Annotated in this window: 54 protein-coding genes (1 of these 54 running past the window's edge); 34 read left to right on the top strand and 20 right to left on the bottom strand. The window is 57.6% G+C overall.

Features of this window, described 5'->3' with window-relative positions; all coding sequences use genetic code 11:
- From QGH30_04210 to QGH30_04200, 3 genes are all read left to right on the top strand, one after another.
- Positions 1-765: the end of a FlgD immunoglobulin-like domain containing protein gene (locus QGH30_04210; protein MDP7021540.1), read on the top strand. Its footprint begins 2,178 nt before the window's first position; only the last 765 of its 2,943 coding nucleotides appear in the window; its start codon lies off the left edge, out of view; the stop codon is at positions 763-765.
- Between the two features lie 128 nt (positions 766-893).
- Positions 894-3,803 (top strand): FlgD immunoglobulin-like domain containing protein, encoded by a 2,910-nt coding sequence (locus tag QGH30_04205; GenBank protein ID MDP7021539.1) that lies wholly within the window; start codon positions 894-896, stop codon positions 3,801-3,803.
- An 87-nt stretch (positions 3,804-3,890) separates the two neighbouring features.
- The gene (locus QGH30_04200; protein MDP7021538.1) at positions 3,891-4,379 is read left to right on the top strand and encodes a hypothetical protein; all 489 of its coding nucleotides are present in this window, start codon (positions 3,891-3,893) and stop codon (positions 4,377-4,379) included.
- Here QGH30_04200 and QGH30_04195 read toward each other — a convergent pair.
- Positions 4,376-5,146, bottom strand: a complete 771-nt coding sequence (locus QGH30_04195) for a glycosyltransferase family 2 protein (GenBank protein MDP7021537.1) — start codon at positions 5,144-5,146, stop codon at positions 4,376-4,378. The genes QGH30_04200 and QGH30_04195 overlap by 4 nt on opposite strands.
- Positions 5,143-6,144 (bottom strand): hypothetical protein, encoded by a 1,002-nt coding sequence (locus tag QGH30_04190; protein MDP7021536.1) that lies wholly within the window; start codon positions 6,142-6,144, stop codon positions 5,143-5,145. Before QGH30_04190 ends, QGH30_04195 begins: the two co-directional genes overlap by 4 nt.
- Before the next feature lie 159 nt (positions 6,145-6,303).
- Between QGH30_04190 and QGH30_04185 the strand changes: the two genes are divergently transcribed.
- Positions 6,304-7,119, top strand: a complete 816-nt coding sequence (locus tag QGH30_04185) for a hypothetical protein (GenBank protein ID MDP7021535.1) — start codon at positions 6,304-6,306, stop codon at positions 7,117-7,119.
- Positions 7,120-7,340: 221 nt separating this feature from the next.
- The gene (locus tag QGH30_04180; GenBank protein ID MDP7021534.1) at positions 7,341-8,714 is read left to right on the top strand and encodes a hypothetical protein; all 1,374 of its coding nucleotides are present in this window, start codon (positions 7,341-7,343) and stop codon (positions 8,712-8,714) included.
- A gap of 86 nt (positions 8,715-8,800) precedes the next feature.
- Here the strand turns inward: QGH30_04180 and QGH30_04175 are convergent, their stop codons facing one another.
- A complete protein-coding gene (locus QGH30_04175) occupies positions 8,801-10,243 on the bottom strand; it encodes a cyclic 2,3-diphosphoglycerate synthase (protein ID MDP7021533.1) in 1,443 nt (480 codons plus the stop codon).
- Positions 10,244-10,402: 159 nt separating this feature from the next.
- On the opposite strand from QGH30_04175, the gene QGH30_04170 reads away from it, so the two are divergent.
- Positions 10,403-11,278: an MBL fold metallo-hydrolase gene (locus QGH30_04170; GenBank protein MDP7021532.1), complete on the top strand. Its 876-nt coding sequence runs from the start codon at positions 10,403-10,405 to the stop codon at positions 11,276-11,278.
- Here QGH30_04170 and QGH30_04165 read toward each other — a convergent pair.
- Both QGH30_04165 and QGH30_04160 read right to left on the bottom strand, forming a co-directional pair.
- Entirely contained in the window at positions 11,268-11,678 is a 411-nt protein-coding gene (locus tag QGH30_04165) for a DsrE/DsrF/DrsH-like family protein (protein MDP7021531.1), read from the bottom strand. The genes QGH30_04170 and QGH30_04165 overlap by 11 nt on opposite strands.
- 1 nt (position 11,679) lies before the next feature.
- The gene (locus tag QGH30_04160; protein MDP7021530.1) at positions 11,680-12,903 is read right to left on the bottom strand and encodes a hypothetical protein; all 1,224 of its coding nucleotides are present in this window, start codon (positions 12,901-12,903) and stop codon (positions 11,680-11,682) included.
- 220 nt (positions 12,904-13,123) lie between these two features.
- Here QGH30_04160 and QGH30_04155 point away from each other — a divergent pair, with 220 nt between their 5' ends.
- Together QGH30_04155 and QGH30_04150 are read left to right on the top strand one after the other, a co-directional pair.
- Complete coding sequence (locus tag QGH30_04155) at positions 13,124-14,272, top strand: hypothetical protein (GenBank protein ID MDP7021529.1); 1,149 nt, start codon at positions 13,124-13,126, stop codon at positions 14,270-14,272.
- 109 nt (positions 14,273-14,381) lie between these two features.
- Entirely contained in the window at positions 14,382-15,167 is a 786-nt protein-coding gene (locus QGH30_04150) for a hypothetical protein (GenBank protein ID MDP7021528.1), read from the top strand.
- 45 nt (positions 15,168-15,212) lie between these two features.
- Here QGH30_04150 and QGH30_04145 read toward each other — a convergent pair whose 3' ends face one another.
- The 7 genes from QGH30_04145 to QGH30_04115 form a co-directional block, all read right to left on the bottom strand.
- Complete coding sequence (locus tag QGH30_04145) at positions 15,213-15,788, bottom strand: DUF3228 family protein (GenBank protein MDP7021527.1); 576 nt, start codon at positions 15,786-15,788, stop codon at positions 15,213-15,215.
- Entirely contained in the window at positions 15,785-16,702 is a 918-nt protein-coding gene (locus QGH30_04140; GenBank protein MDP7021526.1) for a patatin-like phospholipase family protein, read from the bottom strand. Before QGH30_04140 ends, QGH30_04145 begins: the two co-directional genes overlap by 4 nt.
- A complete protein-coding gene (locus tag QGH30_04135; GenBank protein MDP7021525.1) occupies positions 16,699-17,586 on the bottom strand; it encodes a 5'-3' exonuclease H3TH domain-containing protein in 888 nt (295 codons plus the stop codon). Before QGH30_04135 ends, QGH30_04140 begins: the two co-directional genes overlap by 4 nt.
- A 60-nt stretch (positions 17,587-17,646) precedes the next feature.
- Positions 17,647-18,690 (bottom strand): slipin family protein, encoded by a 1,044-nt coding sequence (locus QGH30_04130; protein ID MDP7021524.1) that lies wholly within the window; start codon positions 18,688-18,690, stop codon positions 17,647-17,649.
- A gap of 34 nt (positions 18,691-18,724) precedes the next feature.
- The gene (locus QGH30_04125) at positions 18,725-19,129 is read right to left on the bottom strand and encodes a GntR family transcriptional regulator (protein MDP7021523.1); all 405 of its coding nucleotides are present in this window, start codon (positions 19,127-19,129) and stop codon (positions 18,725-18,727) included.
- A 99-nt stretch (positions 19,130-19,228) separates the two neighbouring features.
- The gene (locus tag QGH30_04120; GenBank protein ID MDP7021522.1) at positions 19,229-20,443 is read right to left on the bottom strand and encodes an acyl-CoA dehydrogenase family protein; all 1,215 of its coding nucleotides are present in this window, start codon (positions 20,441-20,443) and stop codon (positions 19,229-19,231) included.
- Positions 20,444-20,538: 95 nt separating this feature from the next.
- Positions 20,539-21,549 (bottom strand): hypothetical protein, encoded by a 1,011-nt coding sequence (locus QGH30_04115; GenBank protein ID MDP7021521.1) that lies wholly within the window; start codon positions 21,547-21,549, stop codon positions 20,539-20,541.
- A gap of 134 nt (positions 21,550-21,683) precedes the next feature.
- On the opposite strand from QGH30_04115, the gene QGH30_04110 reads away from it, so the two are divergent.
- Positions 21,684-22,478, top strand: a complete 795-nt coding sequence (locus tag QGH30_04110) for a hypothetical protein (protein ID MDP7021520.1) — start codon at positions 21,684-21,686, stop codon at positions 22,476-22,478.
- Positions 22,479-22,671: 193 nt separating this feature from the next.
- Here the strand turns inward: QGH30_04110 and QGH30_04105 are convergent, their stop codons facing one another.
- On the bottom strand, positions 22,672-23,781 hold the full coding sequence (locus tag QGH30_04105; GenBank protein ID MDP7021519.1) for a glycosyltransferase family 4 protein: 1,110 nt from the start codon (positions 23,779-23,781) through the stop codon (positions 22,672-22,674).
- A gap of 106 nt (positions 23,782-23,887) precedes the next feature.
- Between QGH30_04105 and QGH30_04100 the strand changes: the two genes are divergently transcribed.
- From QGH30_04100 to QGH30_04085, 4 genes are read left to right on the top strand one after another with little or no spacing between them, the layout of a single operon-like run.
- On the top strand, positions 23,888-26,962 hold the full coding sequence (locus QGH30_04100) for a PD-(D/E)XK nuclease family protein (GenBank protein ID MDP7021518.1): 3,075 nt from the start codon (positions 23,888-23,890) through the stop codon (positions 26,960-26,962).
- Positions 26,949-30,533 carry a UvrD-helicase domain-containing protein gene (locus QGH30_04095; GenBank protein ID MDP7021517.1) on the top strand — a complete coding sequence of 1,195 codons (3,585 nt, stop codon included), beginning with the start codon at positions 26,949-26,951 and terminating at the stop codon, positions 30,531-30,533. Before QGH30_04100 ends, QGH30_04095 begins: the two co-directional genes overlap by 14 nt.
- Before the next feature lie 33 nt (positions 30,534-30,566).
- Entirely contained in the window at positions 30,567-31,655 is a 1,089-nt protein-coding gene (locus tag QGH30_04090; protein ID MDP7021516.1) for a D-alanyl-D-alanine carboxypeptidase family protein, read from the top strand.
- A gap of 7 nt (positions 31,656-31,662) precedes the next feature.
- Positions 31,663-32,178 carry a thioredoxin fold domain-containing protein gene (locus QGH30_04085; protein MDP7021515.1) on the top strand — a complete coding sequence of 172 codons (516 nt, stop codon included), beginning with the start codon at positions 31,663-31,665 and terminating at the stop codon, positions 32,176-32,178.
- Here the strand turns inward: QGH30_04085 and buk are convergent.
- A complete protein-coding gene (gene buk / locus QGH30_04080; protein MDP7021514.1) occupies positions 32,154-34,142 on the bottom strand; it encodes a butyrate kinase in 1,989 nt (662 codons plus the stop codon). The two genes, QGH30_04085 and buk, sit on opposite strands and share 25 nt — an antisense overlap.
- Positions 34,143-34,219: 77 nt before the next feature.
- Positions 34,220-35,416 (bottom strand): HAMP domain-containing sensor histidine kinase, encoded by a 1,197-nt coding sequence (locus QGH30_04075; GenBank protein ID MDP7021513.1) that lies wholly within the window; start codon positions 35,414-35,416, stop codon positions 34,220-34,222.
- A gap of 158 nt (positions 35,417-35,574) precedes the next feature.
- On the opposite strand from QGH30_04075, the gene moaC reads away from it, so the two are divergent.
- Positions 35,575-36,051, top strand: coding sequence for a cyclic pyranopterin monophosphate synthase MoaC (gene moaC / locus QGH30_04070; protein ID MDP7021512.1), 477 nt, complete (start codon positions 35,575-35,577; stop codon positions 36,049-36,051).
- The gene (locus QGH30_04065) at positions 36,048-37,298 is read left to right on the top strand and encodes a molybdopterin molybdotransferase MoeA (protein ID MDP7021511.1); all 1,251 of its coding nucleotides are present in this window, start codon (positions 36,048-36,050) and stop codon (positions 37,296-37,298) included. Before moaC ends, QGH30_04065 begins: the two co-directional genes overlap by 4 nt.
- A 219-nt stretch (positions 37,299-37,517) precedes the next feature.
- Here the strand turns inward: QGH30_04065 and QGH30_04060 are convergent, their stop codons facing one another.
- Positions 37,518-37,895, bottom strand: coding sequence for a hypothetical protein (locus tag QGH30_04060; protein MDP7021510.1), 378 nt, complete (start codon positions 37,893-37,895; stop codon positions 37,518-37,520).
- Complete coding sequence (locus QGH30_04055) at positions 37,896-38,357, bottom strand: PTS sugar transporter subunit IIA (GenBank protein ID MDP7021509.1); 462 nt, start codon at positions 38,355-38,357, stop codon at positions 37,896-37,898. It abuts the gene before it with no gap.
- 152 nt (positions 38,358-38,509) lie between these two features.
- Here QGH30_04055 and rsgA point away from each other — a divergent pair, with 152 nt between their 5' ends.
- From rsgA to QGH30_04040, 3 genes are all read left to right on the top strand, one after another.
- Complete coding sequence (gene rsgA / locus QGH30_04050) at positions 38,510-39,445, top strand: ribosome small subunit-dependent GTPase A (GenBank protein MDP7021508.1); 936 nt, start codon at positions 38,510-38,512, stop codon at positions 39,443-39,445.
- An 80-nt stretch (positions 39,446-39,525) separates the two neighbouring features.
- Positions 39,526-39,723, top strand: coding sequence for a cold-shock protein (locus tag QGH30_04045; GenBank protein MDP7021507.1), 198 nt, complete (start codon positions 39,526-39,528; stop codon positions 39,721-39,723).
- Positions 39,724-39,782: 59 nt separating this feature from the next.
- Complete coding sequence (locus tag QGH30_04040; GenBank protein MDP7021506.1) at positions 39,783-40,697, top strand: aminotransferase class IV; 915 nt, start codon at positions 39,783-39,785, stop codon at positions 40,695-40,697.
- Between the two features lie 27 nt (positions 40,698-40,724).
- Here QGH30_04040 and QGH30_04035 read toward each other — a convergent pair whose 3' ends face one another.
- The gene (locus QGH30_04035; protein MDP7021505.1) at positions 40,725-41,153 is read right to left on the bottom strand and encodes a hypothetical protein; all 429 of its coding nucleotides are present in this window, start codon (positions 41,151-41,153) and stop codon (positions 40,725-40,727) included.
- A gap of 384 nt (positions 41,154-41,537) precedes the next feature.
- Between QGH30_04035 and QGH30_04030 the strand changes: the two genes are divergently transcribed.
- Positions 41,538-41,891, top strand: coding sequence for an HU family DNA-binding protein (locus QGH30_04030; GenBank protein MDP7021504.1), 354 nt, complete (start codon positions 41,538-41,540; stop codon positions 41,889-41,891).
- 71 nt (positions 41,892-41,962) lie between these two features.
- On the opposite strand, the gene QGH30_04025 is transcribed toward QGH30_04030, so the two are convergent.
- A complete protein-coding gene (locus QGH30_04025; GenBank protein MDP7021503.1) occupies positions 41,963-42,517 on the bottom strand; it encodes a hypothetical protein in 555 nt (184 codons plus the stop codon).
- Between the two features lie 140 nt (positions 42,518-42,657).
- On the opposite strand from QGH30_04025, the gene QGH30_04020 reads away from it, so the two are divergent.
- The 7 genes from QGH30_04020 to QGH30_03990 all read left to right on the top strand — a co-directional run bounded on the left by QGH30_04020 (position 42,658) and on the right by QGH30_03990 (position 48,743).
- A complete protein-coding gene (locus tag QGH30_04020) occupies positions 42,658-43,521 on the top strand; it encodes a nitrilase-related carbon-nitrogen hydrolase (GenBank protein ID MDP7021502.1) in 864 nt (287 codons plus the stop codon).
- Positions 43,518-44,348, top strand: a complete 831-nt coding sequence (locus QGH30_04015) for an NAD+ synthase (GenBank protein ID MDP7021501.1) — start codon at positions 43,518-43,520, stop codon at positions 44,346-44,348. Before QGH30_04020 ends, QGH30_04015 begins: the two co-directional genes overlap by 4 nt.
- On the top strand, positions 44,345-45,019 hold the full coding sequence (gene rsmI, locus QGH30_04010; protein ID MDP7021500.1) for a 16S rRNA (cytidine(1402)-2'-O)-methyltransferase: 675 nt from the start codon (positions 44,345-44,347) through the stop codon (positions 45,017-45,019). Before QGH30_04015 ends, rsmI begins: the two co-directional genes overlap by 4 nt.
- Before the next feature lie 45 nt (positions 45,020-45,064).
- A complete protein-coding gene (locus tag QGH30_04005) occupies positions 45,065-45,661 on the top strand; it encodes a CDP-alcohol phosphatidyltransferase family protein (GenBank protein MDP7021499.1) in 597 nt (198 codons plus the stop codon).
- The gene (tmk, locus tag QGH30_04000; protein MDP7021498.1) at positions 45,654-46,298 is read left to right on the top strand and encodes a dTMP kinase; all 645 of its coding nucleotides are present in this window, start codon (positions 45,654-45,656) and stop codon (positions 46,296-46,298) included. Before QGH30_04005 ends, tmk begins: the two co-directional genes overlap by 8 nt.
- 64 nt (positions 46,299-46,362) lie before the next feature.
- A complete protein-coding gene (locus tag QGH30_03995; GenBank protein MDP7021497.1) occupies positions 46,363-47,997 on the top strand; it encodes a S41 family peptidase in 1,635 nt (544 codons plus the stop codon).
- A 14-nt stretch (positions 47,998-48,011) separates the two neighbouring features.
- Positions 48,012-48,743 carry a hypothetical protein gene (locus QGH30_03990; GenBank protein ID MDP7021496.1) on the top strand — a complete coding sequence of 244 codons (732 nt, stop codon included), beginning with the start codon at positions 48,012-48,014 and terminating at the stop codon, positions 48,741-48,743.
- Here QGH30_03990 and alr read toward each other — a convergent pair.
- Entirely contained in the window at positions 48,685-49,821 is a 1,137-nt protein-coding gene (gene alr, locus QGH30_03985) for an alanine racemase (protein ID MDP7021495.1), read from the bottom strand. The genes QGH30_03990 and alr overlap by 59 nt on opposite strands.
- Positions 49,822-49,886: 65 nt before the next feature.
- On the opposite strand from alr, the gene dusB reads away from it, so the two are divergent.
- The 8 genes from dusB to QGH30_03945 all read left to right on the top strand — a co-directional run.
- A complete protein-coding gene (gene dusB / locus QGH30_03980; protein MDP7021494.1) occupies positions 49,887-50,885 on the top strand; it encodes a tRNA dihydrouridine synthase DusB in 999 nt (332 codons plus the stop codon).
- The gene (locus tag QGH30_03975; protein ID MDP7021493.1) at positions 50,882-51,424 is read left to right on the top strand and encodes a tetratricopeptide repeat protein; all 543 of its coding nucleotides are present in this window, start codon (positions 50,882-50,884) and stop codon (positions 51,422-51,424) included. Before dusB ends, QGH30_03975 begins: the two co-directional genes overlap by 4 nt.
- Entirely contained in the window at positions 51,424-52,788 is a 1,365-nt protein-coding gene (locus tag QGH30_03970; protein MDP7021492.1) for an ATP-binding cassette domain-containing protein, read from the top strand. Before QGH30_03975 ends, QGH30_03970 begins: the two co-directional genes overlap by 1 nt.
- Entirely contained in the window at positions 52,785-53,612 is an 828-nt protein-coding gene (locus QGH30_03965) for a YhjD/YihY/BrkB family envelope integrity protein (GenBank protein ID MDP7021491.1), read from the top strand. Before QGH30_03970 ends, QGH30_03965 begins: the two co-directional genes overlap by 4 nt.
- Positions 53,596-54,969: a dipeptidase gene (locus QGH30_03960; GenBank protein MDP7021490.1), complete on the top strand. Its 1,374-nt coding sequence runs from the start codon at positions 53,596-53,598 to the stop codon at positions 54,967-54,969. Before QGH30_03965 ends, QGH30_03960 begins: the two co-directional genes overlap by 17 nt.
- Positions 54,970-54,979: 10 nt before the next feature.
- Entirely contained in the window at positions 54,980-56,149 is a 1,170-nt protein-coding gene (locus tag QGH30_03955) for an acyl-CoA dehydrogenase (protein MDP7021489.1), read from the top strand.
- Between the two features lie 9 nt (positions 56,150-56,158).
- The gene (locus tag QGH30_03950; protein MDP7021488.1) at positions 56,159-56,440 is read left to right on the top strand and encodes a hypothetical protein; all 282 of its coding nucleotides are present in this window, start codon (positions 56,159-56,161) and stop codon (positions 56,438-56,440) included.
- Between the two features lie 106 nt (positions 56,441-56,546).
- Positions 56,547-56,729: hypothetical protein (locus QGH30_03945; protein ID MDP7021487.1), on the top strand; the 183-nt coding region annotated here is incomplete at its 3' end.

The raw sequence follows: 56,729 nt of genomic DNA, 5'->3' as shown, positions 1-56,729 counted from the left end.
GGAACCAGCTACAGTGGCGACACGGTTCAGCCGGAGAACGACCACACGGCCGCTCCGGGAACCGACTGCTGGGTCACCGGACCCCTGGCAGGAAGCAGTGCCGGAAGCTATGACATCGATGGCGGGCAGACGGTTCTGTATTCACCGCGGGTGGATCTGAACGGCGCCACGGATATCTCGATCAGCTACTGGCGCTACTACACCAACAATCTTGGAAACAACCCCGGCCAGGACTACTGGGTCGTGGAGATTTCCAATGACGGTGGTTCCAGCTGGACGGATGTCGAGAACTCGAATGCTTCGCCGAATGCCTGGGGGCAGGTCGCCTTCGACCTGAATGACTACTTCGCAGTTCCGGGGGTCGTGCAGCTTCGCTTCACGGCGTCGGACGAGGGTAGCGGCTCTCTGGTGGAGGCCCTGGTCGATGACTTTGTTCTCATGGCGACCTTCGACATGACTGGCGCCGATGACGGCATCGCTGTTCAGTTCCTCACGGACCTGAAGCAGAACATGCCCAACCCCTTCAATCCGAGGACCGAGATCCGTTTTGCTCTGGAAACGGCCGGACCGGCGAGGCTCGCGATCTACGATGCGAGCGGTCGCCTGGTGAAGGAACTGATGCAGGGCCGGCAGGAGGCCGGAGAGCATTCCATCATCTGGAATGGTCAGGATCAGAACGGGCAAGCGGTGGGAAGTGGTGTCTACTTCTACCGTCTCGATGCGAATGGAAAGACGCAGAGCAAGAGAATGGTTCTGCTGAAGTAAAGAGACATTCCTCCCCCCTTCGCTTCGGTGAAGGGGGGATTTCTTTTGGCAGTCCGGTTTTCCGGCCCGCCTTTATGCTATAATTGAGCGGTCGGGGGCTTCTCTCCCGGCTTTTTCCGGAGGATCCCATGCCCCGTAGCCTTGCAGCACGCATTCTGACAATCGCTCTTCTTCTTTCCATTCCAGCACTGGCCTTCCTTCCCGATTCCGGGAGCGAAAGCTGGGAAGTCCCCCTTCCCGCCTATGACGACCACGGGCACGATTCCTGGCAAGCTCTGCAAGGGGCAGATCGGGCGGAATCCTCCCTGGAAGCAAGTCTTGGCGGAAACTGGAGGCTTTGGAGCTGGAATGCCCGCAGCAAGACTCCCCATTATCTCTACAGTAGTGGTGCGGATTCACAGGGGGCGATCCGGAGCGCGGAAGAGGCCGAGAGAACAGCCCGCCGACTGATCGACCAGCTTCCGGGAGTTTTCTCCGCAGACAACGGAAATCTGCGTCTCAAGAGCACTCCTCAAGTGCGGAGCAAATGGGCTGCTCACTTCCAGCAGACCTGGGAGGGTCTGGAGGTTTGGGGTGGAGGCGTTTCCCTGGTCTTCCATGAGAACGGGCGCCCGATGCTTCTGGGTTCCGACTACTATCAGGACATCAATCTGAGTTCCTATCCTCTGGTTTCCTCACAGGAGGCAGAGCTTCTGGCAAAGGCCAGTCTTCCCTTTAATCCTGCAAGTGACCGTCTCGACGGGGAGTCGGTTCTCGCGGTGCTTCCTTATCCTGTTTCAGAGAATCGCGTGGAGTATCATTTGGCCTGGCGTGTTCGGGTTCGTACCGCGGAGCCTCTGGGCATCTGGGTAAGCTGGATCGACGCCGAAGACGGGGAGATCCTCTGGCGCTGGAACGACATTCATTTCAACTACTCGGGGACAGCCGTCGCGGAAGTGCAGCCCTATACCTGGTGCAATGGAATTGAAGATCAGTCCCTTCGCTATCTAAGACTGACCGTCGATGGAGTGGGAAACACCATCATCGATGCCGAAGGAAACTGGAGCATCGACGGTTCCGGCGGAATGCGGCAGGTAACGGGAACCTTCTTCGGACCCTACTGTCAGGTGAGCAATCAGGGAGGACCTGACGGTGAGTATGCGGGTCTCGTCAATGAGGGCATTCCCCTGAATATTCGCTTTGATGATGCAGTCGCTCAACACGACGAACGGGATGTCTTTGACGGGGTCAGCGATGTCCATGATTTCTTCCAGCTTTTTGCTCCGGAGTTCGGCCTTCCCAACCAGCGAATGAACGCCTATGTGAGTGAAAACAATTCCTGCAATGCCTATTGGGATGGGGGCATCCACTTCTATCGGGAAGGTGGCAACTGTGCCAATACGGGCGAGATTCAGGGTGTGGTCTATCACGAATTCGGGCACGGGGTTCAGCACGAGATTCTCGGTGGACAGGGGCAGCAGGGTCTGGGCGAAGGGAACTCGGATATTCTGGCCTGCCTGATTACCCAGGAGTCGATCTGTGCTCGCGGCTTCTATCTGGACGACTGCGTGAACGGCATCCGCGATGCGGACAACAACCTGGTCTATCCGGATGATGTGGTCGGCGAGGGGATCCACTACGCGGGTCAGGTCATTGCCGGCTTCCACTGGGACATGATGTTGGGGCTTCAGGATCAGTACGGTGAAGAGGCCGGGACTTTGGAGAGCGCGGAAATCTGGCATTACGGCCGGATTCTCACAGAGCCGAACACGCAGCCCGATCAGGTGCTTTCGGCCTTCCTGATCGACGATGATGACGGCGATCTCGGCAATGGAACGCCTCACTTTGCGCAGATCAGTGCGGCGGCCCTGAACCACGGCTTCGAGGTTCCGGAACTGATCTATGGCGTTCTCTTTGAGCATACGCCCATCGACAATACGGACGACACGGAGAATCCCTATCCGGTTCTTGCGGAAGTCACTTCGACCGAAGGCAATATTCTGGAAGGTTCCGTGGAGATCTATTGGCGGGCAAGCGGAGGAGCCTGGTCTGCTTCCGGCATGAGCCATGTGGCCGGCGACACCTATGAAGGCGCCATCCCTCCGCAGGCGGGTGCCCAGATCGATTACTACCTCACTGCCGAAGACGATGCGGGTAATGCGGGCAGCGAGCCGCAGAGCGCACCCTACTCCTACTTCACCTTCAATGTCACCTGGCTGACGGATACGATGGAAGAGGAGAGTGGCTGGACCGTGGGTGCCGCGGATGACTATGCGAGTGGAGGGATCTGGGTGCGGGTCGATCCTGTTGGTACGATTGCACAGCCGGAAGATGATCACACACAGGAGGGAACACTCTGTTGGGTCACGGGTCAGCATGTTCCCGGAGAAGCCGACGACTTCAGCGATGTCGACGGGGGACGCACGACCCTCTTCTCGCCGGTCTATGATCTTACCGGGGCGGAGAATGTCCTGATCCAGTACTGGCGCTGGTTCTCCAACGACCAGGGCAGTGCGCCGGGCTTCGACTACTGGAAGGTCTATGCCACGGGGGACGCCGGTGGCTGGTGGCATCTTGCAGAGCGGACTCATATTTCTTCCAATGCCTGGCAGCAGGTCAGCTACGATCCCATGGTGGAGTTCCCCGAGCCCACGCTCTTCCAGATGCGTTTTGTGGCCTCAGACTCTGCCCAGCCTTCCCTGATTGAGGCAGCCGTGGATGATTTTGCGATTGTGGCTTTCTTCAACTACACGGGCGCCGGGGACAATCTGGATGTTCAGGCTCTCCCCGCCCTGAAGCAGAACTACCCGAATCCCTTCAATCCTCGCACGGAGATCCGCTTCCAACTTCAGGAAGCGGGTGAAGTGGATCTGAGAATCTTCGATGCCGCCGGGCGCCTTGTGAAGAACCTGGCCCGGGGCCATCATGAGATCGGCGAACATGTTCTGGTGTGGGACGGCCGCGATTCCGGGGGAATGGCTCTCTCGAGTGGCGTCTACTTCCTCAAACTGCAGAGTCCTGCCGGTGAGGAAAGCAAACGAATGGTGCTCCTGAAATAGGCCGAATGCCCCTCCTTCGGGAGGGGCTTTTTTCAGCCCTTGCCTCCCGTTAAAACCCGTGCCATGATTCCCCGAAGAGGAGGCTCCATGTTCATCTTTCGCGAAGTCGTTCTTGTTGTCCTGATCCTGATCCTGATTCTGGTCGAGTCACAGGGGAAGGAAGTTCCTCTCTGGTTGAGCTGGATCGGAATTGCCATGGGAATCGGATTTGCGGTTACGGGAATGGGGGGCGCGGACTGGACCTGGTCGCATGCGACTCTGGGAATGGTGGCGGCCTATCTCTTCGGCGGAATCCTGATGGTCATTCCCGGCATGAATACCCTCTTTACGGAAGCCCTTCCCGGGCCGGAGGGTTATAAGACGAAACTCACGGCAAAGGACTACGGGGTCTTTGCTGCTCTGGGGGCTTTTGCCACCCCGCTTGCCTTTTTCCCCGTCTTCTTTCTGGCGATTATCTCTGCACGCCTATTCCGTCTCTTCTCTTCCGGGCGGCCCCTGTCCCTGCATCTGGGCCTGGCAGGCCTGCTGGTTCGATATCTGGGGACGGCCGTCTGGGGCAACTACTTCGGCATCTAGTCGACGGGACTTCCTTCCTCCGACTTTTCCTCAAAGAGCTCGCTCTTGAGAAAGTTCCAGCGGTGCAGAGTCCAGCGCACAAAGGTCTCCAGAGTCAGCATCCCGTATTCCATACTTCTGGCAAAACCGATGCTGCTGGCCTCTTTCATGTAGCGCACGGGAACGGGGATGTCCCCGACCCGGAATCCGAAGTGAACGGACTGCACCAGAAACTGGCTGTCGAAGACGAAGTCGTCGCTGTTCTTTTCCCAGGGGAGGGTTTCGAGAACCTCTCGTGTGTAGGCCCGGAGCCCGGAGTGCCATTCCCCCAGATTTTCTCCCGCCCAGAGGTTTTCGATGATCGTAAGAAGGCGATTGGCGAAATACTTGTAGGCGGGCATTCCCCCCGAAAGGGCTTCGCGCCGGGAGCGAATCCGGTTGCCGAGAAGGACATCGCAATTCCCGGATCGAAGTAGGCCGACTATGACGGGCAGCAGACTGGAATCATACTGGTAGTCGGGGTGGATCATGACAATGAAGTCTGCGCCGCGATTCAGGGCTTCGCGATAGCAGGTTTTCTGATTTGCCCCGTAACCGCGATTTTCCTGATGCTCGATGACATGGACGCCGAGCTTTCCGGCCAGTTCGACGGTTCCGTCCGAGGAGGCATCGTCCACAAGAATGACTTCGTCCACGCTTCCCTGCGGAATGTCCCGAAGGGTCTTCTCCAGAGTACTCTCCGCATTGTAGGCGGGCATGACAACGATGACTTTTCCATCCTGACTCATGGCTGTTTCCTCTCGGGGGCAAGGGAGTCAGGGAGTGAGTAGATCATGAGGCCTGATTGACCGGACCCATAGGACTGAAACACTACCTTGCTCCCATCGGGGGAAAGGCGCGGACAGATGATGCTGGGATCCAGATCCAGCAAGGGTTCCAGTTTCCCGGTATCCGGATTCAGAAGACCCAAGTCATAGCCTTTTTCCGGGGAATCCTGATTGGCATAGGAAACGATGAGGCGGCGGGAGTCCGGGGTCCAGTCCATGCTGGAGAGAAGGATGTCATAGAGGGGAAGCGTTTTCGCAAGGCCTCGGATTTGGGTCTGCGAGATCAGGATCTGGCTCATGGGCCCCCAACGATGAATCCAGGCGACTTTCTTTCCGTCGCGACTGGCGGCGGGGTGGCTGTGTTCTCCCCGGTCACCGGAAAGCGTTCGGAGGTTGTCTCCGTTCCGGTTGCTGACCATTCCTTTCGACTGGTTGGATCCCTTCTTGCGGCTCTCAAAATAGAGCTTCATTCCCGAGGGACTCCAGACGGGGCTGTTCTCCAGAACTTCAAGATCGGGAGTCAGTTTTCCCTCTTCGCCGTCCTCCAACCTGCGAATCCAGATCCCCCGATGGTCATGACGCTTGCTGCGGTAGGCAAGGTAGCGCCCGTCAGGAGACAGGTCGGGCTGGTCGGCGGAGTAGTAGGGGGATTCAACGAGAACCTCCAGTTCTTCGCCGTCGATGGACTTGCGCAGGATCTTGCTGGTTCTCTCTCCAGCGAGCGTGAAGAGGATGCTCTTATTGTCATGACCCCAGCAGGGATCGGAGGCCAGGCCCTGGATCCCCTCCAGTTTGATCACAGAATCAGGAAGGGGGCGGACCACTTTTTCCTGCGTTTCGGTCTCCCGGGAAGCCCCGGCCTTCTTTGCCAGTTCCTGAAGTCTACTCAGTCCTCCACCGTCTGCTACTGCAAGATTGGCGAGAAGCAGGACGATGAGCACGGGAATCGTCTTTGGCATTTCCACCCCTTTCTTCGCGCGGCAGACTAGCACGCAAATCCCGCTTGCGCAAGCATGCCGCTTTTCATTGCGAAGCGGGGGGACTTTGCCTATACTGCGACTGCATTCCAATCTTCAATCCCTTTCAATTTTGATTCATGAGACAGAGGATGTTTTGTCATGTCTGATCGTTTGAAGGAACTTCTGGGTGAGATCGTAGAGTCTCTGGAAGAAGATGCAAAGAGCCGTGGCGGGCAAGTGATTCCTCTTCAGTTTGTGAAAGAGGAGGCTGCTCGCTGGAAAAGCGCGCGCGAGGACGATGCGGGGATCTGGTTCACCATCGTCCTGATGATGCTACGCTTCGGCTTCAAGCGTTTCCCCTATCGTTATGAGATGAAGGATCTCGTCCTTGAGAAGCTGGGGGATCTGGATGCCCTCGCGGAGATGGAAGACAAGGACAAGCGGGTTCTTGCCCAGGATGAAATCCTCGGCCTCAACCTTCAGCAGATTCGCTCCGTTGCGAAGAATGCCCGCACGGCGAAGATGCTACTCAATGACTTCGGTTCTCTCATTGACCTCGTTGCCTCCTTTGAGGGTGTGGCCGCGGACCTGTCCGAGGGAATGGAAGAGATGTTCAGCTATCTGACTCCCGAGGCCACGAAGGAATTCGCGCGCCAGATGGGCCTCGTCAAGCCCGGCAGCGACCCTGCCGTCCGGCGTGTTCTAAGCAGAATGGATGATCTCGTGGATGGTTCACTCGATCTCGAGGGAATCCAGAGAGCGATTCAGGGAATGGCGGAATCAACGGAGCACAGTGAGGAAGAAGTGGACTCCCTGCTTCGGATTTTCGCGTCGGGAGAGGATCAGATCGGCGTTTCTGCCATCTGCGATGTAAAATCTTCCTGCTTCCGCTGCCGTCTCAGCAAGGAACAGTGCTCCGAGCGCCGTTTTGAGTTTGGATCTTCCCTCGAAATATCCCGGGCCGACAGCTACTAGTCTCCCCTTTCAGGGTCTTCCCGAACCCCTTCCCCCCTTTCGGGCGGGAAGGGGTCTTTTTGTCCTCTGGATTCACTTGCGGGGAACGCTGGGGAATGGAAAGAAGGGCTTGGGTCGACTTCTCCCAAGCTTATGCAGGAACAGCGTTTACTCCTGCGAATTTCCTTGTCCAGATGGGCAGATAAGCAGCTTCTGTCACCGTCCTTGCTTTTGGGCGGAGTATGAAAACGAATCTCCCTTCCTCGTGGCAAACCCGAATCGGGAACCCGAGTTCATCGATTCTGGATTTCGAATCCGATGCACTGCTTCTTCCCTGGCAGGAAGACGGGGAACTTCTCGACAGGATTCTGGGGGAAGAAACCGGAAGCATCCTTCAGGAAGCCCTGGCCTACCCCGTGGACCGTTCGGTGAGGCTGACTTCTCCCGGTGGTTTTTCTTCGCGCTTCCTCTTTCACCTGTCTACTTCACAGGAATTGTCGATGCTGGAATCCCTCAAGGAGGGCTTCCGTCAGGCAAGACTTCTGGGTCTGAGGGAACTGGCCCTGCCACTTGAGGAATTCAGTAGCCCGGAGACTTCCTTCCCCCAGCTTCTTGGTGAATTGCAGGAGGCCTGGAAGGCTTCTGCCGGTGCGGGACAGACTCTCCATCTTATGGCTCGACGCGGAGAACTCTGGGCTCGCTACCTTCAGGAACAGTCTATTTCTCTTGAAGTGCCAGCGGATCCCTTTCCCGGGAAGAGCGATGAAATCCCCTTTCCTGGCCAGAAAAGAGAGGCCGTGCTTCGCCCGCGCCTGTCTTCGGGTCTGGATCCCGAGGAGGCTCTTTGCCGCCTTCTTGGGGATTACCGAAATGGAAAGAGCCTGGATGCGTCCATGAAGGCTTTGCGGGGTGGCATGCTGCATTCCCTGAGCTCGAGTATGGAGGAGTGGAGAGGCTATTCCCTGCCCGCAGTCCTGCGCATTCTGGGCTCCTCCCCGGTCTTGCGTCTTCCCTGGGAACTACTTCGGGATGGAGATCGCTACCTGGGTGAGAACAGGATCCTGCCGCGGGGAAGCAGTTTCTATATGCTGGGACAAAGGGAACCGGGTCCCGATCTTCCCTGGGAAATCAGTCTGTATTGCAGTGATGAGCGGCGCGATGCCCTGGAAGGGGAACTCTACAATCTTCTTCTTCGCTCGGGAGCGAGGAGAGTTTCCGCCAAGAGCAGGGAAGAGCGCCGGAGGATGGTCTATCTTTCCGGAACCCGGGCTCTCGAGGAGTTCTTCTCGAAAGAAGAGCGATGTGCGGGGGATCTTGCCTTTGTCGACGATGTGACCGAAGACTGGGAAGATCCCTTGGAAGAGGCGGCTGGGCAGATTCTGGCGCGGGGCTATCGCAGTGTCCTTGCGCCTCTGGCTCCCTTTCGGGACCGGCGGGAAGGGAAACTGTATCATATGGCCTTGTTCGAAAACTACTTCCGAAGTGCCAGCCTGGAGCGGGGTTTTTCACTGGCGCAGAAAGCCATGATCGAGGCTTTCGGAAGCGATAGCGGCTGGTTCCTCTACCGGGTCTTCGGGCAGGTGGACGAGCGCTACCCGCTGGGTGGATATCGCTAGGTTTTTATGGGGGGATTCCGTCAAACCCGATAGACGGGATCTTGGTAAGCCGGGGCGGCATTTGCCGCCCCGGTTTTATCTATCGCCTACTTCTTTTTCTTCGCTGTCTTTTTCACGGCTTTTTTCGCCACCTTCTTGGTGGGCGTCTTCTTGACCTTCTTTTTGGCGGTCTTCTTCTCCGCCTCTTCTTTCTCGGCCTTTCTATCTTCGACATACTGGTACAGGAATGCGCCGATCACATCCTCCATATCCGGGCGCCCGATCTCATCAAGATCGTAGCTGACCCGTGTACTCGGTTTGCGAATCTTCACAACCCTGCGCAGGTCGATGGGAGTGCCGATCACCACGGCATCGACATCGGCAGCATTGATGCTGGCTTCCAGATCTTTCACCTGCTGGGCTCCATATCCCATCGCAGGAAGAATGGGTCCGATGTCCGGGTACTTCTCAAAGGTGTCGAGCAGGCTTCCCTTCAGCCAGGGGCGGGGATCCACAATCTCCGCGCCGTGCTTCATTGCGGCCACCGTTCCGGCACCAATCTTCATTTCCCCGTGAGTGAGCGTCGGCCCGTCTTCCACGACCAGAACTCGCTTGCCTTCGATGATCTCCGGCTCTTCCACGCTTACCGGGCTGGCCGCATCGACGACCACCGCATAGGGGTTCATGTCCCGGATTGAGGAACGAAGGACGTCCATATTTTCCATGCTGGCACTGTCGATTTTGTTGATCACGATGACATCAGCCTGCAGAAGGTTCGTCTCACCGGGGTAGTAGGAAGTCTCGTGTCCGGCGCGAAGAGGGTCGACCACCGTGATCAGAAGGTCGGGCAGATAGAAACTGGTGTCGTTGTTTCCCCCATCCCAGAGAATGACATCCGCTTCCTTCTCGGCCTCACGAAGGATGGCTTCGTAATCAACGCCTGCATAGATCACGTTTCCGGCGTTGATGTGCGGCTCGTACTCTTCCATCTCTTCAATGGTGCACTTGTGTTTCTTCAGGTCAGCGAGAGTGGCGAAGCGCTGCACAGCCTGCTTGGCCAGGTCTCCATAGGGCATTGGATGGCGAATGGAAACGACATTCAGATCCATGGCCTTGAGAATTTCGGTGACCCTGCGAGTGGTTTGGCTCTTTCCACATCCAGTGCGGGTCGCGCAGATCGAGATGACAGGCTTGTTGCTTTCGAGCATCGTGGAACTGCTTCCGATGAGACGAAAGTCCGGTCCCATGGCATTGACAAAGCTGGCCGCGTGCATGACATGCTCGTGGGTTACATCGCTGTAGGAAAAGATCACTTCATCGGCAGCGTATTGGTCGATGAGTTCTCCCAGATCTGTTTCGTCATGGATGGGAATGCCCTTGGGGTAGAGTTTACCCGCCAGAGCGGCTGGGTAAAGCCGGCCTTCGATGTCGGGGATCTGTGTCGCGGTGAAAGCAACGACCTCGTAGTCGGGGTTGTTGCGGAAGACCACATTGAAGTTATGGAAATCGCGGCCGGCCGCGCCCATGATGATGACTTTCTTGCTCGCCATCTTGGCTCCTTGTTCGGGGCGGAGCTCTCCGGGGAGGCTCCTCCGAGCTGGGGTGATGTCTTATTGAAATAAGGCTATCCCAAATAAGTCAGGGTTATGCGGAATTGTCAAGGATCTCGGGAACTTGCGCGGGATCGGAAATCGAACTAATCTGAGCTAATGAATGACATTCTGACCGGCTACTCAAAAGCCCTCTATTCATCCTGGTACTACTACCGCCCGGCCCGCCTTCTTCTCGACGGGGGGGAAGGGATTGTGCAGACCATGGGAAAGAAGATCTTCGGAATCCGAAAGGTCTTTTTTACCCATGGGCACGAGGATCACATTGCGGGGCTCCCCAGTCTGGTCAACCTGCGAAATCTGAGTAACGGCGATCGGGAGATCCCTCTTTCGATCTACTACCCCGAAGGAGACCCCTTCATTGCCTATCTTCAGGACTATCTGGAGAAAAAGCAGAAGCATCGGCTTCGCTATGCGATGGAGTGGACGGCCCTACGCCCCGGGGAGTTCGTGGAGGTGGAGGTTGCTCGCCGCCAGACCCGGGTGAATCCATTTCCTGTTCGTCATGCCCGGGGCTGGCAATGCCTCGGCTACCGGATTGAGGAGAAACGGCAGGTTCCACGCCCGGAGTACCGGGGGGCTGATACTGCGGAAATGGGCGCACTCATTCGGGAGAAGGGAAAGTCCGAGGTGCTGGAAACCGTCTGGCACCCCATGCTGGCATACACGGGCGACTCCCTGCCCATTGAAGATGTTTCCACGATTGCAGGAAGCGATGTTCTCCTGATCGACTCGACCTTCACGAATCGGAAGGAGATGGAGGGAAGTCGTCACGGGAACATCGTGGACAGCTTCCGGGCAGCTTCAGAGGCGGGAGTGAAGCATCTGGTTCTTGTCCATCTCTCCGGACGCTATCTGAAGCGCGACATTATGGCCGCCATTGAAGAAGGTCGCAAGCTCCATGGTTCGCCGCAGCGCCTCGGTTACTATTTCGAGGGCCGTTATCATTCTCTGGATGGGGACTCTAGAAGTTGATGACCTGCCGGGTCTCTGCCCGGGCCAGAAATGCGGTTGCTCCGCTGATTCCATCCACCCTGTCCTTCAGCACTTCCTCGTCCAGTTTCAGCATGGCAAGTGTGGCCGAGCAGGCGTAGACCTGAAGCCCCGAACTGCGAAGTCCCGCAAGCATCTCATCCAGCGTGCCCTGTTCGGCAAGGGCCTCTTTCAGGGCAGACTCCTGAAGACTGCTTGACGAGGGGAGTGGTGCTTCCTGGAGTGTGTTTTCCGCAAAGCGGAGGAGGGCTTCCCAGGCCAGGAAGAGATCGACGGAGCGGCCGAGGGCCACTGCGCTGGCAGAGAGGTTTATCGCTGAGAGGATCTTGTCAAAGGTTCCACTCGTCAGCAGTACTGCCAGCCCCTTTTCCCGTGCTTCCATATTAGAGATTCTTCATCACCGCGCTCTGGACCTGGGCAAAGTGGAGCGATGCTCCCGTAATGATGTTCAGGTCGCGTCGCTGGTTTCTCGGATTGCGGCGATTGCGAAGCGGATAGGCCTTGCTCTCGAGGCGGATGTCGAGAATCGCCCGCTCTCCGCTGGCAACCACCATTTCGATGATTTCGCGGATGTTTTCCTTGATGTCATCTTTGACGAAAGCGAACTTGAACTCTCCGTCGGCACCCGAGGCCAGGAAGCGATCCCCGTCCGACTCTACATGGCAAATCATGCTGATAGTCTTTCCGAGCATCCAGGAGAAGCTCTCCTCTTGCTTGGGATCCGCGGAACTTACCTTCTTGTAGCCGACTCTTTCGCTGGTGGGGTCGAGGCGAAGCGGCAGGGGGGAAAGAGGGATGCGGCTCAGGTATTTCAACTCCCCCTTGTGAGTCAGCAGGTCTTCTCCCACATGAACGCTGGCGATCCGCATCTTTCCTTCCCGGCTGTCGACGCGAATGCTCACCGGGGCATCACCACGCTTTTCAATCGATGCCTTCAGGTTCTGCACGCCTTCCAACTGAACGAAATAGCCTCCATCAAGGATGAGCTTGTTTCCGCGAATATAAAGAGGGTGCTTGAGAGTGATCAGGGAGCGATGCGAGTAGGCCGGCTTCCAGAATCTTTCCAGTAAATTCTGGGGCAGATACTCGATCTCGAGCGTGTGCAGGATTGCCGGGAAACTGCGTACAGTAAAATGGTCAGACTTGGCAAGGAAAAACAGGCGTCCGGCAATCAGGAGCACAATCAGGACGCAGAGTCGAATGGCAAGTCCCTTGAGAAGTGCCTGGTATCCTCGCCGGTAGAAAGGGAGGTTCTCTTCCACGATATGGGCGATCTCGTCTCCGAAACTGCCCTCACGCACAAGCGTGGTTTGAACATTGTCCTGGTCGGGGAGAAAGCCCTGCCCGTCCTTCACTGAAAAGCCCAGTTCATTCGCAAGCTCCGAAAGAAGAACGAGTCGTCCCTCTTCACAGGAGAAACAGAGTTCGCCCTCCCCTGCTGTGAAGTAATCGTCCGCGCGAAGATCCTCGTAGGAATCCATCCGCTCAAGGGCGGACATGGCCGGGTCGAGATTGAGCCGGTTGCGAATCACCTTTTCTTCACGGGAAGAGTAGCTTCCTACTCTCACCTGAAAGTTCTCTCCGCTTCGAAAAATCGAGACCCACATCCGAGAAGACGCCATCGAGCCTACCTCCACCTTCTTCGATCATTGGGGATGAAATCGGGGAATACTAGCCCAGGCTTCTCTGGAAAGCAAGGGTCGAAGCAATCACCGGCAATCTCCTAAAATGAAAGGCAAAGCGGGGAAAAGTCAAGGAGGAGCCTGTGATTGACTTCCCCTTCCTCGGGTTCTATTCTGCGCGTGAATGACAGCTTAGTGAGGTTTGATGCGTATTTTCTCCGGCATTCTTATCTTGTCTCTTCTGGCCAGCTCAGGAATTGCGGAACCGGGGAGTCTGGATTCAATCGAGGCTCGCTGGCGGAGCCGGATTCTTGAACTCAAGGATCTGGAGCCTGCCGAGAGAGTGCAGCAGAGTACGGGCTTTTTCTCTGAGTTCAGCTGGGAGGAGATCGACGCCTATTGCAGCGAAGAAGGTGCGCTGGAGGAGAGCGAGCACGCATCCACCCTGTTCGGACTCGTTCAGGGGAAGCTGCGTTCCGATGATGAAGTGGCGTTGAGCCTGCTGGCCAGACTGCTGACGCGACCCACCTTTCACAGTTCCTGTCTTGAGGCTCTGGTAAAGTTCATCGGCAGCAATTCGGATTCCTTTTCAGCGCTTGATGATTCGGATCTTTTGGCCGATGCCTTCCTGAAGCTGGCCGACAGTGGGCGAATGCCCCTGAATGTGTCGAGGGATCTGGAGCGGGGGGCGGCTTCTCTGGGAAGTAGTGACTCCCTGATGGCCCGGATGATGCGCTACGGCCGGTCTCCGGAGGGATTGCAGGCTCATCAGGGAATCCAGATGCTGGCCTCCTCCCGGGTGGAGGAATCTCCCGACTCTCTCTTGCTCACCTTTGAGGAACTGTATCGGGATGGTCGTCACCCGGCTGTCCTGAGAAAGGGCCTCGGTATTCTCGCACGAAAGTCGGGTGCTTCTTCCTTTTCCTTCCTGGAAGAAGTCTATCTTGGCACAGCGGACGAGGACCTTCGCAACAATGCGCTTCGCTCCCTGTCGGTTTCGGGGGATCCTCGCGCTTGGACTCTTATTCTGGAGGCTTACGGGGATTCGGTGACCGGGATTGTAAAGAACACGCGCACTCTGGAAGGAGATCAACGCAAGTTTTTCTGGAACCTCTGGTTTTGCGTGCGACTTTGCGAGCCCACCATGATCGAGGCTCTTCGCTCCCGTTCACCGGAAGCAGCACTGGCGGCAGAGCTTCTGGATCGGGCCAGTCAGTTTGGTCTGCCCGCCGAACGGGAGGCAATCCCGGAAGCTCTGGAGGCCTGGGGGAAGAGTCAGGGAACTTACTGGGGGGCAAGGGCTTCGAGAATTGTCTCACAGTTTCGCTCCCATCCGGATCCTCGCCCGAAATAGGAAATACCCTTGCCGGAATCTTGAATTGTGTTTCGGGATCTGCTAGAATCGGCAAGAAGCCGAATGCGCAACGGCTTCGACTCAATACTAATCAAATGGAGGATCTTACATGAAGACCTTTGCAACTCTTGCCATGATCGCTCTCTTTGCTGTTTCGGCCTTTGCTGCCGACATTGCCAAGGGCCCTGCGGTCGTTGACGGGAAGGTGACTCAGTACGAGGACAGCATCAACCGCGGCGATTGCGCGGTGATCGCTCACATCGACGGCACCTTCACCGATCTGACGATTCCCTACAGCGATGCCCTGATTGCTGCCGGAAAAAGCCCGGACATCATCTACGATCCCTTCGGTTCGGCGGATCTTTCGGGCTATGAAGGCGTTGTTGCCTCTGCGGCCGACCTCTGGTGGGCCTATGATTTTGCCGGTGACGAAGCTGCCTATGCGGCCTTCCTCGATGGTGGCGGTGCCCTGCTCTTCGTGGGACAGGACTACATCTACTCCCGTGGCGGCATTGATGGTTTCCCCTCTGACTACATGGCCATTCTGGATGTGGTGGAGGATGTCAACTACGGCAGTGAAGAAATCATGGACCTGGTCGGTACGGCCGGTGGCCCTCTGGACGGTTATACCGATTCCGTGGCTCCCTGCTTCGCGAGCAACCCCTGGTACACCGACAACATCGTTCCCCTGATCTGGGGTGCAGTGGAGTTCACCGACCCTTCGGTCGGCATGGCCCTTGAAGGTGGCGCGACTTCCATGAACACGGTGTTTTCCGCGGTTGAGTTCGGCTGCGGTCCCAACCTGAACGCTGCAATGTTCCAGTTGGTTCTTCTTTGGGAAGGCACGACGGCCACCGAAGAGGCTTCCTGGAGTACGATCAAGGCGATGTTCTAGTTTTTCTTTTGGAATGACAAACCCCGGCTTCGGCCGGGGTTTTTTTTATGCCCCGGAATCGGGCTCTTCAAGAGCCGCGCGGCGGCTCCAGTAGTCGATGGCTTCGGCGAAGTCCTGCGCGCTATAGTCGCAGAAAGTTCCCCCCGGTTTTTTCAGATAGTTTCTGGCCATGGTCACCGGGTGCATGGGTTCGTTTTCCCGCGAAGACCCGAGGATCGTGATGACTTCCCAGTCAAAGTTGCCGCTTCGCTTCCCCCCGTTTTCCTGCAGGACCCCGGCGCTGTAGAGAACGGCCCAGGCAAAGCGCACTGGCTCACAGGGAGGAGGAGCCAGAATGCGAAGGTAGCCTTCTTCTCCGGGGCTTCGCCGGGTGAAGCGAACCCTGAGAGGGAGGTCTTCCTCGACAAGGACGGTGGCCGAAGTGACTCTTTCCGGTGGAAGGGGGACAAGCACGACGCTCTCCCGATCCTTTCTTCCCGCGCCGGGCTTTCGCTCCGCCCAGTTTCTGGATACCAGATCCAGCAGTTCCTTATTGCTTCCCTGAAAGTAGCAGTGCCCCATGCCCGGACGATTGTGGTGCAGGGCAAAGTCGCTCCATCCGATTGACGGTGTTTCGCTCATCGGGAAAACCAGCTTCGGAGTTTGCGTCGCAGGCGGAGGGAAGGCCGGTTCGCTGACTTCAATGCGGCCTGCAGTTCGGCAATCGAGCTTCGGGTGGCGAGAAGCCCTTCATTTCGAATGGCTGTTTCTGCCAGGAAGTTGGCCCAGTGAAATCGCCCGACCTCCGGGGTGATCACGAAGTCTGCTTCCTTGAGAACGAAACGGTTGAGACGGTTGCGGGCAATGGCATCGCTTCGCATGAGGATCTCCAGTCCCCGCTCGAATTCAGAAGGATCTTTCGAGAAAGAGGGGATGTCGATGGCGATGACAAAGTTTGCTCCCAGATTTCTGCACTCACCGATGGGAACCCGGTAACTTCCTCCTCCGTCGATCAGGCGCTTTCCCTGCCACTCCATGGGAGGAAAAACTCCGGGGATGGCACTCGATGCATAGACGGCTTCTACCAGTGGGCCGTGATTGAAGACTTCCGGCTCACCGCTGAGAAGATCAATGGCCACTGCGGCGAAAGGGATGCCGAGTTCCTCGACCCTTCGGCTCCCGAAGAGAGTGCGGAGCGGGTCAAGAAGTTGGACGGATTTCTGCTGCGAGGGAGAGGTGAAGGTGCGAAAGGTGAGGATCTTCTTCTGCAGGGAGCGCCGAAGCTCCTGGAAGATGCCGCCTTCGGGCACTCGTTCCTCATCGTCGATGAAGGGTTCCCAACTCGCCTGGAAGTCCGGATTGTCGTAGTAGGTCTTGAGGCGTTCAGCGATTATTTCTACCGATCCATGCTCGGCATAGAGAGCCCCGATAATGGCTCCCATGCTTGTCCCCGCAATGCAATGGGGGCGAAGTCCGGCCTCTTCCAGGGCTTCCAGAACGCCCAGATGTGCCAGTCCGCGTGCTCCGCCACTGCCGAGCGCCAGTCCGATTTTCATTCACCCTCCTTCTTCCACAGGGGAACGGCCGGCAGAGAGGCCTCGAAGCCCAGATCTTCGAAAACTCGCCGGCATTCTCCCTCGGGGGCACCGTGATACTGCAGCTTGCTAGTGCTGATGCCCAGGGGCAAGTCACTTTCGAGTCGAATCAGCCGCTTGGCCATTTCCACCTTGTCACGATGTTTTTCCAGTTTTGGTGCAAGGGTTCTGGCTCCCCGGATTTCCAGCGTCTCGATTCGTTCCAAAGAAGCGTAGATCTCGTCCAGTCCGCCGAACTCCTCAATCAGGGCGGTAGCGGTCTTCGGGCCCACACCCGGCATGCCGGGCACATTGTCGCTACTGTCGCCGACCAGGCTCATCCAGTCGAGTAATTGCGGGGGCTCCACACCAAAGCGCTTCTTCACAGTTCTCGTAGTAAATCTCCGATTGCGGCCCGGGTCGATGATTCGAACTCCCTCTTCCACCAGTTGCGCAAGATCCTTGTCGCCCGAGAGAATGGTGATCTCGAAATCGTCCTTGCGGGCCAGCTTTGCAAGGCTGGCAATGACATCGTCGGCCTCGTAATTGTCCACCTTGAAGCGGGGCAGGCCCAGCGCATCCGTGACGCGTTCGCATTGCTCAAATTGAGGGAGAAGGTCTTCCGGGGTCTCGCTGCGGTTCGCCTTGTAGGCAGGGTAAATGTCCTTGCGGAAACAACGGGGCCCCGAGTCGAAAACCACTGCCGCATGGTTTGGCTTTTCCCGGCTCAGGTTGCGAAGCAGGAAATGGAGAAAACCGAAACTGGCGTTCGCAGGAAAACCCTCCGGGGTTCGGAAGTCGTCCTCCGAGTAATAAGACCGGAAAATCCAGGCCATCGCATCAATGATCAGCAAGTGTTCAGCCATGGAGAGAGAATAGACGCTGGCCTCGTCTTCATCAAGGAGAAGAGAGAACCCCGATCCGGCCTATTCCTCCGGCACCTCTCTTGGAGTGCCCAGTGCGGTCAGGCCGCCGAGGGCCCCGAGTCCCATGGTTTCCACGGCCGAAGAGGGGACGATGACCATGCTTCCCTTCTGCTTGAGTCCCTCGAAGACCATGTTCATCGCACGCAGGTGAAGTGCCACGGGATTGCCCTTATAGCTTTCACTGGCAATGGCGAATTTCTCGGCGATCTCGGTTTCTGCGGTTCCGAGAATCACGCGGCTCTGCCTTTCCCTCTCTGCCTGTGCCTGCCGGCTCATCGCATCTTCCAGATCCTTCGGGATGATGATGTCGCGGATCTCGATCGCCTGAATCGTGATGCCCCAGGGATCGGTCTTCTTGTCCAGAGCTTTCTGGATTTCCTGTCCAAGCCGGTCGCGTTCACTGAGAAGTTGAGCCAGATCGTGCCGACCGATGGCGTCCCTCAGGGCGGTCTGTGCGCTCAGGGTCACGGCCTCTTCGTAGTTCTCCACCTCCAGCACGCTCAACTGGGCGTCCCAGACCAGCCAGAAGGCGATGGCATCCACATTTACGGGGACGGTGTCATGGGTCAAAGTGGTTTCTGCACGGAAGTCGGTGACCCTCACCCGGTGGTCGATCAGGCGGTCCACCCGGTCGATGATCGGAAGAATCGTATAGAAGCCCGGACCCTTCAGCGTCCGGAACTTGCCCAGGCGAAGGACCACTCCCTTTTCCCACTGCTTGGCAATCTGCAGGGAAGTGGACAGGAGAAGTCCGAGATAGCCTCCCAGATAGAGTGCCCAGGGATTCAGTTCCGGGTAGACATAATGGATGACCAGCCAGTAGCCCAGTCCAAGAACCAGTGTCTTCAGCCAGTTGGGGACCATAAAGAGGGTTCCTCCCATGGCCAGCCCGGCCAGAACGCCAAAGGTGCTCAGGGCAAGGGGAAGGTCCGGAGAGTGGGGAAGAGAGGTCTGCAGGGCCCCTCCCAAACAGGTCATCAGTACCAGGGCAAGGAAGTTGATCGGGCCGAAGCGGAAGTCCTTGTTGATGGACAGGGTTCCCAAGCCTTGGGCAGTTCCAGTTTACTTTTGGGAGCACTCATGACTTCTCCTTTTCATCGGGAAGGCGTTTACGTATTTCTGCGATCAGTTCCTCCGGACTGAATCCGAATTCACTGGCCCGGGAGAGCAGTTCACTGGCGATTTCCCGGAGCTTGAGTCCGCGCATCACTTCATCCAGGGTGACTTCCTTGAGGGCCACAAAGGTGCCCTTGCCCTGAAGGGTGTTGACCAGATCCATTCGCTCCAGCTCGAGATAGGCACGGGAAATGGTGTTGACATTGACTCCCAAGTCCACGGCCAGTTGCCGGACGGTAGGAAGCTGTTGTCCGGGAGAAAGCGCGCCGGCGGCCACCTGGAATTTTACCCAGTCGACAATCTGCCGATAAATGGGGACTCCGCTGAGTGTGTCCAGACTGGGTTCGGGGGGATTTTGAGGCGGCATTGCATCCTTTCATTCTAGTGCATTATTGAACTAGTGTATTAGTACAATCGAGAGAAGTCAAGACTGTTCTGTCGCTGTAAGTGTCTATTTACCTTGGGTTTACTTCGTGAGTGCCGGTTCTCTCTGGATCTCTTCGGGAATGAACTCTTCGAGATGCTTCAGATCCCTTGCTTCCTTGAGTATCCAGCGTGCAGTTACCATGCGCTGCACCTGATTGGTGCCCTCATAGATCTGGGTGATTTTCGCATCCCGCATGAACTTCTCAATGGGATAGTCCTTCATGTAGCCGTAGCCACCGAAGATCTGCACGGCATCGGTGGCCACCGACATGGCCGTGTCCGTGGCAAAGAGCTTCGCCTGGGCGGCCAGTTTGCTGATATTGGGCGCGCCCATGTCGATGTTCTTCGCGGCGGCATAAACCAGGTAGCGGGCCGCTTCGACGCGACTGCTCATGTCCGCCAGCATTCCCTGGATCATCTGGAAACTTCCGATGGTCTTCCCGAACTGGCTTCTGCGGTTCGCATAGACGGCGGCATAGTCCAGGGCGCCCTGGGCGAGTCCCAGACCCTGGGCGGCCACACCGGGCCGCGCGCGGTCGAGCGTCATCATGGCGTGCTGGAATCCCTTTCCGGTGACTCCGCCAAGAAGCCGTTCTTCGGGGACGGTGCAGTCATCAAAATCCAGTTCCACGACGGGGACTGCACGGATTCCCATCTTGTCCTCGACCTTGGCAATGGAAAAGCCGGGGTCATCTTTCTCCACGATAAAGCCACTGATCCTCGCCCGCTGGCTCTCGGGGTTGGTGACGGCAAAGATCGTGTAGATTTCCGCGATGCCGCCGTTGGTGGTCCACTTCTTTTCGCCGTTGATGGTCCATTGCCCGCCCTTCTCGCTGGCACTTGTGCGAAGGCTGCCCGCGTCACTGCCCGCGGTCTTTTCACTGAGCCCAAAGGCGATGAGTTTCTGTCCAGAAGCGATCAGGGGGAGGTACCTCTTTTTCTGCTCTTCGCTGCCAGCAAGAATAATGGGAAAGCTGCCGAGAGCGTTGACGGCATAGGCCACGCCGATTCCTCCGCAGGCCTTGCTAAGTTCCTCCACCACGAGGCACATGTCGAGCACTCCTGCTCCGGCTCCGCCATATTCCTTTGGAATCCAGACGCCGAGAAGTCCGGCTTCCGCCAGCGCCTCTTTTACTTCCCAGGGGTACTCCTGAGCCTCGTCGTACTTTTGCGCGATGGGACGAACGACCTCGTCGGCGATCTTCCGCGCTTTCTCTTTCCAGACAAGATTCTCTTCGCTCAAAAAGGGCAGCATGCTCACACTCCGGTTGAGATTCGGATGCAGTATAGCATCTGGATTCTGGAGGTAAAGGGGGCTTCTTGCATGGGCTCAGGACAGGAGAAATGTCCTCATTTGCTTTCCCTGTCCTGCCCATGGGTCGGATGAGAAGCCCCCGGGCTCACTCTCCGAAAAGCCGCCTCGACAAGTTGCCGCGTGAAACCGGCATGCCCCGCCGGATCATGTAGCAGACAGAGATCCGCAGATCCTGCGTCAGCGGGAGGATAATAGATGCCGCAGTTCGGATTGATTTCCAGCAGGTAGGGAGTACCGCTGGCATCGACCCGGAAATCACAGCGACCAAAGCTTGCGCCTTGAAGGGCCAGAAAGAAACGGGCAGCCTGGTCTTTCAATTTTGCAGAAAGAAGCGGGTCGGGAACCGGAAATGCGCTGAGGCCCTCATAGGTTTCCCATTTGAGCTTGGAGTGCTTGAAGCTCTCCTTCTCGGGAAAGAGGTACTGGATGGGAGTGTAGGTCGTGGGATGTTTCGGGTCAGCGGGGTTTTCTGCCACGAGAACCGTACACTCGATTCCCTCGATGTACTCCTCAATCAGAGCCTTTCCGTGGCGGGAAACAATCTTTCGAACCTGACGCCGAAGTCCTCCGGGGCTGATGACACGGGAATGCCGGCTGAGGTCCACGCTTGCATAACTGCTGTAGTGTTTCACAAAGAGTGGATAGCGAAGGGACTTTGCGGCGACATAGGCTTCTTCCACACTTTCTACCAGCGCATAATCCGGATAGGCAATTCCACAGGCTCTGCAGGCCTCTTTCATTTGCACGCGGGAGGGTTCGTAAAACACAGAAGCGGCTCCTGTAAAGGGAACCCCGTGTTCTTCCAGAGTGCGGACGACTTCGATGCCGGGAGTTTCCTGATCCTCTGCCCCATCACAGAGGTTGAAGAAGAGGTCAAAGCCTTCTGCGATCAGTTTCCTGACCTCTGCGGTCGAACTGTACTTGTCTTTCAGGATGGCAAGATGCCATTGGGCCTCCGGAAGGAATGGCCGGGGATCGCAGGGCCAGTCATTTTCCGGAAAGGGTTCGGCGTCCAGATCCTGAGTTGTCAGAAGGCAGATTCGCATGGCTTCCTTTGATCCCGGAACGCTATCACAGCATGTGGGGGAGAACACGCATTTCTTGCAAGACTCAGGGATTCCGCTAGAGTGTTCCTGTGTGATGGGAATGTGAAACAGAATGCGATTAAAGGAGAATAGAAATGTCGAACAAGCGCTGGCTCATACTCCCGGTCTTTCTTGTCGGGCTCTTTTCCCTGTCCTGCTCCAATGGCGGCGGGCCTTCCGGGCCGGAAACTCCCATGGAGATTCCCGAGGAGGAGGCCATTGCGATGATCCCTGACATCATCAATGAAATGAGCTTTTGGATCTCGGAAGGCCTGTTCTTCGCCGACTTCGGGCCGGGAAACCGGGACAGCGAGGAGCCGGTCTGGAACGGGAGTGCCTGGGAGTGGACCTGGACCGATAGCTGGTCGGAAGGCGGAGAGTCCATGAGTATGACTTACTCCTTCTGGTTGCAGTATCTCAATGCAGCTGGCACGCCGATCGAGGACTACAGCGAGGCTGACAGTTACCATCTGATTGTGGGTTCCTCCATGAGCTTTGCGGGAAGCGAAGGCAACTTCGAATATCTCTACGACTACGATTTTCAGTTCACAGGGCTTCAATCAGACACCGCAAACATGGCGGGTCTCTGTGAAATGAGCATGGATGAGGAAAGTCCCGATGGGGACTTCTATTTCGAGATGTCCTGGTATACCAAGACCGGCGGCGTGGACATTCCTCGGGCCGATGGCAGTTGTCCCAGTGGTGGCATGGTCTGGGAGTTTACTCCCTACGAGTTGCACATGGACTTCAATGATCCTGCTGGCTTCGTGAGCTACACGCTCTGGGAAGGGTCGACCGAGGTGATTTCCGGTCTAATCGAGCAGATCTGCGATCTTCTAAAACTCCCGGCCCCCGAAGGAGCCGGGCGCTTTGTGCCTGTTCTGAGATAAGGGCGTGTCGCAGGGACCGGGAAGAGGGACTTCAGTTGTGAGCAAGGGGAGTTTGCGCTTGCAGTCGTCCTGCCGATGATGTCACCGGTTCCATCATCGACACAGTGACAGAGATAGAAAGTCAGAATGGTCCTGGCTCCGTAGCGGCCGTTTTTCCCGAGGAAGAAGATCGTGTCCTGTTTATGGCACAGAGTCAGGGCTTGATGAGACTCTCGTAGAGAGATTGCGTGGCGGAAGCCACCGTGTCCCAGGAGTACTCTGAAAGTGCTCTTCGTCGGGCCACCATGCCGGCTGCTCCCACTTTTTCCGGTCTTTCCAGCAGGGCCCCGAGCTTGAGCGTGAGATCTTCCACGTCCTTGTTGCGGAAGCGGAAGCCCACGCCTTGCACCAACTCCAGATTCTCGGGAATGTCGCTGGAGAGAACGCAGCAACCGTAGCTCATGGCTTCGAGCAAAGCGATGGAGAGCCCCTCGATTTCGCTGGGCTGGCAGTAGAGGAAGCAGTTATCGAAAAGCTCATCGAGAGTGCTTCCGCTGACAAAGCCGGTGAAGATGATTCGCTCGTCTTCCTTTGCCATCTTATGGAGTTCGTCCACATAGCGGCCCGAGTGAAGTCCCTCTCCCGCGATCACGAGTTTCTTGTCCGTGTAGAGTTCCCGGTAGGCGCGGATCAGGTGGTGTGCGCCTTTCTCGACGGTCAGCCGAGCGATGAAGAATATGTAGCCGTCCTTTTCAAGGCCCCACTTTTCGCGGATCTCTGAAGGCTCTCTGGAGGGTGGTTCGCCAATACCGTTGGGAATGCACTCGGTGTCTGCCCGGTACTTGTCCAGATAGTACTCCTTCAGGACGCGGGAAACCACAATAGTACGGTTCGGGAAGCGGACGCTGAAGATCTCACAAAGCCTCAGGTAGAAACGGGCGAGACCATTCCATTTCCCTCGTTGCCAGTCCAGCCCGTGCACGGTGACGACGGTCTTGTGTCCGAAGAGGCGCGGGATCCAGGCGAAGAGACTGGGGCCGAGGGCGTGGTAATGCACGACTCCCCGGCGTCGAAAGAGGACATCGAGGGTTGCGATGAGTGCGTAAACCCAAGTGTCCAGGTGCTTGGTCTTCATCGTGGAGAGTCTGCGAATGCGGACGCCACGATACTCTTTCATCGGCGGAACATAGTACTTGCGCGCATAGACGGTGATATCGAGATCCTCGGCCTGCCGGCTTACGATCTCTTCAATGTGCCGCTCGATCCCGCCCTGAGTGGTGGGAATGCCACGGGTTCCGATATGGTAGATGCAAAGTTTATTCATAAGTTTTCCGATACCATTGACGGGTTTCGTGTATTAGTATCGGACTCTAGGAGTGTGCGCTCAGGCTGTCAATCTTCTTGAGCCTGTCGGGGCAAAAAGGACGGAAATGTCAACACTGGTTCTCGGGATCGCAGGGAGTGGAAAGACCCGCCTCTGTACCCGGCGCTGCCTCTCGGCGCTGGAAGAGGGTCGCCGGGTGATTATGCTCGTCCCGAACCGGGAAGAGGAGGCTCGCCTTCGCAGAGCTCTTCTCGAAGAGGGAGGAAGCCAGGCGAGGTTTCTGCCCGAGATCCGCACTTTCCGGGATCTTTCCCGCGAGATTCTGGACAGGAGAAAGCCCGGGTGGGCCAGTCTGGATCGCCTGGGGAGACGGCTCCTGATTCGCTCTCTTTTGGAGAAGCGGAAGGGAAGTCTGGGTGGTCTGGAGGCCAGTGCTCACACTCCGGGTTTTTCCGGAAGCCTGGACCACCTCTTCGTGGAACTCGGAGAGGCGGAACTTCTTCCTGAAGACCTGAGAAGTCTTTCCTCCGACAGGCTGGACACGATTGCCGGACTCTATGAGGACTTTCTGGCTTCTCAGGATCTCCGGCTGGACCGCAGCCGCAGCCTGTCCCTGTCCGCGAGTTTCCTCGAACAGGAACCGGAGCTTCTGGAGCCTGTGGACCTTCTGATCGTCGATGGCTTCGGAGATCTTTCACCCCTTCAGTTGCGTTTTCTGGATGCCCTGATCGCAAGGTCGAAAGAGACCCTGATTTCCCTCTGCCTTTCCCCGGAAGATCTGGAGGGTGAGGAGAGAGATCCATTTCGGAGAACCCGGGAGCTGGCTCGCCACTTTGCCCTGCGCGATGGATGGAAGCTGGAAGCTCTGGAAGATGTTCGTCGCTATGAAAGCGCGACTCTTACGGGCATTACCCGGGGACTCTTCCGCTGGGGTTCCGAGGAACCGGAACTCGACAGTGAGGGTCTTTTCCTGATTCGGGGAGCGACTCGCAGGGATGAGATTGAGGGGATCCTTCGCGAAGTTCGCACGTCCCTGCACGCGGGGGTTCCCGCTGGAGAAATCGCAATCCTGTTCCGGGATGCGAGTTTCGGGCGGCAGATGGCCGAAGCTCTTTCTCGCGAGAAGCTGCCCTTTTCCTACACGGTGAGCGATCCTCTCTCTTCCTGGTCCGTCCTTGCGGTCTTGCTGGATCTTCTGGACTGGGCTTCCGGCTCTCCTCCCCGGGATCTTCCCCAGACTCTTCGCGGCGGATATGTCGCCACACCCGACTCCCGGCTTCTGGCCATGGTGGAAGAAGGGCGGAAACGTTTTCTGAGGGGAGCGGAGGGATGGAAGGAAATCACCCGGGAGTTTCGCTCAAGGGAGCCGAAACTTGCGTGGGACTGGCTGGAGTGGCAGGAGTCTCTTCCCGGCAAGGCCATGGAAGTTCGCTCCTTCTATAATGATGTCCTTCTCCCCCTCCTTCGGCGGGTTTCGGAGAACCTCTTCTCCATGACCCGGGGGAATCCCTCTTCCTTTGCCCTTCTCGGCATGGACCTGCCGGCCCTGGAGGCAGTGGACAGGATTGGCCGCCGCCTCTGCGATGAGTTCGGGGGCAAAAAAGCGGGGCTGGCAGAGTGGAGCCTCTTGCTTCGACAGGTCTGTGAGGATGTGGAACTCAGCCGTGAGCTTGGAGTGGAAGGCGGAGGGGTTCATCTGGGCAATCCCCTGGAGACGCGTCTTCCGGAACTGGACACGGTCTTTGTTGGCGGACTGAATCAGGGAAGCTTTCCTCCGCCCTTCCGCGATGATCCCCTGCTTCGTGAAAGCGAAAGACAGGGACTGAATCAGGGCATGGAAAGCCGATCCCGTTTGTCCCGCCTTGCCACCTGGAAGAGCCGACAGGCCGGTGAACGCTATCTCTTTTATGTCGCTGCGACTCGCAGCCGTCGCCGTCTCTTTCTCTGCAATTCCCAGCGGGGAAGGCGGGGCAAGGAAATGGCAGCCTCATTCTTCCTTGATGAGATTGGTCGGGGTCTGAAAGAGGGTTTGCCGGAAGCTCTCTCGCTGCCTGATCTCTCGCTTTCTGCCAAACTCGCCCGGCCGGTAAGCCTGCGCGACCTTGCAAGAAACACGCTCTTTGCATCGAGTCGGAAACTGGAGGGCAGGACGACAAAACAGGCGGAGTCCTTTCTTTCCAAACTCGACGGTGGGGAACTGATCGACCGGGCCCGAAGCCGTCGTGCGCCCGAGATACCTCTGCCCGGGCACCCTGCTGCACGCGAACACCTGAAGGACCGGGACCTGTTTTACCCCACGCAACTGGAGACCTTTGCGAAGTGTTCCTATCGCTACCTGATCGAGAAGCTGCTTCGCCTCGAGAAGGAGGAGAACTTTGAGGCGAGCGCGCGGGAGGAAGGCAGCCTATTTCACAGAATCTTTGAGAACTTCTACCGGGACTGGGACAAGAAGACATTTCCCGAAGACAAGGAACTGGAGAGTCTGGTCGCCACTCACTACGATCGTGCGCTGAAAGAGCTGATCGGTGAGGGAGTTCGGAGTCTTCAAAGCGGGAGATTCCGGCTGGAGGATAAGAGGAGACTGGCCCTGATCCGGAGATTCCTGAAGAGAGATCTCGATCGCCTTCAAAGCAGTGGCTACCTTCCCCTCCAGCTTGAGAAGTCCATGAAGATTTCTTCCGGCGATCTTCCCGGTTCCGGAACGGAAGATCCCTTTCGCTGTGGAGGGATTGTGGACCGTGTGGATTCCAGCGCAGAGGGGGATCTTCATGTGATTGATTACAAGCGCAGTGCCACGAAGATTGAAGGTGAGGGGAGTCCGCGAATCACCCAGTTTCAGCCGGCTCTCTATGCCATGCTTTTCGGGGATCGCGTTGTCGGTTCCAGCTATTTGCCGGTTCGGGCCGACAAGAACCGTCATCGGGGGTTCTTTCTGTCGGAGCTATTCGACTTGCTGAAAGATTCCGGGAGCATTGTCGGTGCACCCGGCTGCCGCAAGATGGAAAAAGCGGACTGGGACGAGTGGCTTGAAATTCAAAGTGATGCGGTTCGGCACTGCGTAGCGTCCATCCGCGCCGGGAAATTCGCAGTGAATCCCCTGGAAGAAGATACCTGCAAGAACTGCTCTCTGAAGCGGCTCTGTCTGGTCGACGAGATGGGAGGCGAGATTGTCGGACTTTGAACTGAACTCTGAGCAAGTGCCTCCCGTGATGGAACATGATCGGCACCTGATTCTGTCTGCCGGTGCGGGAAGCGGAAAGACCCGTGTTCTTGTAGAGAGGGTTTTGCAGATCCTCCGAGATTCCCACTGGGATCTCTCCATGGTGCCCCGCATTCTTGCCATTACCTTCACCGAGAAAGCAACGCTGGCAATGCGACGCAAGATTCTCAGCAAGGTGGAAGAGGAGAGGGCGAAATGCGATCCGAAGGAGGCGGCCACCCTTCTTGCTCTTGCTCGCGAGATGGAGAACGCATCGATTTCCACCATCCACTCGTTTTGCTCCCGGATCCTGCGTGAAAATGCACTCGAGGCAGGTCTCGATCCGCGTTTTCGCATTCTTGATGACCTGGAGTTGTATGAAATCCGCGAGGAGATTCTGGAACTCCTCCTCAAGAGCCAGAACCCGGATTTGCTTTTGCTGGCCGGAGAGTTCGGAGTATCCGCGGTTCTCAGGGCGCTGGAGGAAGTGCGGGAATTGCGTCGAAGTCTCAACCTTCCTCCCGAGCTTCTCGACGAGAAGAGTTCCCGGGAATTGCTGAAAGACCTCAAGTCGGAAGTGATCGAGGCCCTGAGAGTGGCTCTTCTGGACAAGCTTCAACAGCTTCTCAATGACTTCCGCGGACTCTGCTCCCATTTCCCCGGAGAAAAGCACCCCACTGAAAAAGGCGATGAGCGGATCATCGCTTCGATTTCCATGCTTGAGGACATGGACCCCGACGCTCTGGATCCCGGCACCCTGAAGGAAGTGCTGCTTCGCATGAAAGGTCTGCCCCAGGGCGGGAAGGCGGTCGAGGACGGAGATGTCCTGAAGAAGAAATGGAAAAAGCTGAAAGATGAGATCGAGAATCTTCAGGCAACGGCGGAGAGACTTTCCACAGGGGACCCAACAGAAATCCCCGGCGCTCCAAAGGACCTGACTCTCGCTTTCTTCCGCCTTCTGGGGCACTACTCCCGGGAAGTTCACCGGGAAATGCGAAGCCGTGGATGTCTCGACCAGGAGGATCTGCAGATCGAGGCCGTGCGGCTTCTGGAGGAACATCCCCCCGTATTGCAACGCTACCGCCGCCTCTATCGCCATGTTCTCATTGACGAGTTTCAGGACACAAACAGTCTGCAGCTTCGTCTTGCCCGGCTTCTGGTTCCCGAAGATGCCGACCCGAAAAAGAACACTCTCTTTCTTGTGGGCGATCACCGGCAGAGTATCTACGCCTTCAGAAATGCGGATGTGGGGGTCTTTTTCCGGGAACGGGAAAAGATGGCAGCGAGAAAACAGGCCCGGGATCTGCGATTCAACTACCGCAGTCATCCCCGGCTGATGGACTTCTTCAACCAGTTCTTTCCGGTGAAGGAGTTCCCTCCGCTCAAGAGTCAGAAGCCGGGAGGCAAGGACCTCCGTGTTCTTCTCCAGATACGGGGGAGGGAGAAGAGCGAGACTCTTTTGGACTGTCGCCGGGATACAGCCAGGGCGATTGCGGACACGATCTGGAAAGCGCGGGAAGAGGGCTTGGCCATCCAGAACGAGGACGGGAGTTCCCGGCCTCTGGAGTGGAAGGATGTGGCCATCCTCCTGCGAAGCGGAACGGATCTTCCCGTCCTGACACGGGCTCTGGCCGAAAGAGGCATTCCCCATGAGGCTGCCGGAGGGCGAGAGTTTTTCCTGCGGGAGGAACTGGAGGACCTGGAGAACCTGGTTTCGGCTCTTGACGATCCTCTTCACCGCTTCAAGCTCTTTCGCGCGCTTCGGGGGAATCTGATCGGAATGTCCACGGCCGATCTTCTCTGCCTCTTTCCGCAGGTTCCCCGAAGACTGAAAACGCAGAGGCTATCGGCTGAGTTTCTCGACGGTCTTCGAGACCCGAAGAACCAGGGTAAACTCTCCGATGAAGGAGTTCTCCGCCTCCATCTCTTCCTTTCCCTGCTGGATCGGTTTTCAGGAAGACTCCATCGCATACCGGTCTCTCGCCTTCTTTCCGAACTGGTGGAAGCGACGGCCTATGATCTTCGGTCCGCCGGGGATCGTTTTGCGCTGAAGATCCTGCGGAACCTGCGGCAGGTCTCCGAGATCTTTCAAGAGATGGAGAATAGTCGTCGCATGACGGTGCGGGACTATCTTGACCACATGATCCGTGCCCGGGATTTGAACCCCCGGCAGGAGGAAGCCTGGGTTCCCGAGGAAGGCGAGAGCCTGCTCAGGATCTTCACCATTCATTCCGCCAAGGGGCTGGAGTTTCCCTTTGTCGTTCTTGCCGATCTTGACCGTGATGTGACAAGCGTGCAAAAGGAGGGGGAGATCAGCTCTCTGCGCATGGATCTTCCCGATGGCAGGCAGGAAAGCCTGGTGGGCCTTGCCTGGAAGGACATGGAGGAACTGAAAGTTACCAATCTCTGCCATGCATGGATCAAGCTGGAACGAAAGCGTCGCGAAGGAGAGGAAATGCTTCGCCTCTTTTATGTGGCTCTGACCCGGGCGAAAGATTACCTGCTGATGAGCGGCATTGCGGCGACTCCCGATCTGCGGGTTGATTTTCCGCTCCCCGTTTTGAACCCAACGAAGAGTTTTCTGGATATGCTCATGTCCCGTCTGCCCGGGATTGAACAGAAGCTCTATCGTCTCAATATCGTGGGCCAGGATGAGATTCCCTCCCTGGGTGAGGGCGTGAAGGCCGGGCCGGAGAAAGAAAAGGAAGCTCCCCGCAAGACTCACTGGCCCCATCTTCTGCCTCCGGAACTTCCTCCCTCGCGTGTAGAGATGCCGGTGACCGGTCTGACACTTCTTCGAAGCTGTCCCCTGCGATGGCTCCTGGAGAGAAGGCTGGGATTGCGGGGCCTGTCCGAAGCTCTCTTTGAGAGCTATGAAGAAAGAAGTGAGAGGAGTGCCGCGTCTGGAGCTTCCTTTGGAAGCCTCCTCCACGGCATTCTGGAAAATTGGGACTATCGACTTCCTGCAGAAGAGGCTTTTGAAAAAGCGACTCCCGGAGACCTTGAGGGCGAACTGCGCGAAGAGGCCCGGAGGATTCTCAGTTCTCTTGAGGAGAGCAAGCCGATGGATTTCGGAGTCGGCCCACTGTCGGCTGCCCGCCTGAGGCGGGAGGAGAGCTTTCTCCTGGATCTGGGAGAACTGGTGCTTACGGGCCAAACAGATCTGGTGGCCGAAGGGGAGGGGCGAAGAGTCCTCATTGACTGGAAGAGCGACCGGGTAGAAGGGGAGGCACTGAAGGAAAGGGCCTCCCACTACGAACTGCAGATGCAACTTTATGCGCTCGCGCTTGCAGAGTCCGGGCAGAAAGCTGACGAGGCTTTCCTGGTTTTCCTTCGCTCACAGGAGAAGCACCGCATCGATATCTCCGATGCAGCGCTGGAGACCGCCCGCATGGCGGCTCTCGACATCGCCCGTGATGCACGCGCCATCGGGGGGGATGTGGCACGCGTTGACCTTTCCCTCGACTCTCTTTCTTCTCCCCGGAATCCTCCCTGTAAGTTCTGCGCTTGGCGCGAAGGTCCCTGTACTCCCGGCTATCGGGATTCCGATTGAATTTCCTCGCGGAACAGGATAGCTTCCCTGCCTATGCGACAGTTCCTTGCAATTCTCTTTCTTCTGCTTCTGCCCTCACTGGCCCACGCGGCTGACTATGCTTCGGCACTTCTGATGGATGCCGCGAGTGGCCAGATTCTTCAGGAGGAAAACGCGGACCTCTCCCGGTCTCCCGCTTCCGTGGTGAAGCTTATGTTGCTGCTGCTGGCCAGGGAAGCCCAGGACCAGGGACGGGTGAGCCCGGAAACGCTTCTGGAGAGTTCCTCTTTGGCCCAGAGCATGGGAGGAAGTCAGGTCTATCTCGCAAAGGGAGACAAGACTTCCTTTCAGCGACTGATTGAGGCCGTGGCCCTTGGCTCTGCCAACGATGCAGCGGTCACGGTGGCCGAAGGGCTCTTCGGCAGCATCGAGGAAACGCTGGCCGCCATGAATAACCGGGCCGCCGGTCTGGGTATGGAATCCTCTCAATACGCAAATGTCACCGGGCTTCCCGCCAGCAATGGAATGCGGAATCTCACGAGTGCTCGCGACCAGGCGATTCTCGCCCGTGAGGTGATTCTGCATTACCCGGGAGTTCTGGAGTGGACCTCAAAGACCTGGACCCGCTTTCGCCGCGGTCTGGTTCTGGCCAATACCAATACTGTCCTCAAGAAATTCAAGGGAATGGATGGACTGAAGACGGGTTACCATGACGAGGCCCGTTCCAATCTGGTGGCAAGTGCCGAGCGAAATGGTCGCAGGCTGATTGCCGTGGTTCTGGGAGCCGAGAGCCAGGATATTCGCGACAACAAAGTGGTGGAACTGCTGGAAAGCGGCTTTCAGGATTGGACCCTTCGCCTGGCCCTGCGCAAGAACGACGGTCTGGGAGTGGAGTTTCCCGTTCGAAAAAGCTGGAAGGGCCGCGTAAGAGTGGCGGCTGCTGCGGACCTTCAATATCTCGTAAGGAAAGAGGATCTTGCGCGGGTCAGTATCTCGCTGGATCGGGCCGAGGATCTGTCCGCCCCGATTCGTGAAGGAGAGGTGCTTGGGGAGATCCAGGTGCTTCTTGAGGGAGAGGTGCTTGCCTCTGTTCCCGCTCTTGCCCAGAACAGTGTCCGAAAGACCTGGATTTCCAGAAAGTAGGCTATGCATGAAGATGATCCCGAGAGTTCTGATTCTTGTATTCTTCCTCCTTGCTTGCGGAGAGAAACAGGGGGAAAGCGTTTCCGGCGGAATCCAGTGGATGGATTATGAGTCTGGAGTGGCTCTCGCAAAGAGCGAAGGAAAGCCGGTCTTGATCGACTTTTGGACGAGTTGGTGCCACTGGTGCAAGGTGCTCGATGAGGAAACCTATTCACAGAAGATCGTTCAGGATCGACTGGCCGAGAGCTTTGTGGCGATCAAGGTAAATGCCGAGAGCAAGGATGCGCAGGGCGAGGGCGAAGAAGCCAAAAGCGGTGTGGAGCTTGCCCGTCAGTACAATGTGAAAAGCTATCCTACGACCTGGTTCCTCGATTCCGAGGGCAAGCCCCTGGCTCCTGTTCCCGGCTTTCGGAAGGCGGAGGAGTTTGCCGTCATTCTCGACTATGTTTCCACGGGCGCTTACCGGGACACGGGTTTCCAGGAATATATGTCTCAGAATCAGGACTCGGGAGAATCGCAGTAGGCTCCCAAAGCCAGACTGTATAGACGCGTCTCGGGGCTGTCACTTCTGCTGAGAAGCACGATGGGCACCCGGGCCCCGAGCACCAGCCCGCCAACCTTCACCTGGCGGTAGTCCAGGAGCGCCTTTACGACAAAGTTCGTGGCCGTAATGTTCGGGCCAAGAAAAATGTCGACGCAACCGGACAACTTGCTGTCGCTGCCTTTACTATCGGCGGACTCTCTGGAGAAAGCTACATCGAGAGCCAGCGGTCCCTCCATCCTCGCATCCCCCAGTGCCCCTTCTTCCACCCAGAGGGCGAGCTGTTTCATATCGAGAGTTTCGGGAAGATCCTTGTTCTCGTTCTCCACGAGAGCCAGGCCTGCAATCGCAGGTTCCGGAATCTCCAGCCGCCTGGCCAGCGCTACGGCATTGGAGAGAATGCTCTTTCTCGTTTCCAGATCCTGCTCGACATTGATGCCCCCGTCCGTGTGGAGCATCCATCGTCCCCTGCTTTCCAGAAGCGCGACATGCGAGAGTTTCCCGTCTCCCCGCAGACCTTCCTCCGCATGGAGAACCGCCTTCAATAGAGAGGAAGTGGACAGGCTTCCCTTCATGAGAATCTGGGCGCGGCCTTCGCGAACCTCCCGCACAGCCGCCTTCGCGAGAGTCTCGTCATCTTCCGGGATATCCAGAATGAGGGGGTTTTCGAGCCCCGCTTTCCCACAGAGTTCCCGGATCTTGTCTTCCGGTCCCAGAAGAAGGGGTTCGACAATGCCCCTGTGAGAAGCCCGGGCCAGAGCCTCGATCACGCTGGCCTTTGCCGCCCCCGCAACAGCAACCCTGCGCGGAGTGTCGCCTGAAAGACGGGCGATGAGATCCTCAAAGGAGCGAGGGGGCTGACTGCCGGATGGGCTTCCGGATTCCTGTTGATATACCCGAGCCTCTTCTTCCCCCTTGAGAACCCGAAGAGCCCCGAGTCCCAGAGCTTCCATTTCCTTTTCGCCGGGAGAGTGAAAGAGGGGAGCGAGACTGCTCAGGGAGTCCCGAAGCTTCTTCATGAGAAACTCGCAACGACTCATTCCGCCCGTAAGGACGATGCCGTCTACCTTGCCCTGAAGAGCGGCAATGCCGGCTCCGATTTCCTTGGCAATCTGGTAGGCCATGGCTTCGAGATGGAAGCGGGCCTCTTCATCGCCCTCCTCGATTCTCTTCTCGATTTCCCGGAGGTCGGCCGTGCCGAGGTAACTGTAGAGACCTGCTCCGGAGGAGAGTTGTTTTTCAAGAGAAGAACGGCTCTGCCCTGGAGCAAAGGCCAGGTCGAGGATTCCACTCAGGGGCAAGGCTCCCGCGCGGTTTGCGCTGAAAGGACCCATGCCGAGAAGACCGTCGTTGATGTCCCGGATCTTTCCCCCGCGCATGAGAGCCACACTGATTCCCCCGCCAAGGTGGGCGGCGATCAGGCGGGTCTCCTCCAGGGGCTTGCCCAATTCCTCGGCGGCCTGCCGGCAGACAGCCTTCAGGTTCAGGGCATGTCCCCGGCCGCGTCGTTCGATTCCCTTCACTCCGCTGACGCGTGCCACATCGTCCATTTCATCCACGGTTACGGGGTCTACCACACAGGCCCGTGTTCCATGGGCTTCTGCCAGATCCAGCGCCAGAAGTCCGCCCAGCAAGCTGGCGTGTTCTCCGTAGCGGGCAGAGCGGAGGTCGTCTGCCATTTCCCTGTTGACGATCCAGGTTCCGCCTTCCAGGGGTCGAAGAGGACCCCCGCGACCGACGATCATGTCGAGTTTTCCGGGATTGTGGCGTTCAAGAAAGTCGAGCAGGGTCTGTTTTCTCAGGGAAAGCTGTGCTGCGATGGAGGGCAGTTGCCGCAGTGCGGAAGCATCGTGCTCCAGCGACTCTTCCACGAGGATTCCCTCTTCGGAAAAGAGAGCGATCTTCGTGCTGGTCGATCCTGGATTGATCACAAGGATGGAAGGCATTTTCCTCCACGAGCTTGAAGAACAAGAAAGTTCCTCGGGGAGGATGAAGCAAGAGGGGGGAAGGGGCAAGCAGGAAGCTAGCCGACTTTCTGATGGGAGGGACTCTTGCCCTTCTCTTCTTCCTGCACTTCGGGGGGACCTTCAAGAGGCAGGGTGAAGGAGAAGGTACTTCCCTTTCCCGGCAGGCTTTCCACGCAAATGTTCCCGCCGTGGAGGTTTACATAGTGGCGGGCGAGGTCGAGACCGAGTCCGGCCCCGGTTTCCATTTGGGCCATGGGATCATGGGAGCGGTGGAATCGACTGAAAATACGCTCCTGGTCCTCGAGCGCAATGCCGATGCCGGTATCCCGAACGCTCACGATAATCTCGTCGCCGCGCCTGCGGGCAGAGATCAACACCTCGCCACCCTCGCGATTGTATTTCACGCCATTGGTGAGCAGATTCCAGATCACCTGCTGGATGCGGAAGGAATCCATGCGGATTTCCGGGACCCCTGTAACATTGTCGATGACCAACTGCACGCCCTTCTCCTGGGCGCGGCTCTGAACCGTGGAGACGGCTTCCTCGATGACACTTTTCAGGTCAGACCGCTGCAGGTTCAGGCGACTCTGCTGATCCTCGCTCCGCGAGTAGTCCATGAGATCCTCGATCAGGGCGAGAAGCTTGTGGCTTTGATCGTAAACCACTTCTGTGAACTCCGCGCGAACATCTTTCGGCAGATCCCCCCGGAGTTGTTCGGAGTAGGCAATGACGGAGGTCAGGGGCGTCTTCAACTCATGGCTGACCTTGGCCAGCAGGTCGAGCTTGCGTTTGCCCAGTTCCATGAGCCGCAGGTTTGCCTTCCGCAGTTCTTCCAGAGCCTGATTTCTCTGCCTCATGTAGATGCCACTAATGGCATCTTTTCCCTTGGAGAGAAGCATGATCAGGCGTGCCAGATTACCGGACAGGGTCTCCGGGCTGCTTTCGCGGCTCACCACTTCCCAGAGGAGATTCCCCATGAGATTGATGATGAACTGCATGTCACGGATCGGCTGGCCGCTCTTTGCATTCCGGTCACTTGTAAAGTCAATGAAGAAGGTGTAGAGGTAGTCATTGTCGAAACGGAGAGACTGGAGGATGGGATCGAGATAGCTCCAGGCCAGTTTGTCCAGATCCTCATCGCTCTTGTCCTGGAAATTGGCCTGCCCGGCGGAGCGAATACCCAGAGCCATCCGCTCCTGAACGACAGGCAGATTACTTTCCAGGATCTCCAGCAAAGTGGCAGTTTTTTCCATGACTTTCTCCGGGAGGAATAGGGACTCCGGGAAACAAGATCCCAAAAGGGTGCAGACTTCCTGTTGATTCCCTCTTCTTCCTCGCTAGAATGCAGCAAGAGGCTTTCATCCCCGAGGATGAAGCCCCACCGATTTCCCCTACAAGGAGAGCAAGAAACATGTCAGAGCTTTCGCACCTGGATCCGGAGGGCCGTGCCCGAATGGTGGACGTGGGAGACAAGAAGCTATCGGCGAGAATGGCGCGCGCCCGGGCTCGAGTTCAACTGGGTCAGGAATCCATGGAGGCTCTTCGGGAGAACCCGAAGGGAGATGTCTTCGCAGTAGCCCGAATCGCAGGGATCCAGGCGGCCAAGCGTTGTGGCGAACTGATTCCCCTCTGCCACCCGATCCCCCTCCATCATGTTTCCGTGGATCTTCACCTCGAAGTCGAAAGCAGGGAGATTCTGATCGAGTCTCGGGTCTCCTGTGAGGGGAAGACCGGCGTGGAGATGGAGGCTCTGAGTGCCGTCAGCGTTTCAGCGCTCACGGTCTATGACATGCTCAAGGCCGTGGACAAGGGCATCCGGATCAGGGAGATCTTCCTGCTGGAAAAAAGCGGGGGCAGGTCCGGGCACTGGCAGAGGGAGACAGAATGAGCACCGGTCCCGAGCGACTGTTTGTGAGCGTTGAGGAAGCGATCGACCTGATCGAGCAGCACCTTCCTCCCGCCTCAAGCGAAGTTCTTCCTCTTGACAAGGCCAGCGGCAGGATTCTCATGGAGGATCTTGCGGCCACAGAAGACCTGCCCCGCTTTGCCAACAGCGCCATGGACGGATTTGCACTTCGCGAAGCAGATTTGAAAGGGGCTTCGAAAGAATCTCCCCGCAGTCTTCCTCTCGCCGGGGAAATTGCGGCAGGGGGAGACCCGGCAATTCCCTGGCCCCCGGGAAGCTGCCTTCGCATCCTCACCGGCGCCCCGGCGCCCGCAGACTGTGAGGGCGTGGTTCCCGTCGAGGACTGCGAGGAGGGGGACGGCGTGGTTCATTTCCATGCCGAACTCCCCCGGGAAGTCCGTCATTTGCGTCCCGCCGGAGAGGATGTTCAAAAGGGAGAACTCCTCATGGAGAATGGGAGGCTTCTGCGCCCGGCGGAAATCGCCCTCCTTGCCGCACAGGGAGTGAGAGAGTTGCCCTGCGCTCGGCTTCCCCGTGTTGCACTTCTGGCAACAGGAAACGAGCTTGCCGATTATCGGGAAAGCCCTGGCCCTTCGGGCATTCGGGACAGCAATCGCCCGGCCCTGAAAGCAATGCTTGAGGCTGAGGGCTTTCAGCCGGAACTGATCGGCCCTGCTCCGGATCGAAAGGGGGCGCTATCGGACCTTCTGGCTTCTGCATTGGACGAGTATGACTGTCTGGTCACAATCGGGGGAATCTCGGCAGGGCGTTATGATCTCGTGGGAGAAAGCCTGCAGGCTCTCGGCGCGCGCTGGATTTTCCATAAGGTCACCCAGCAGCCCGCCAAGCCCCTGGCCTTCTTTCAATGGAAAGCCAAGCCTGTGTTCTGTCTTCCCGGCAATCCGGTTTCCAGTTTTCTGGCGGCCTGGTTCTACCTTCTGCCTGCGCTGAAGAGGATGAGTGGTCACCGGAAGACTCGCCCCCCGGAAGTTCTGGCAGTGCTGGAGGAATCGCTTTCTGGAAAACCCAAGAAGAGCTTCTTCGCAAGAGCGCATACCCGCTGGGATGACGGGCAGTTTCTCAGCCGGCCCTGCCCTCCCCACGGGAGTCACATTCTCAGCAGCCTTGGAGAGGCCAACAGCTTTATCCTGCTTCCGCCAGGGCAGGGAGAGCTTCCGCCGGGATCAGGCGTGAAGGTTTTCTTTTTCCATCCGGATATTTCTCAATGAGACGAGCGCTATGGCAATGAGCCAGAGGTCCAGGATGATAATCGCAAGTCCGGTTCCGATCAGGGACCAGCTTCTGGCAAGGATGAATGTTCTGTCAGGGGATTGTTTCCGGAAGGCGAAATCCAGGGCAGAAAAAAACCTGCAGGAGCTACGCCGAAGCGAAAACTCCCGCAGGAGGGTGAGAGAAAGTAGAATGTTAGAGGATCGGGCAGAGGCCTGTCAAGCCCCTCGGCCGATTTTTCCGCCGGGCCAGTACAGGATCCTCCCGCAATTCTCGCAATGTAGGATTTTATCGCTGTTCTCGGCCGAAGTAAAAGCCGTTGGAATCACAGCAAAGCAGCCCAGGCAGAGGTTTCCGGTCACCGGAACCACAGCCCGACCGAGTCTCTTGCTGGTTCTTTCATAGCGGCTGAGAAGCTGGGGACGGATGCTCTCCGACAATTCCTTGCGGGCTCCCTGAAGGTCGTCCAGACCCTCCAGACCAAAGCCCATGTCGGCCAGTTTCTGTGCGTGGGTCTTGTCCTCAGTTTCCCGGATCATGTCATCGAGATCCTGAAGCGCCACCAGGCGAAGCAGGTGTTCATTCAGATCGGTCAATCATTCACCCCCGATTATGGACTGGAATTCTTCAAAGTTGCCCGAGCGAATCATGTTCATGCGAGTGTCCTCATTGCGGACCATTTCGACAACCTTGCCAAGTGCGGGAAGGTAGCGGTTTTCCTTCTCCACGGGAGGTGCGATGAACATGAAAAACAGGCGGACGGCCTTCGCATCAATGGCTCCGTAGTCGACACCCTTCTGGGAAATTGCAACCAGTGTCATCAGCCCGGGAACCGCGAGGGAGCGCCCGTGGGGGAATGCCACTTCGTTTCCAAGGCCAGTGCTGCCCAGGCTTTCCCGGTTTTTCAACATGCCGAGAATGACATCCCGATCCTGAATAACCCCGGCCTGCACTGCATGGTCGACCATTTCCTCGAGAGCTTCGTCTCTTGAAGTGGCATTCAGGTTTGGAATAAAGAGTTCAGGCTTGAAGAGAGTCAGGAGTTCTTCGCGAGTCATGGGAGATAGGCTTCCTTCGTTTCGAGAAGAGGTCTGTGTCAATGGTCTCTCCCTTGGGCGGGATTAATGATGCCTACAGGCTAACAAAAGTCTGCGGTGGGGACAAGCCATGAAGGCTTCCCGACGGGGAAAAAACCTGCTATCTTCTGCGCATGTCAACAGGGTTCTCAAAGGGGCAGGTGATTCGCGCCGAAAGCGACCGCTATCGGGTGCTGACGGAAGAGGGAGAGGTTCCCTGCCGTCTTCGGGGCAGGATCAAGAAGGAAGAGCAGGGCCGCCTGCGCAATGTGGTGGTGGGGGACCGGGTACACATTCTCCTTACCGGTCCCGACGATGACCCGGCCCGGGACGGTGTCATCGAGGAAGTCCTTCCCCGCGACAATTTCCTTTCTCGGGCTTCGGCGGGCAGGGGACGCAGGGAACAGACCCTGATCGCCAACATCGACCGCGTGATTGCGGTCATGAGTGCCCGGCAACCGGACTTCAACGCCGGTTTTCTGGACCGCCTGCTGGTGGCTTCCTCCCAAAGAAGGATCGACTCCCTCCTCTGTCTGAACAAGTGTGACCTGCTTGGCCGTGACGAGATCGAGAAACTGGTGGAACCCTACCGCCTTGCCGGCTATCCGGTTCTTCTGGGTTCCGCCCTCAGTGGCGAGGGTCTCGATTCCCTGGCCGCTGAAATGAAGGATCGGGTCAGCATCTTTCTGGGACCTTCCGGGAGCGGCAAAAGCAGCCTCCTGCATCGGATCCAGCCGGGTCTGGAAATCGCCACCGGAGAAGTGAGTGAATCCACGGGCAAGGGGCGGCATACCACGAGCTACACGCAGATTCACGCTCTTGATTCGGGGGGTTTTCTTGCAGACTCGCCGGGGATGCGGGAGTTTTCTCTCTGGAAGATCCCGGCCCGGGAGCTCTCAGGCTACTTCCCCGAATTCAGGGACTATAGCTACGGCTGCCACTTTCCCGATTGCAGTCATTCTCACGAGCCCCGCTGCTCTTTGCGGGAAGCGGTGGAGAACGGCAAGGTTAATAACACTCGCTACAAGAGCTATCTTACTATCCTGCAAGATCTTAACGCCCCCTCTTGACCTCAATCCGGAAACTGTGCTAGGTTTGAAAGGGGAAGTCCGTCTTCCCGCTCCGTTTTTGTTTTATCAAGGGGGCAGTTTTGCGCGGTAAAGTAAAGTGGTTCGACGAGGCCAAGGGATATGGTTTCATCGAGCAAGAGACCGGGGATGATATCTTCGTCCACTTCTCCAACATTGAAGGAGAAGGCTTCCGGACTCTCAACGAAGGACAGGAAGTCGAATTCGAGATCAGCCAGGGCCCCAAGGGCCCACTGGCCACAAACGTGACCAAGGCCTGATCGGCGTTTCAATCCGAGCCCCCGCTTGCGGGGGCTTTTTTTTTTGGAGGGTATCTTCCATGAAAGCTGAGATGGCCAGCCATGTGCTGCTGAATCTTCGCGTCATTCCTGTTGGGGAAGCGAAGGTGTCTGTGTCGGACCGGGGCTTTCTTTTCGGAGACGGGATCTATGAGACCCTTCGGGTCTATGGAGGTTGCCCCTTTCTTCTCGATGAACACCTCCTGCGGCTGCGGGAGTCTGGGCGGTCGATTTATCTGGATCTTCCCTGGTCGGACGGGGAACTGAAGGAGGGAGTCCGGGAACTTCTGGAGACAAACCGGATCTCCGAGGGCCGGATGAGGATTACGGTCACTCGGGGAATCGGGGATGTCCGGGCGCGCCCCCATGAAATGAAGGATCCTCTGCTCGTCATTCGGGTGGAGCATTATGAGGCGCCCGCAGAGGACTACTATGAGACGGGCGTGAAGGTGGAAATCGCCGACCGCTTTCGCAATCTGCCGGCCGCCCTGGATCCCGCGGTCAAGAGCGGCAACTTTCTCAACAACCTTCTGGCCCGGTTCGAAATGAAGCGGGAGGACAGTTTCGAGATCCTTCTTCCCAATCACCGGGGAGAGTTGACCGAGGGGAGTCTTTCGAACCTCTTTCTCGTGGATGAGCGGGGAAAACTGCTGACGCCTTCACCCGAAAGCGGACTGCTTCTGGGAATTACCCGTTCCCATGTACTGGAGATTGCCAGAAGCGAGGGGCTGGATCTGCGGGAATGCACCATCCTCCCCCGGGATCTCCGGGAGGCAAGCGAGGCCTTCCTCACGGCCAGCACTCTGGAGATTCTGCCCATTGCCTTCGTGGAAGAGAAGAGGATCGGTGAGCCGGGGATGGGTCCCGTGACGGCGATGCTGCGGGAGGCTTATCGACGGGAAGTTCTCGAATACTGCCATCGCAAACGAGAGGGCAAAAAAAAACCCCGTCGATGACGGGGCTTTTTCACAAGGGGAGCGTTCCTAGAAAGGGCGCAGATCCCTGCTGTCAGTGCCAGAATCACAGTCGATCAGAAGCTCGAAGCTTGAGGAGTAGCCACTCTCGTTGCCGGAGAGGTCACTCGCACTGATCCGATACTGCAGGCGATGCAGACCGGAACCGCTGATCTGGTCGTAGTAGCTGGATGTCAGGGCGGAACCCATGGACTCCCACTGACCGTTGGCCGACAGGCGGTAAACGGTGTAGTGGCTCAGGTCGGACTCAACATTGTTCGACCAGATCAGAACCAGCTTGCTGCCGTGAGCTTCCACGGAGAGGTTCATCGGGGCAGCGGGAGGAACCAGGTCTTCCTCAGTGTGAGGGGCGACCGGGTTGGAATTGGTGCCAGAGCAACCGGTCAACGCAAAGGCGAGGACGGTAAGCAAGGCGATCAGAGTCAGAGCATTACGCATTATCAGGTTCTCCTTTTCAAATGCATGCACGCGCGTATATGGCGTTTGATCGGGAATCAAAATGGCTGCGAGGAAACAGGAGGTCGTGTCGATTAGCAGGTCAGGTCGTCCCCCCGCAGCCGCTCTCGAAAAGCAATCTCGATGCCACGGTCCACTTTCTCTCGAGTCGATGTGTAAGCCAATGCTATTCAATGGTTTACATATACGGCCTGACTCCGGCAGCGGAGATTGGTCGGAAGAAGGGCTTGGAATTCAGCCACTCAGGGTGAAAAAAAAACCTGCTACCGGTCATTTCTTTCCCCAGCTGTTCTTGACAGCATTTGCAGATCTCCGCTAATCTGCTATCGGTAAAGGGTTTAAACCCTGCCCGAAAGGAGAGGGCGCATGACGAAGGCGCAAATCGTCGAGGAAATTGTCCAGAAGACCGGCTTGACCAAGAAGGATGTGGCCGAAACGGTGGACCAGTTCCTGAAGTCTATCTCCGATGCCCTGGCCGACGGAAAACACTTGGAAATCAGGGGCTTTGGAACCTTCAAGGTGAAACTTCGCAAGGCGCGGATGGCCAGGAATCCGAGAACCGGTGACCCGGTTCCGGTTCCCGAGCGCCTTGTGCCTGTGTTCAAGGTGAGCAAGGAACTAAAGGATATGGTTGCTACAACCAATCCCATTGCCGGGGAAGATGCGGATCTGGTTCTGGAGGATCCCCCCGATGAATTGCCACCCGGTTCGATATTCTGATTTTTCCGACGAAACGAGAAAAAGGCCCTCATCCTTGAGGGCCTTTTTCATGGCGGTGAATTCGGAGAATCCTAGTTGTCGAAGAGCCAGGAGAGCGAGACGCTCAGATCATAGTGAGAGGTGAGATCCAGATCCTCGGTGGTTTCTCCCGGCATCCAGACCCCGTTCCAGGCGCAATCTCCCCGCAAGTATAGATCGGAGAAGAGGTTCCGTCGAACGCCGATGCCCAGTTGAACACTTTTGTCACTGGAATAGACGCCGCTTTCGTGGCGATTGAAGCTCCCCACTCCCGCCAGCAGATGCATGAAGAAGCCCTGAATGGGAAGAAGATCCCGGGTCAGGGCAAACTGCACCCGGCTGACATAGTCATCTATTCCAAAAGGAAGGCCGCCGCCCTCGATGGTCGAGCGGGCCATGTGAACCTGAAAACCAAAGTAGGGAACGAAACGCAGGTCCGCGCGAAGGCCCCAGGAGAGGGTGCTTTCGTAATTCGAAAGGGAGGAGTCATACTTGAGCAGTCCCAGACTGGGGGAGATCTCCACACTGGGAAGTTCCTGATAGGCCAGGGAAGGACTGGCCACAAAGAGGGCGAGCAGCAGGAAGGGCAGCAAGAATGTCTTTCTCATCATGTTCCTTCGGTTAGGAGGTTTCGGTCCGAGGGATAGATTAGGGAAGGGGGCATGGGAAATCAAGGTCTGCTGTCAATTCCCGGCCGCTTGCATGCGCCCCACTCCTTCGCTAGACTGTTGCCGAAAGGGGGACGCCCATGAAGTTTCGTATGGGAATTGCCCAAGTGGATTCTGCCCTGGGGCTTCAGGAGAAGAACCGGGATCTTCACCTTGCCAGAATCGAAGAGGCGGCATCGAAAGGTGTCGACCTGCTGGCATTTCCGGAACTGAGTCTGACGGGTTATCTCGTCAAGGACATGGTTCCCGATCTCGCGCTCTCTCCGGAGGATTCTTTTCTTGATCCCCTGCGGGAAGCTTCCCGTCACATGGACCTGGTTTTCGGTCTGGTCGAGGAGTCCCGGGACTTTCTTCCCTCCAACAGCCTGATCTGGATGAGCGGCGGCGAAGTTCTTCATATTCACCGGAAGGTCTACCTTCCCACCTACGGCATGTTCGAGGAACAGCGCTACTTTGCCCGCGGTCAGCGCATTGAGGCCTTCGATACCCGCTTCGGCAGGATGAGCATGGCGGTTTGTGAGGATCTCTGGCATCCTTCGCTCAGCCATCTGGCCTTTCTCGATGGTGCTTTGGGGATGATCTGTTCCGCGGCCAGTCCGGTTCGCGGAGTGGAAAAAGGGGATCTTCCTCCTTCGGCTGCCTTCTGGAACCAGCGCCTGCTGCATGATGCCAGTGTCTACGGTTCCTTCATTGCCTTTTCCAATCGTGTGGGAGTGGAGGACGGAATCAGTTACTGGGGCGGAAGCCGCATGGTGAGTCCCGGTGGCACCCTGATCGCAGAGGCGCCCATGCACGAGGAAGCTCTTCTTGTTGCGGACATCGATCTTGGAGATGTTCGAAGGGCGCGGCAGCGGTTTCCCCTTCTTCGGGACGAGTCTCCGGAAACCACCTACCGAAATCTGGAGCGCATTCTCAAGAAGCGCGCAGGACTGGAGGAGGAGTGAGGACTCCCTTCGCAGATATCGACTATGAACTCGTTCACCGGATTCTGATCCGTTTCCTCCAGAGTGAAATCGGAAGGACCGGGCTGGAACGGGGTATTCTCGGGCTTTCCGGGGGCCTGGATTCGGCACTGGTGGCCTATCTGGCCGTGGAGGCTCTCGGAGTCGATCGTGTGACGGCCGTCTCCATGCCCTATCGAAGCAGTTCCGAAGAGAGCCGTTCGCACGCAAGGCTGGTGGCTTCGGCGACGGGTCTGGAGCTTCTGGAAGTGGATATCAGTCCCATGGTCGATTCCTATTACAAGAACGAGCCGGATGCGAGCACCCTCCGGCGAGGCAACAAGATGGCCCGTGAGCGGATGAGCATTCTCTACGATCTCTCCGCCGAGAAGGGGGCGCTGGTTCTGGGAACCAGCAACAAGAGCGAACTCTTTCTTGGATACGGCACGGCCTTCGGCGACCTGGCCAGCGCGGTCAACCCTATCGGCGATCTTTACAAGAGCGAAGTGAGACAACTCTCCCGCCTTCTTGGAGTTCCCACAGAAATCGTGGACAAGCCTCCGAGCGCCGACCTCTTTGCGGGACAAAGTGACGAAGAGGATCTGGGTTTCAGCTACGATGAGGTGGATCCCCTTTTGCGCCTCATGCTCGATGAGCGTCGCAATACCGAAGAATGCGTGGAGGAGGGTTTTGACCGTGCTCTGGTGGAGAGGGTTACGGAGATGATTCGTCGCAGCCAGTTCAAGCGCCGCCTGCCGGTGGTTGCGAAAATCTCCCGCCGCACCGTGGATCGGGATTTCCGCTATCCCCGCGACTGGGGAACCGGATGAGCGGGAAACTCGTTCTTGTCCCCACGCCTCTTGGAAACCGGGAAGACATTACCCTTCGCGCTCTGAGAGTTCTGTCGGAAGCCGACCGGATTGCGGCAGAAGACACCCGGCACACCGGGCGACTTTTGAAGCATCATGGGATCAGCACCCGGATGATGAGTTTCCATGAACACAATGAGGCACGCCAAAGCCTTGCGATTGTGGAGCTCCTGAAAGAGGGAAAACTCATTGCCCTGGTCAGCGATGCGGGAATGCCCGGCATCAGCGACCCCGGCTTTCGGGCACTTCGAGCGGCTCGGGAGGCGGGTCTTCCGGTGGAGGTTCTTCCCGGTCCCTCGGCCATCCTTCCGGCTCTGCTGCTCAGCGGGCTCCCCTGCGACCGTTTCTCCTTTGAGGGATTTGTACCCCGCAAAAGCGGTGCCCGGCTCCGTCTTTTCGAGTCCTTCGCCACAGAGAGCCGCACCACGATTTTCTATGAGTCTCCTCACCGGATCGCGAAGTCGGTGGACGCGCTGGCCGAACTCTATCCGGATCGCGAAGTGGCCATTGTTCGCGAGATCAGCAAAATCCACGAGGAGGTTTTGCGGGACTCTGCACGGGCTCTGTCCGGGATGCTGAAAGAGCGACGCCTGAAAGGAGAGATCGTTCTCCTGTTGGGCCCGGCAACTTGACTTGAGGCAGAGCCTCCGCTAGCTTTTGCCCCTCTGAGGAGGATCATGCTCAAGACCCGTATCCAGAACGCTGTCCGATTTCCACTCGAGCCTCTGGCCCGTTTTCTCCTGCACATCGGATTGACGCCGAATGCCATGACCATGATCGGTCTGGTTCTTTCGCTGGCCGCCGGCTATTCCCTTATCCGGGGGCAGATGATCTCGGCAGCCTGGTTGCTGCTCTTCGGGGGAATCTGCGACATCCTCGATGGAAGCATGGCTCGCAGCGGCGGGCGGGAAACAAGGCAGGGTGCCTTTCTGGATTCCACCCTCGATCGCCTCGGGGAGATCGCAATTTTCCTCGGTCTCCTGGTGGTTTTTGCGGGACAGACCTTTCTTCAGTTTCTCGTGGTACTCGCCCTGAGCGGCTCCCTGATGACCAGCTACGCCCGCGCCCGGGCCGAGGGTCTCGGTCTGGATGCAAAAGTCGGCTTGCTGGAAAGGCCCGAGCGGGTGGTGCTTCTTATTCTCGCACTCTTTTTCCCCGATTGGACCGTCTGGAACCGTCCCTTTCTGATCTGGGTACTCTGGATCATGGCTCTTCTTACCTGGCTGACGACACTTCAGAGGATGGTACATGTGCTGGTGAGAAACCATGAATAGCCCGAATGCCCCCGGCTTCTTTCTCACTCTTGAAGGAGGGGAGGGAAGCGGAAAGAGCACTTTGAAGATGCATCTCCGGGAATATCTTGAATCCCGGGGGCAGGAGGTGCTCCTCACCCGGGAGCCCGGGGGGCCGGGGATCTCCGAAGCAATCAGGGACATCCTTCTGGACAATGAGCACCGGGAGATGGACGGCTTGACCGAACTCTTCCTCTACCTTGCCTCCCGGCGGCAGAATCTGGTGCAGACCATCCTTCCTCATTTGAAGAAAGGCGGCGTTGTCATCAGCGACCGCTTTCTCGATGCCAGTGTCGCCTATCAGGGAGGCGGCCGGGAACTGGGGCATGAAAGGGTGGATCGACTGAATCGCGAAGCCGTGGGGGAGCATTTTCCGGATCTGAGCTTTCTGATAGATGTGGATCCTGATCTTGGCTTCCGCCGTGGACCCGGGCAAAGGGAAAGCGACCGGATTGAAAACGAGGCCATGAGTTTTCATCGGAAGGTTCGGGAGGCTTATCTGGACGCAGCGAAACGAAACCCGGAGCGCTTTCGCATTCTGGACGGAAGCAGGAGTGCCGAAGAAGTGGCAGCAATCGCCATCGCAGAGCTGGAGAGTTTCCTGAATTCCCGCGTCTAGCATGCCGCTTGCGTCCTTCCCCATTCCCCCTTATGATTGACGGGATACCATTTGAAAGGGTGCCATGCGTAAACGACTCTATCTTCTCGTCCCCGTTCTGATTGCGGCCAGCCTGGTTGCCAGCATCGCCTTCGGTTTTCCCCGAAAGGAAGCCCCCGCGGCCGATGCCTTCCGCGAATTTGAGCGTTTTTCCAACGCCTATCGGGCAATTCTCGGCAACTACGTCGAGGAAGTGGACAGCCGGGAACTGGTGGATGCGGCCATCGATGCCATGTTCGAGCAACTCGATGCTTTCAGCACCCGAATGGAGCCCGAGAGTTACGAGAATCTCACGATCCGCACCAGGGGAGAGTTCGGAGGACTTGGCATCCAGATCGGAATTCGCGATGACTATCCGACAGTCATCAGCCCCATCGAGGACACGCCTGCCGCCCGTCTGGGCATACGGGGGGGCGACAGGATTGAGGAGATCGAGGGGGAAAACACCCTTGGCTGGAAGATCCAGGACGCCGTGGATCTGCTTCGGGGACCCAAGGGAACTCAGGTAAACATCGGCATTCGTCGCCCCGGAATCGAGGTGATCATTCCTTTTGATATCACTCGGGACATCATCAAGGTGAAGAGTGTTCCCTACACCTTCCTTCTGGAAGGAGACATCGCCTACCTGCGCTGTTCGAACTTCGGGGAGAAGACGGCCGGCGAAATCCAGCGGGCGATTCATGAGATGGAATCCCGGGCAAAACTGAAGGGCATGATTCTCGACCTGAGGAGCAATCCCGGAGGGCTTCTGGACGCAGCCTGCCAGGTGAGCGACCTTTTCCTCGACCGTGGGCAGCTGATTGTTTCCGCCATGGGCAAGTCTGTTCCCCGAACCGACTATGTGGCCCGCACGAGCGCGACCTTTGCCAGGGACTATCCCCTGTTGGTAATGATCAATGGGGCCTCCGCTTCTGCCAGTGAGATTGTGGCCGGTGCCCTTCAGGACTGGGACCGGGGACTGGTAGTGGGACTCAATTCCTTTGGAAAGGGAAGCGTGCAGCGCCTCTTCCCGGACATGGCCGTGTCTGACAGAACCTACAATCAGGAAGATACCGGTGCGCTCAAGTTGACCACTTCCTACTACTACACGCCCAGCGGGCGATGCATCCAGCGCAAGAAATTCGACAGCAAGGACTTCATGGAATCGATGGGAGACATGGAATCCGACAGTCTTCCGGAGTCCCACTTTGAGTCCATGCCCCTGGAAAGCCTGCCGCGTTTCAGCACCTTGGCTCTGGGAAGAGAGGTTCTCGGCGGCGGAGGCATTCACCCTGATTTCAAGGTAGAGGAGAGGGATTTCTCGGACCTTGCACTTGTGCTAAGTGGCAAGGCTTCGTTTTTTCACTACGCAATGCAGGAGCTTCCCAAGGGGGAGATTGCCCTGAGCTACCGTGCAGACCGGCAGGAGACTCGCAAATTCCGGAGTTTCTTGCGGAAGCAGGAATACGATCTGGACGAGTTCGGGGAAGAGGATTTCGAGAAAGAGAGGGACTTCATTGCCTCCCGCATCCGCTTCGAAATGCTCTACAACCAGTTCGGCCTGAAAGAAGCGGTCAGAGCGGGAATCGGGGATGACTGGGAATTGCAGGAAGCTCTGCGTCTGATTCGAAAGCACAAGACGCTCGACGGTCTGCTGGAAGCGGAAGAGTCACAACCCTAGCCATCGCTCCGGCGATGGCGCCGGAAGGTGGAATGTACCAGGCGACACTCATTGTCGACGCAGACGCGGGGGTTCTTGCCGAACGCGAGGACTACCATGCCGCCAATGAGTTGGCGCAGCGGGCTTGGCAGCAGTGGCGGGATTCCGGTTCCAGTTCGGCGGCCTTCGAGACCCTCGACATGGACCTGGTCGATGACTACATCCGCTCCCAGCGGGTGGATCCCTACTTCCCTGATTTTCTGGATTTCATTTCCGAACGGGACATTCTCTTCGGCGTAACCACACAGCGACTTGGGCGCATAGTTGAAACCCTGCTCCGCCGCGAGGGCCTGGAAGGGATTCCGGTTTTTGCCAATCAGATGGAAGTGGAGCCCTTCACCATCCGTCTCCGCTTTCCCTACTATAATGTGCTCGGTTGCGATCTCTGTCCCAGTTGCAATCTCTATCACCTGCGGAGATTTCGCCGCCCCGGCGTTCCTCTGGTTTTTGTGGGAGACAAGGTGCAGGACTATTGTACCTGCCTGGAGGCAGACCTGATCTTCGCTCGCAACGGGCTGGCCCGAAAACTTCGCAACGAGGGAGTCGAGCACCAGCCTTTCCTTCACCTGAGGGATGTGGAGCGATCCCTGATGCGTCACATGATGAACGGGGACCTCGAGCGTCTGCCCCGCAAGGAAATGGATCTGCTCAGTCCACCACCCATCGGGGAAGGTGGGAAGCAAGACGGGCAAGCAACTCGTAGTTGATGGTCCCGATCAGCCCGGCCAGCGTTTCCGCGCCAAGAGTTTCCTCTCCCTGACTTCCGATCAGCACCACCTCGTCATCCCGTCTTGCCTCGGGAATCTCGCTGAGATCCACGACGCAGAGGTTCATCATGACCCTTCCTCTCAGTGGCGCACGCTGCCCCCGAACGAGAACCCAGGCCCGGTCCAGTCCCCGGTCATAGCCGTCCGAGTAGCCGATCGGGAGAATGCCGATCCTCGTTTTCTTTCCGGCCTTCCAGGTACAGCCATAGCCGACATGGCTTCCTGCGGGGACTTCCTTGACCTGGTGAAGTCGGGTCTTCCAGCTCAGGGCGGGCTTGAGGTCCAGATCGTTTCTCTCCAGAGCCCGCGCGCTGGCCAGAGTCTCGCGACTGGGCCAGTGTCCGTAGAGGGAGATGCCGACGCGCAAGAGGTCAAAGGCGGTTTCCGGGAACAGGATCCCTGCCGCCGAACAGGAGTGGTGCTTCATGCGGACCCTGACTCCCCGGCTTTCCAGTTCCTCTAGTGCCCGACGAAACTGTTCCATTTGCTGCAGGGCATAGGAATGATCCGTGCTGTCCTCGATATTGGCGAAATGGCCATGGGCGCCTTCAGGATCCAGGAAAGGGCTCTCCCGGACGGTTTCTGCCAGCTTCGCCAGGTCGGAGGGCATGAATCCCTGCCGGTGTACTCCGGTCTCCAGCTTCAGGTGAATCGGGATGGGGCGACCGATCTTCTTGCCCTCCGCCTCGGTTTCCTCCAGACCTTCCTGATCAACCACGGTGAAACGGGCGCCCAGGGGCAGAAGTTCTGCCAGGTCTTCCTTCCGGGTTCTCGAGAGGATTAGAATCTTCTTCTTTCCGGCTACTGTTGCCAGACGCTGAGCTTCTGCGGCAGAGTGAACCCCGAACCAGATCTGCCCGGCTTCGGACAGGATTTCGGCAACTTCCTCCAGGCCGTGTCCATAGGCATTGGCCTTCACGATCGGGAGAAGGTCCCGCCCGGCGGCGAGCTTGAGAAAGATCCCGTAATTGTGGAGAATGAGGGAGCGGGAGATTTCGATCCAGGAGTCCGCAGTCATGGCCATCCCTGATTTGCGCGGGTAAATGCTGGCAAGAGAACTGGGGGGAAGCTACCATTCATTCGATGAATCGTTCCAGAACTAAGACGGAATCTGTCGAGGCCCTGCGCAAACTCCTTCGAGGGGGAGGAGCGGCGGTTGCGCCCATGGCCGGCATCACGGATCGCAGCTTTCGGAGAATCTGCCGGAGGATGGGTTCGATCTATGTCACGACGGAACTGCTTTCCAGTGAGGGTTGGAGCCGGGGGGGCGCACGCACAGAGCGCATGGCCGCATTCAGCGAGGAAGAACGCCCCCTGGGAATCCAGCTTTTCGGTTCCAATCCTTCCTCCATGGCCGAGTCCGCTCGCCGGGCCGGGGAACTCTCTCCGGACTTCATTGATATCAACTTCGGCTGTCCCGTGAAAAAGGTGGTTCGAAGCGGGGGAGGTTCTGCCTGCATGAAGGATCTTCCCCTGATGCGGGAGATCGTCTCTGCGGTCAATGAGGCCACGGAGCTTCCGGTGAGCATGAAGATCCGCGCGGGCTGGGATGAGCAGCACCTGAACGCTCCCGAGGCGGCCGGGCTTGCCGAGGAAGAGGGACTGGCCTTTGTCACCGTCCACGGGCGAAGCCGGACGCAGTTCTTCCAGGGTCGGGCGAATCTGGAGATCATCCGGGAAACGAAACAGGCCGTGAGTCTGCCGGTGGTGGGCAACGGCGATGTTGTCGATGCCGATTCCTATGAAGCCATGATCGAAAAGACCGGCGTGGATGCAGTCCTGGTGGGTCGGGGTTGTATCGGCAATCCATGGGTCTTTCAGGAGATTGAGGCAAGACGGCAGGGGCGGAACTGGAATGCGCCCCTCCTGGAAGAGCGCGTGGAACTGATCCTCGAGCATTTGTCTGCAAAGGTGGAGAATCTTGGAGAGAGGCGGGGAGTAGTGGAGTTTCGAAAACAGATTGCCTGGTACCTGAAGGGCTTTCCTGGAGCTTCCGCACTGAGAAAGGGCGTGTTTTCCCAAAGCGATCATGCCGGAATCCGGGAAACACTTCTGGCCTTTCTCAGGGAGGACACCTCTTGAGGTACTTTGCCCTCGTCCTTCTTCTTCTTGCGGCTTGTTCCCGGCAGCCTCCCCCTCCTCCGGAAACTGCGCCCGCTCTTTCTCCCTCGACAGCCGGTCTTGTAAATGAAGGCCTGTCCCTGGCCTCCCGGGGCGAGTACACGGAGGCAATCCTCCTCTTTCGGGAAGCACTGAAGAAAAACTCCGACGCAGCCGATGCTGCCTACAATCTCGGGATCGTCTATCGCAAGATCGGGCGACTGGAGAAGGCCGGAGAGGCCCTGCGCCTTGCACTCAAGAACTCGACCCGCCGTCCCGAGTTTCACTATGCTCTCGGCATGGTCTATTTCGATCAGGGAGCCTGGTCCCGGGCTGCCCGATGCTTCCAGCGTTCCTGGCGGCTCGATGAGAATTTCCCGGCTCTTTACGCTCTGGCCGAGACCCGTGCTCGGCAGGGACGGAAGCGGGAGGCCGAGATCCTCCGCGAGCGCTATCTTGAAATGGATCCGGACAGCGTTTGGGGTCGCGAGATTCGACGCAAACTGGAGGAGTCCCGCTGATGAAGGGCGCGCGTCTTCTGGAAGCACGGGGAATCTCCCTTCCCGGAATCCTCGAAACCATGGACCTGTCCTTTTCCGCCGGGGAGCATTGCCTGATCTGGGGAGCCAATGGTTCCGGGAAAACCTCTCTGGCCCGCCTTCTGGCCGGGCTGGATACTCCAGGCAGCGGAGAGATTCTCTGCTCTGGAAACCCTCCCCTGCCCTTTCTCTTTCAGGATCCCGACTCGCAGTTTGCTCTTTCCTCCGTCCGGGACGAAGTTGCCCTGGGTGCCCGTCACAGTGGCGAAGCTCCGATTCGTCGAAAAGAAGAGGGGCCGTCCGGGCGAAGGCTGGAGGAAACACTGAGGAAGTTCCGTCTCCTGGAACTCCGTGATCGCAATCCCCACGCGCTTTCAGGCGGGGAAAAACGCCGCCTGGGCCTGGCCTCCCTGACAATCCTCGACAGCCCGGTTCTCATTCTCGATGAGCCGGAGCTTCATCTGGACGAGAAGTCCTGGCGGAGCTTCCAGACCTTTCTGGAGGACTTGCGTGGTCAGGGCGGACTGCTGATCGAGATCAGTCGGGATCCGGATCGGGCGCTTCAGGCAGACCGGATGATTCTTCTCGAGGAAGGCCGCCTGATTGCCGATGCTCGTCCCGAAGAAGTCTACCGAGAGCACCGCTCCAGGCTGATTCCCCGCGTGGACGCCTGGGAAGATGATCCCCTTCCCCCGCCCTCTTCCTGTCTGCCTCCGACCGGGGATACACTACTCTCTGTCAGGGATCTGGGCCTGAATCATCCCGGCGGAACTTCGCTTCTTGAGAACCTTTCTCTGGAAATCCGCGAAAGAGAACGAATCCTGATTCTTGGAGACAATGCTTCGGGGAAGAGCAGTCTTCTGAAACTCCTGGCCGGACTGGCCGATCCGGATCGCGGAGAAATCAATCATCAGGATTCTCTGCGCAGAGCCCTGGCTCTTCAGGATCCGGAGAGGGCCTGCTTTGCGGAGACGGTTCTTGAAGAAGCCATGTTTGCTCCCCTTCGGCAGGGTTTCTCTTTTGAGGAGGCAGAGGCGATCGCAAGGGAAGCTCTGGAGAGAATGGGCCTGCAGTTTGCGGAGAAGGATCCGCTTCTTCTCTCAGCAGGCGAGCAGAGGCGACTTGCCATTGCCTCGCTTCTTGCTGCCCGTCCCGATCTTCTCCTTCTGGATGAAGCTGCTGCGGCTCTTGACCCCGACGGGATTCACCTGCTTCGTCGGGCTTTGGAAGGCTGGTCGGGGACCTTGCTCTGGGCGGATTGCTGCCTGCCGACAGGCATGGAGTCCTTTTTCCATCGACGCCTGATCCTGCAGAATGGCACACTGGATGAGGGGGTTTCCGGATGAGGAAGATCGGGACACTGTTCGTGGATCTTTTACGGGAGTACCGCAGGGATCGCTGCGGGCAGGCCGCCTCCTCTCTGGCCTTCGGCACTCTTCTCAGCATTGTTCCCCTTGCCGCGCTTCTGGCCTGGCTTCTTCGTCCGTTTCACCGGGAACTTGCGCCTCTGCTGGATTCGCTCAGCCGTTATTTTCTTCCGACTCCCGAACTTCAGGAAATCGTTCAGCGCAATGTGCAGCACTACACGGATCAGGCTCTTGCCATGGGACTATTCGGACTGGGCTTCTTTCTCCTGGTGGCCTGGGGCATGCTGATGAATGTGGAATCGGTCTTCAATGACATCTGGCATGTGAGCGAGAGGCGCGGAAAAGTACACAAGCTGGGCACCTTCTGGGCGACCGTGATTCTGGCTCCCCTGCTCTTCGTGGCCGGGGCCGCGCTGAACCAGTTTCTGGCAGAGCTTGTCGCGGGACATTCCTTCGCGGGATGGTTTCTGGGCGACCTGCTCCCCTTTGCCCTGATGCTGATCTCCCTGGCACTCGGCTACTGGATCCTTCCTCACACGAAGGTCAGCAAGCTGGCCTCTCTCAGTGCTGCGCTTCTGGCAACGCTGCTTTATCAGGGGGTGAAGTGGCTCTTTGTCCGCTATCTTGCTAGCTTTGCGACCTTTGATCGCATCTACGGGATTCTGAGCGTGATTCCCGCTTTCCTCGTCTGGCTTTTCCTGGTCTGGAGTGTCATCTTGCTGGGAGCGGAACTGTCCTGTTCGGTCGATCGAATGCGCGGGAAATCCGGTAGCGAGGAGAAGAGCCTTGACCAGGGTCATTGAGAGAATTCGTTCGCAGTCCGAAGAGCATCTGGAAGACCTCCAGGACTTTCTTCGCATCCCGAGCATCAGCGCCGATGCAGACAGCCGGGAAGCGGTGCAGGAAGCGGCCCGCTGGCTCTCCGATCGACTGGAGAAGATGGGAGCTTCCCCGGAAATCGTCCAGACCGAAGGACACCCGATTGTCTGCGGAGAACTTCCCGGTCCCGAGGATGCGCCGACGCTCCTGGTCTACGGCCACTACGATGTGCAACCCGTCGACCCTCTGGAACTCTGGGACAGTGCTCCCTTTGAGCCCGAGATTCGTGAAGGGGCGGTCTTTGCGCGAGGAGCTTCGGATGACAAGGGGCAATTGCTTTGCCATGTTTTTGCCGCCGAAGCCCTTCTTGCTGAGCAGGGCGCATTGCCGGTGAAACTGAAGTTCCTCTTCGAGGGAGAAGAGGAAGTGGGCAGCCCCTCCCTGAAGCCTTTTGTGCTGGAGAATCTGGATCGACTGTCCTGCGATGCCGTGCTGGTCAGCGACACTTCTTTCTATTCGCGGGAGATTCCCAGCCTGCTTTACGGGCTCCGGGGGCTGGCCTATGTGGAACTGCGCCTGAGAGGCCCGAACCGCGATCTTCACAGTGGCGAGTTCGGAGGAGCCGTTGCCAATCCTGCCGATGTGCTCGCGCGAATGATTGCCTCCCTTCACGACGAGAATCGTCGCGTGAATGTTCCCGGTTTCTATGACCGGGTTCGCCCTTTGGAAGATAGCGAGCGCGAGGCCTTTGCCAGTCTGCCGTTTCGCGAGGAGGAGTATTGCCGGGAACTTGGGGTGGAAGCTCTTGAAGGCGAAGAGGCTTACACGGCCCTCGAGCAACTCTGGGCAAGACCGACCCTGGAAGTGAACGGGATGTGGAGTGGCTTTACCGGGGAAGGCGCCAAGACGGTTCTCCCCTCGGAAGCTTCGGCGAAACTGTCGATGCGTCTGGTTCCCGATCAGGACCCCCGTGAAATCGAGGATGCCCTGGAAGCGCATCTGAGGGCGATCGCTCCCGATTCCGTGAAGCTGGAGTTCATTCGTCACCACGGAGGCAATCCATTTTTGGCGGCCCCCGACAATGCCTTTGTCCGCGCAGCCCGCGACTCGGTCTCCGAAGCCTTTGGACGGGAGCCGGTGATGCTTCGAAGTGGAGGGAGTATCCCGGTCGTGGAAACTTTCAGCACCCAACTTCGTTCTCCTGTTGTGCTGATGGGTTTCGGGCTTCCGGATGACCGGCTTCACTCGCCGAACGAAAAAATGGACCTCGATCAGTTTCACAAAGGAATTGAGGCCTGCGCTCTTTTCCTGAATAAGGCTGCCCGTGTCGGGTTAGAATGAGAGGAATGTCATGGCGGATTTCCTGACGAACTTCGACCTGAATGATGAACAGAAGATGATCCGCGACATGATCCGCGACTTTGCGGTGAAGGAAGTGGAACCCATTGCGGCCGAGATCGACGAGAGCATGGAGTTCCCCAGAGAGAATGTCGACAAGCTGGCGCAGCTGGGGATTCTCGGCATGACGGTTCCCCCCGAGTACGGCGGGGGCGGCATGGACACCCTGAGTTATTCAATTGTTGTCGAAGAACTGTCTCGCGTTTGCGCAAGCACCGGGATCACGGTTGCGGCGGCAGTAAGTCTCGGGATCACGCCCATTCTTCTCAATGGGAATGAGGAACAGAAGAAGAAGTGGCTCCCCGATCTGGCGAGCGGCAAACACCTCGGGGCTTTCGGGCTGACCGAGCCCGGTGCCGGAAGTGATTCCGGAGGGACCCGCACGACGGCTCTTCTCGAAAACGGGGAGTGGCTCATCAACGGAAGCAAGCAGTTCATTACGAACGCAACTTATGCGGGTCTGGCGATCATCACGGCACGAACGGATCCGGGTTCCCAAAGGAGCAAGGGCATCTCGGCGATTGTGGTGCCGACCGATGCGCCGGGATATCGTCTGGGCACCAAGGAAAACAAGTTGGGCATCCGGGCCAGCGACACTCGCGAACTGATTTTCGAGGATTGCCGTGCGCCGGAAGAGAACCTTCTCGGCGAGAAGGACACGGGCTTTGTCACCTTCATGAAGACTCTGGAAGGGGGACGAATCTCTATTGGAGCGATGGCGCTGGGCATCGCCCAGGGGTCGCTCGACAAGGCAGCGGTCTATGCCCAGGAGCGGGAGCAATTCGGAAAACCGATTGCGAGTTTCCAGAGCATCGGCAACAAGCTGGCCGACATGGCAACAGAGGTCGAGGCGGCACGTCATCTGGTCTACCACGCCTCCCGTTTGAAAGATGCAGGGCGTTCCTTTGCCAAGGAAGCCTCCATGGCGAAACTCTTTGCGAGTGAAGTTGCCAGCCGTGCGGCAAGCCAGGCGATCCAGATTTATGGTGGCTATGGTTACACGAAGGACTACCCCGTCGAGCGCTACTACCGGGATGCCAAGCTGACAGAGATCGGCGAGGGAACCAGCGAGATTCAGCGACTGGTGATTGCCCGCAAGGTGCTGGAAGAATACGCAATCTAGGAGGATGCCGTGGAATTCCTGATATTTCTCTCCGCACTGCTGGCTCTGGGGCTTCTGGCCGGAATCGCCCTGACGGTTTTCGGCCTGATCTTCAAACTGATTCTCCTTCCCCTTCAGTTCGGTTTCTGGATGGTCAAGGGTCTGCTCGGGGCGGCCATCGCCCTGATTCTCCTGCTCCTGTTTCTTCCCCTTCTGGGCGCCGCTCTTCCGATTCTTCTGGTCATTGCCGCCTGGCCCATCGCCCTGATTGCCTTGATAATCCTGGGAATCAAGGCACTGATGGGGGATTAGGCTTTTCCAGGGTGAAATCAGGGTCTTTCCTTCCCTTTCCCGGTGTTGATTCCCGTCTCCTGATCGGTTAGTTTCAATTATCTCTTTCCAGGAGGATCTTCCGACCATGAAGAATCGGTGTTGGCGTGAGGCACGGCGTCTCTTTTTGCTTCTCCTGATGATTGGCATTCCCATCATGGCTCAAACTCCGGATGCGGAGAACTTTGAGCTTCTCAGTCGCATGGATCCCGGGATGAGAGCCGCCGTTCTGGAGGCCATTGGTGCTTCTGCTGCGGAATCCGACAGCTTT

Source organism: Candidatus Krumholzibacteriia bacterium, assembly GCA_030748535.1.
Lineage (GTDB): Bacteria > Krumholzibacteriota > Krumholzibacteriia > JACNKJ01 > JACNKJ01 > JASMLU01.
This window is presented reverse-complemented; position numbering and strand designations above follow the sequence as displayed.

What these genes read in the sequence shown, in the direction of transcription:
- QGH30_03995 (MDP7021497.1), top strand. Translation starts at nt 46,363, where the DNA reads ATGCGTAAACGACTCTATCTTCTCGTCCCCGTTCTGATTGCGGCCAGC.
- QGH30_04135 (MDP7021525.1), bottom strand. Translation starts at nt 17,586, where the DNA reads ATGGCTGAACACTTGCTGATCATTGATGCGATGGCCTGGATTTTCCGG.
- QGH30_04110 (MDP7021520.1), top strand. Translation starts at nt 21,684, where the DNA reads ATGTCGAACAAGCGCTGGCTCATACTCCCGGTCTTTCTTGTCGGGCTC.
- QGH30_04075 (MDP7021513.1), bottom strand. Translation starts at nt 35,416, where the DNA reads ATGGAAAAAACTGCCACTTTGCTGGAGATCCTGGAAAGTAATCTGCCT.
- QGH30_04145 (MDP7021527.1), bottom strand. Translation starts at nt 15,788, where the DNA reads ATGAGCGAAACACCGTCAATCGGATGGAGCGACTTTGCCCTGCACCAC.
- QGH30_03970 (MDP7021492.1), top strand. Translation starts at nt 51,424, where the DNA reads ATGAAGGGCGCGCGTCTTCTGGAAGCACGGGGAATCTCCCTTCCCGGA.
- QGH30_04190 (MDP7021536.1), bottom strand. Translation starts at nt 6,144, where the DNA reads ATGCCAAAGACGATTCCCGTGCTCATCGTCCTGCTTCTCGCCAATCTT.
- QGH30_04120 (MDP7021522.1), bottom strand. Translation starts at nt 20,443, where the DNA reads ATGCTGCCCTTTTTGAGCGAAGAGAATCTTGTCTGGAAAGAGAAAGCG.
- moaC (MDP7021512.1), top strand. Translation starts at nt 35,575, where the DNA reads ATGTCAGAGCTTTCGCACCTGGATCCGGAGGGCCGTGCCCGAATGGTG.
- QGH30_03990 (MDP7021496.1), top strand. Translation starts at nt 48,012, where the DNA reads ATGGCGCCGGAAGGTGGAATGTACCAGGCGACACTCATTGTCGACGCA.
- QGH30_04200 (MDP7021538.1), top strand. Translation starts at nt 3,891, where the DNA reads ATGTTCATCTTTCGCGAAGTCGTTCTTGTTGTCCTGATCCTGATCCTG.
- QGH30_04115 (MDP7021521.1), bottom strand. Translation starts at nt 21,549, where the DNA reads ATGCGAATCTGCCTTCTGACAACTCAGGATCTGGACGCCGAACCCTTT.
- QGH30_04195 (MDP7021537.1), bottom strand. Translation starts at nt 5,146, where the DNA reads ATGAGTCAGGATGGAAAAGTCATCGTTGTCATGCCCGCCTACAATGCG.
- QGH30_04055 (MDP7021509.1), bottom strand. Translation starts at nt 38,357, where the DNA reads ATGACTCGCGAAGAACTCCTGACTCTCTTCAAGCCTGAACTCTTTATT.
- QGH30_03965 (MDP7021491.1), top strand. Translation starts at nt 52,785, where the DNA reads ATGAGGAAGATCGGGACACTGTTCGTGGATCTTTTACGGGAGTACCGC.
- QGH30_04170 (MDP7021532.1), top strand. Translation starts at nt 10,403, where the DNA reads ATGAATGACATTCTGACCGGCTACTCAAAAGCCCTCTATTCATCCTGG.
- QGH30_04100 (MDP7021518.1), top strand. Translation starts at nt 23,888, where the DNA reads ATGTCAACACTGGTTCTCGGGATCGCAGGGAGTGGAAAGACCCGCCTC.
- QGH30_04020 (MDP7021502.1), top strand. Translation starts at nt 42,658, where the DNA reads ATGAAGTTTCGTATGGGAATTGCCCAAGTGGATTCTGCCCTGGGGCTT.
- dusB (MDP7021494.1), top strand. Translation starts at nt 49,887, where the DNA reads ATGAATCGTTCCAGAACTAAGACGGAATCTGTCGAGGCCCTGCGCAAA.
- QGH30_04205 (MDP7021539.1), top strand. Translation starts at nt 894, where the DNA reads ATGCCCCGTAGCCTTGCAGCACGCATTCTGACAATCGCTCTTCTTCTT.
- QGH30_04160 (MDP7021530.1), bottom strand. Translation starts at nt 12,903, where the DNA reads ATGTGGGTCTCGATTTTTCGAAGCGGAGAGAACTTTCAGGTGAGAGTA.
- QGH30_04005 (MDP7021499.1), top strand. Translation starts at nt 45,065, where the DNA reads ATGCTCAAGACCCGTATCCAGAACGCTGTCCGATTTCCACTCGAGCCT.
- QGH30_04150 (MDP7021528.1), top strand. Translation starts at nt 14,382, where the DNA reads ATGAAGACCTTTGCAACTCTTGCCATGATCGCTCTCTTTGCTGTTTCG.
- buk (MDP7021514.1), bottom strand. Translation starts at nt 34,142, where the DNA reads ATGCCTTCCATCCTTGTGATCAATCCAGGATCGACCAGCACGAAGATC.
- QGH30_03955 (MDP7021489.1), top strand. Translation starts at nt 54,980, where the DNA reads ATGGCGGATTTCCTGACGAACTTCGACCTGAATGATGAACAGAAGATG.
- alr (MDP7021495.1), bottom strand. Translation starts at nt 49,821, where the DNA reads ATGACTGCGGACTCCTGGATCGAAATCTCCCGCTCCCTCATTCTCCAC.
- QGH30_04090 (MDP7021516.1), top strand. Translation starts at nt 30,567, where the DNA reads ATGCGACAGTTCCTTGCAATTCTCTTTCTTCTGCTTCTGCCCTCACTG.
- QGH30_04185 (MDP7021535.1), top strand. Translation starts at nt 6,304, where the DNA reads ATGTCTGATCGTTTGAAGGAACTTCTGGGTGAGATCGTAGAGTCTCTG.
- QGH30_04025 (MDP7021503.1), bottom strand. Translation starts at nt 42,517, where the DNA reads ATGAGAAAGACATTCTTGCTGCCCTTCCTGCTGCTCGCCCTCTTTGTG.
- tmk (MDP7021498.1), top strand. Translation starts at nt 45,654, where the DNA reads ATGAATAGCCCGAATGCCCCCGGCTTCTTTCTCACTCTTGAAGGAGGG.
- QGH30_04165 (MDP7021531.1), bottom strand. Translation starts at nt 11,678, where the DNA reads ATGGAAGCACGGGAAAAGGGGCTGGCAGTACTGCTGACGAGTGGAACC.
- QGH30_04175 (MDP7021533.1), bottom strand. Translation starts at nt 10,243, where the DNA reads ATGGCGAGCAAGAAAGTCATCATCATGGGCGCGGCCGGCCGCGATTTC.
- QGH30_04030 (MDP7021504.1), top strand. Translation starts at nt 41,538, where the DNA reads ATGACGAAGGCGCAAATCGTCGAGGAAATTGTCCAGAAGACCGGCTTG.
- QGH30_04065 (MDP7021511.1), top strand. Translation starts at nt 36,048, where the DNA reads ATGAGCACCGGTCCCGAGCGACTGTTTGTGAGCGTTGAGGAAGCGATC.
- QGH30_04040 (MDP7021506.1), top strand. Translation starts at nt 39,783, where the DNA reads ATGAAAGCTGAGATGGCCAGCCATGTGCTGCTGAATCTTCGCGTCATT.
- QGH30_04035 (MDP7021505.1), bottom strand. Translation starts at nt 41,153, where the DNA reads ATGCGTAATGCTCTGACTCTGATCGCCTTGCTTACCGTCCTCGCCTTT.
- QGH30_04140 (MDP7021526.1), bottom strand. Translation starts at nt 16,702, where the DNA reads ATGAAAATCGGACTGGCGCTCGGCAGTGGCGGAGCACGCGGACTGGCA.
- QGH30_04085 (MDP7021515.1), top strand. Translation starts at nt 31,663, where the DNA reads ATGAAGATGATCCCGAGAGTTCTGATTCTTGTATTCTTCCTCCTTGCT.
- QGH30_04180 (MDP7021534.1), top strand. Translation starts at nt 7,341, where the DNA reads ATGAAAACGAATCTCCCTTCCTCGTGGCAAACCCGAATCGGGAACCCG.
- QGH30_04105 (MDP7021519.1), bottom strand. Translation starts at nt 23,781, where the DNA reads ATGAATAAACTTTGCATCTACCATATCGGAACCCGTGGCATTCCCACC.
- rsmI (MDP7021500.1), top strand. Translation starts at nt 44,345, where the DNA reads ATGAGCGGGAAACTCGTTCTTGTCCCCACGCCTCTTGGAAACCGGGAA.
- rsgA (MDP7021508.1), top strand. Translation starts at nt 38,510, where the DNA reads ATGTCAACAGGGTTCTCAAAGGGGCAGGTGATTCGCGCCGAAAGCGAC.
- QGH30_04155 (MDP7021529.1), top strand. Translation starts at nt 13,124, where the DNA reads ATGCGTATTTTCTCCGGCATTCTTATCTTGTCTCTTCTGGCCAGCTCA.
- QGH30_04125 (MDP7021523.1), bottom strand. Translation starts at nt 19,129, where the DNA reads ATGCCGCCTCAAAATCCCCCCGAACCCAGTCTGGACACACTCAGCGGA.